The sequence below is a fragment of the Mameliella sp. LZ-28 genome, assembly GCF_012274245.1.
In the GTDB taxonomy this organism is placed as follows: domain Bacteria; phylum Pseudomonadota; class Alphaproteobacteria; order Rhodobacterales; family Rhodobacteraceae; genus Antarctobacter; species Antarctobacter albus.
The window spans coordinates 1-46,601 of sequence record NZ_JAANYX010000015.1; the positions used below are offsets into that span (position 1 = coordinate 1).

47 protein-coding genes, 1 tRNA gene and 1 pseudogene are annotated in these 46,601 nt (G+C 64.4%); 26 read left to right on the forward strand and 23 right to left on the reverse strand.

Annotated elements, in window-relative coordinates; all coding sequences use genetic code 11:
• Nucleotides 1-49: 49 nt before the first annotated feature.
• Nucleotides 50-126 (forward strand) — tRNA-Met (locus tag G9Q80_RS11565).
• Between the two features lie 139 nt (nucleotides 127-265).
• On the opposite strand, the gene G9Q80_RS11570 is transcribed toward G9Q80_RS11565, so the two are convergent.
• The 3 genes from G9Q80_RS11570 to G9Q80_RS11580 all read right to left on the reverse strand — a co-directional run bounded on the left by G9Q80_RS11570 (nucleotide 266) and on the right by G9Q80_RS11580 (nucleotide 5,218).
• On the reverse strand, nucleotides 266-3,613 hold the full coding sequence (locus tag G9Q80_RS11570; RefSeq protein ID WP_168246486.1) for a caspase family protein: 3,348 nt from the start codon (nucleotides 3,611-3,613) through the stop codon (nucleotides 266-268).
• Between the two features lie 30 nt (nucleotides 3,614-3,643).
• Complete coding sequence (locus G9Q80_RS11575) at nucleotides 3,644-4,294, reverse strand: OmpA family protein (RefSeq protein ID WP_088714174.1); 651 nt, start codon at nucleotides 4,292-4,294, stop codon at nucleotides 3,644-3,646.
• 114 nt (nucleotides 4,295-4,408) lie between these two features.
• A complete protein-coding gene (locus tag G9Q80_RS11580) occupies nucleotides 4,409-5,218 on the reverse strand; it encodes an ABC transporter permease (protein WP_088671989.1) in 810 nt (269 codons plus the stop codon).
• Nucleotides 5,219-5,336: 118 nt separating this feature from the next.
• Here G9Q80_RS11580 and G9Q80_RS11585 point away from each other — a divergent pair, with 118 nt between their 5' ends.
• Nucleotides 5,337-5,930, forward strand: a complete 594-nt coding sequence (locus tag G9Q80_RS11585) for a GcrA family cell cycle regulator (protein ID WP_074623596.1) — start codon at nucleotides 5,337-5,339, stop codon at nucleotides 5,928-5,930.
• 29 nt (nucleotides 5,931-5,959) lie between these two features.
• Here G9Q80_RS11585 and G9Q80_RS11590 read toward each other — a convergent pair whose 3' ends face one another.
• Nucleotides 5,960-6,208 (reverse strand): hypothetical protein, encoded by a 249-nt coding sequence (locus G9Q80_RS11590; RefSeq protein WP_088672713.1) that lies wholly within the window; start codon nucleotides 6,206-6,208, stop codon nucleotides 5,960-5,962.
• Between the two features lie 42 nt (nucleotides 6,209-6,250).
• On the opposite strand from G9Q80_RS11590, the gene rimO reads away from it, so the two are divergent.
• Nucleotides 6,251-7,612: a 30S ribosomal protein S12 methylthiotransferase RimO gene (gene rimO / locus G9Q80_RS11595; protein ID WP_088714175.1), complete on the forward strand. Its 1,362-nt coding sequence runs from the start codon at nucleotides 6,251-6,253 to the stop codon at nucleotides 7,610-7,612.
• 57 nt (nucleotides 7,613-7,669) lie between these two features.
• On the opposite strand, the gene G9Q80_RS11600 is transcribed toward rimO, so the two are convergent.
• On the reverse strand, nucleotides 7,670-8,128 hold the full coding sequence (locus tag G9Q80_RS11600) for a hypothetical protein (RefSeq protein WP_043137551.1): 459 nt from the start codon (nucleotides 8,126-8,128) through the stop codon (nucleotides 7,670-7,672).
• Nucleotides 8,129-8,332: 204 nt separating this feature from the next.
• On the opposite strand from G9Q80_RS11600, the gene G9Q80_RS11605 reads away from it, so the two are divergent.
• On the forward strand, nucleotides 8,333-8,920 hold the full coding sequence (locus tag G9Q80_RS11605) for a thymidine kinase (protein WP_088714176.1): 588 nt from the start codon (nucleotides 8,333-8,335) through the stop codon (nucleotides 8,918-8,920).
• 3 nt (nucleotides 8,921-8,923) lie between these two features.
• Here G9Q80_RS11605 and G9Q80_RS11610 read toward each other — a convergent pair whose 3' ends face one another.
• Nucleotides 8,924-9,841 (reverse strand): MBL fold metallo-hydrolase, encoded by a 918-nt coding sequence (locus G9Q80_RS11610; RefSeq protein ID WP_088714177.1) that lies wholly within the window; start codon nucleotides 9,839-9,841, stop codon nucleotides 8,924-8,926.
• Nucleotides 9,842-9,994: 153 nt separating this feature from the next.
• Here G9Q80_RS11610 and G9Q80_RS11615 point away from each other — a divergent pair, with 153 nt between their 5' ends.
• On the forward strand, nucleotides 9,995-11,305 hold the full coding sequence (locus tag G9Q80_RS11615) for an MFS transporter (protein WP_088671994.1): 1,311 nt from the start codon (nucleotides 9,995-9,997) through the stop codon (nucleotides 11,303-11,305).
• Here the strand turns inward: G9Q80_RS11615 and G9Q80_RS11620 are convergent.
• The gene (locus G9Q80_RS11620; RefSeq protein ID WP_088714178.1) at nucleotides 11,269-12,387 is read right to left on the reverse strand and encodes a beta-ketoacyl-ACP synthase III; all 1,119 of its coding nucleotides are present in this window, start codon (nucleotides 12,385-12,387) and stop codon (nucleotides 11,269-11,271) included. The two genes, G9Q80_RS11615 and G9Q80_RS11620, sit on opposite strands and share 37 nt — an antisense overlap.
• Before the next feature lie 100 nt (nucleotides 12,388-12,487).
• Between G9Q80_RS11620 and G9Q80_RS11625 the strand changes: the two genes are divergently transcribed.
• Complete coding sequence (locus G9Q80_RS11625; protein ID WP_043137542.1) at nucleotides 12,488-12,733, forward strand: hypothetical protein; 246 nt, start codon at nucleotides 12,488-12,490, stop codon at nucleotides 12,731-12,733.
• Here the strand turns inward: G9Q80_RS11625 and G9Q80_RS11630 are convergent.
• The 5 genes and pseudogenes from G9Q80_RS11630 to pcaQ all read right to left on the reverse strand — a co-directional run bounded on the left by G9Q80_RS11630 (nucleotide 12,730) and on the right by pcaQ (nucleotide 17,091).
• On the reverse strand, nucleotides 12,730-13,071 hold the full coding sequence (locus G9Q80_RS11630; RefSeq protein ID WP_043137540.1) for a tRNA-binding protein: 342 nt from the start codon (nucleotides 13,069-13,071) through the stop codon (nucleotides 12,730-12,732). The genes G9Q80_RS11625 and G9Q80_RS11630 overlap by 4 nt on opposite strands.
• On the reverse strand, nucleotides 13,064-13,876 hold the full coding sequence (proC, locus tag G9Q80_RS11635) for a pyrroline-5-carboxylate reductase (RefSeq protein ID WP_088714179.1): 813 nt from the start codon (nucleotides 13,874-13,876) through the stop codon (nucleotides 13,064-13,066). Before proC ends, G9Q80_RS11630 begins: the two co-directional genes overlap by 8 nt.
• A 59-nt stretch (nucleotides 13,877-13,935) precedes the next feature.
• Nucleotides 13,936-15,333: pseudogene (locus G9Q80_RS11640) on the reverse strand (tannase/feruloyl esterase family alpha/beta hydrolase).
• 152 nt (nucleotides 15,334-15,485) lie between these two features.
• Nucleotides 15,486-15,986, reverse strand: a complete 501-nt coding sequence (locus G9Q80_RS11645) for a type III secretion system chaperone family protein (RefSeq protein ID WP_043137527.1) — start codon at nucleotides 15,984-15,986, stop codon at nucleotides 15,486-15,488.
• A 181-nt stretch (nucleotides 15,987-16,167) separates the two neighbouring features.
• Nucleotides 16,168-17,091: a pca operon transcription factor PcaQ gene (pcaQ, locus tag G9Q80_RS11650; protein WP_043137525.1), complete on the reverse strand. Its 924-nt coding sequence runs from the start codon at nucleotides 17,089-17,091 to the stop codon at nucleotides 16,168-16,170.
• Between the two features lie 93 nt (nucleotides 17,092-17,184).
• Here pcaQ and pobA point away from each other — a divergent pair, with 93 nt between their 5' ends.
• The 5 genes from pobA to G9Q80_RS11675 all read left to right on the forward strand — a co-directional run bounded on the left by pobA (nucleotide 17,185) and on the right by G9Q80_RS11675 (nucleotide 21,180).
• Entirely contained in the window at nucleotides 17,185-18,354 is a 1,170-nt protein-coding gene (gene pobA, locus G9Q80_RS11655; protein WP_088714180.1) for a 4-hydroxybenzoate 3-monooxygenase, read from the forward strand.
• A 49-nt stretch (nucleotides 18,355-18,403) separates the two neighbouring features.
• Complete coding sequence (gene pcaC, locus G9Q80_RS11660) at nucleotides 18,404-18,817, forward strand: 4-carboxymuconolactone decarboxylase (RefSeq protein ID WP_043137520.1); 414 nt, start codon at nucleotides 18,404-18,406, stop codon at nucleotides 18,815-18,817.
• Between the two features lie 12 nt (nucleotides 18,818-18,829).
• Nucleotides 18,830-19,558: a protocatechuate 3,4-dioxygenase subunit beta gene (pcaH, locus tag G9Q80_RS11665; protein ID WP_043137518.1), complete on the forward strand. Its 729-nt coding sequence runs from the start codon at nucleotides 18,830-18,832 to the stop codon at nucleotides 19,556-19,558.
• A gap of 61 nt (nucleotides 19,559-19,619) precedes the next feature.
• Nucleotides 19,620-20,240 carry a protocatechuate 3,4-dioxygenase subunit alpha gene (pcaG, locus tag G9Q80_RS11670; RefSeq protein ID WP_088714181.1) on the forward strand — a complete coding sequence of 207 codons (621 nt, stop codon included), beginning with the start codon at nucleotides 19,620-19,622 and terminating at the stop codon, nucleotides 20,238-20,240.
• A 109-nt stretch (nucleotides 20,241-20,349) separates the two neighbouring features.
• Nucleotides 20,350-21,180, forward strand: a complete 831-nt coding sequence (locus G9Q80_RS11675) for a 3-oxoadipate:acetyl-CoA acetyltransferase (RefSeq protein ID WP_043137513.1) — start codon at nucleotides 20,350-20,352, stop codon at nucleotides 21,178-21,180.
• A 51-nt stretch (nucleotides 21,181-21,231) separates the two neighbouring features.
• On the opposite strand, the gene G9Q80_RS11680 is transcribed toward G9Q80_RS11675, so the two are convergent.
• Nucleotides 21,232-21,777, reverse strand: coding sequence for a DUF3859 domain-containing protein (locus G9Q80_RS11680; protein WP_043137511.1), 546 nt, complete (start codon nucleotides 21,775-21,777; stop codon nucleotides 21,232-21,234).
• 462 nt (nucleotides 21,778-22,239) lie between these two features.
• On the opposite strand from G9Q80_RS11680, the gene G9Q80_RS11685 reads away from it, so the two are divergent.
• Complete coding sequence (locus tag G9Q80_RS11685; RefSeq protein WP_069210309.1) at nucleotides 22,240-22,557, forward strand: hypothetical protein; 318 nt, start codon at nucleotides 22,240-22,242, stop codon at nucleotides 22,555-22,557.
• Between the two features lie 104 nt (nucleotides 22,558-22,661).
• Here the strand turns inward: G9Q80_RS11685 and G9Q80_RS11690 are convergent, their stop codons facing one another.
• Nucleotides 22,662-24,260: a phosphoenolpyruvate carboxykinase gene (locus G9Q80_RS11690; RefSeq protein WP_043137507.1), complete on the reverse strand. Its 1,599-nt coding sequence runs from the start codon at nucleotides 24,258-24,260 to the stop codon at nucleotides 22,662-22,664.
• A gap of 341 nt (nucleotides 24,261-24,601) precedes the next feature.
• Here G9Q80_RS11690 and G9Q80_RS11695 point away from each other — a divergent pair, with 341 nt between their 5' ends.
• The 7 genes from G9Q80_RS11695 to G9Q80_RS11725 are packed head-to-tail and all read left to right on the forward strand — an operon-like array spanning nucleotide 24,602 to nucleotide 30,016.
• Nucleotides 24,602-25,303, forward strand: a complete 702-nt coding sequence (locus tag G9Q80_RS11695) for a response regulator transcription factor (RefSeq protein WP_043137506.1) — start codon at nucleotides 24,602-24,604, stop codon at nucleotides 25,301-25,303.
• Nucleotides 25,304-25,306: 3 nt separating this feature from the next.
• On the forward strand, nucleotides 25,307-27,025 hold the full coding sequence (locus tag G9Q80_RS11700; protein WP_088702309.1) for a sensor histidine kinase: 1,719 nt from the start codon (nucleotides 25,307-25,309) through the stop codon (nucleotides 27,023-27,025).
• A 9-nt stretch (nucleotides 27,026-27,034) separates the two neighbouring features.
• Nucleotides 27,035-27,451: an HPr kinase/phosphorylase gene (locus G9Q80_RS11705; RefSeq protein WP_088714183.1), complete on the forward strand. Its 417-nt coding sequence runs from the start codon at nucleotides 27,035-27,037 to the stop codon at nucleotides 27,449-27,451.
• Nucleotides 27,452-27,453: 2 nt separating this feature from the next.
• On the forward strand, nucleotides 27,454-28,383 hold the full coding sequence (rapZ, locus tag G9Q80_RS11710; protein WP_043137502.1) for an RNase adapter RapZ: 930 nt from the start codon (nucleotides 27,454-27,456) through the stop codon (nucleotides 28,381-28,383).
• Complete coding sequence (locus G9Q80_RS11715; protein WP_043137500.1) at nucleotides 28,380-28,778, forward strand: PTS sugar transporter subunit IIA; 399 nt, start codon at nucleotides 28,380-28,382, stop codon at nucleotides 28,776-28,778. Before rapZ ends, G9Q80_RS11715 begins: the two co-directional genes overlap by 4 nt.
• Before the next feature lie 34 nt (nucleotides 28,779-28,812).
• The gene (locus G9Q80_RS11720) at nucleotides 28,813-29,091 is read left to right on the forward strand and encodes an HPr family phosphocarrier protein (RefSeq protein ID WP_043137498.1); all 279 of its coding nucleotides are present in this window, start codon (nucleotides 28,813-28,815) and stop codon (nucleotides 29,089-29,091) included.
• Nucleotides 29,092-29,137: 46 nt separating this feature from the next.
• Nucleotides 29,138-30,016, forward strand: coding sequence for a lysophospholipid acyltransferase family protein (locus G9Q80_RS11725; protein ID WP_043137495.1), 879 nt, complete (start codon nucleotides 29,138-29,140; stop codon nucleotides 30,014-30,016).
• 64 nt (nucleotides 30,017-30,080) lie between these two features.
• Here G9Q80_RS11725 and G9Q80_RS11730 read toward each other — a convergent pair whose 3' ends face one another.
• Complete coding sequence (locus G9Q80_RS11730; RefSeq protein ID WP_069210312.1) at nucleotides 30,081-30,956, reverse strand: 3-hydroxybutyryl-CoA dehydrogenase; 876 nt, start codon at nucleotides 30,954-30,956, stop codon at nucleotides 30,081-30,083.
• A 145-nt stretch (nucleotides 30,957-31,101) separates the two neighbouring features.
• Here G9Q80_RS11730 and G9Q80_RS11735 point away from each other — a divergent pair, with 145 nt between their 5' ends.
• Nucleotides 31,102-31,932, forward strand: coding sequence for a DUF6473 family protein (locus tag G9Q80_RS11735; RefSeq protein WP_088714184.1), 831 nt, complete (start codon nucleotides 31,102-31,104; stop codon nucleotides 31,930-31,932).
• 71 nt (nucleotides 31,933-32,003) lie between these two features.
• Here G9Q80_RS11735 and G9Q80_RS11740 read toward each other — a convergent pair whose 3' ends face one another.
• The 7 genes from G9Q80_RS11740 to G9Q80_RS11770 all read right to left on the reverse strand — a co-directional run bounded on the left by G9Q80_RS11740 (nucleotide 32,004) and on the right by G9Q80_RS11770 (nucleotide 41,512).
• On the reverse strand, nucleotides 32,004-32,930 hold the full coding sequence (locus G9Q80_RS11740; RefSeq protein WP_043137489.1) for an electron transfer flavoprotein subunit alpha/FixB family protein: 927 nt from the start codon (nucleotides 32,928-32,930) through the stop codon (nucleotides 32,004-32,006).
• On the reverse strand, nucleotides 32,930-33,688 hold the full coding sequence (locus G9Q80_RS11745) for an electron transfer flavoprotein subunit beta/FixA family protein (RefSeq protein ID WP_043137487.1): 759 nt from the start codon (nucleotides 33,686-33,688) through the stop codon (nucleotides 32,930-32,932). The genes G9Q80_RS11740 and G9Q80_RS11745 overlap by 1 nt, the downstream gene beginning before the upstream one ends.
• 402 nt (nucleotides 33,689-34,090) lie before the next feature.
• A complete protein-coding gene (locus tag G9Q80_RS11750) occupies nucleotides 34,091-35,206 on the reverse strand; it encodes a M48 family metallopeptidase (RefSeq protein WP_088714185.1) in 1,116 nt (371 codons plus the stop codon).
• Nucleotides 35,206-36,405, reverse strand: a complete 1,200-nt coding sequence (locus tag G9Q80_RS11755) for a YjgN family protein (protein WP_246870519.1) — start codon at nucleotides 36,403-36,405, stop codon at nucleotides 35,206-35,208. The genes G9Q80_RS11750 and G9Q80_RS11755 overlap by 1 nt, the downstream gene beginning before the upstream one ends.
• Nucleotides 36,406-36,554: 149 nt before the next feature.
• Nucleotides 36,555-37,682 carry a M48 family metallopeptidase gene (locus G9Q80_RS11760; RefSeq protein ID WP_088714186.1) on the reverse strand — a complete coding sequence of 376 codons (1,128 nt, stop codon included), beginning with the start codon at nucleotides 37,680-37,682 and terminating at the stop codon, nucleotides 36,555-36,557.
• Complete coding sequence (locus G9Q80_RS11765) at nucleotides 37,679-38,920, reverse strand: DUF898 family protein (protein ID WP_088714187.1); 1,242 nt, start codon at nucleotides 38,918-38,920, stop codon at nucleotides 37,679-37,681. Before G9Q80_RS11765 ends, G9Q80_RS11760 begins: the two co-directional genes overlap by 4 nt.
• A 168-nt stretch (nucleotides 38,921-39,088) precedes the next feature.
• A complete protein-coding gene (locus G9Q80_RS11770; protein ID WP_088714188.1) occupies nucleotides 39,089-41,512 on the reverse strand; it encodes a DNA topoisomerase IV subunit A in 2,424 nt (807 codons plus the stop codon).
• Between the two features lie 153 nt (nucleotides 41,513-41,665).
• Here G9Q80_RS11770 and G9Q80_RS11775 point away from each other — a divergent pair, with 153 nt between their 5' ends.
• From G9Q80_RS11775 to G9Q80_RS11790, 4 genes are all read left to right on the forward strand, one after another.
• The gene (locus G9Q80_RS11775; RefSeq protein WP_088714189.1) at nucleotides 41,666-42,442 is read left to right on the forward strand and encodes an SH3 domain-containing protein; all 777 of its coding nucleotides are present in this window, start codon (nucleotides 41,666-41,668) and stop codon (nucleotides 42,440-42,442) included.
• A 58-nt stretch (nucleotides 42,443-42,500) separates the two neighbouring features.
• Entirely contained in the window at nucleotides 42,501-43,331 is an 831-nt protein-coding gene (locus G9Q80_RS11780; RefSeq protein ID WP_088714190.1) for an SDR family NAD(P)-dependent oxidoreductase, read from the forward strand.
• 63 nt (nucleotides 43,332-43,394) lie between these two features.
• Nucleotides 43,395-43,595 (forward strand): twin transmembrane helix small protein, encoded by a 201-nt coding sequence (locus G9Q80_RS11785; protein ID WP_043137474.1) that lies wholly within the window; start codon nucleotides 43,395-43,397, stop codon nucleotides 43,593-43,595.
• Between the two features lies 1 nt (nucleotide 43,596).
• Complete coding sequence (locus tag G9Q80_RS11790) at nucleotides 43,597-44,172, forward strand: cob(I)yrinic acid a,c-diamide adenosyltransferase (protein WP_088672011.1); 576 nt, start codon at nucleotides 43,597-43,599, stop codon at nucleotides 44,170-44,172.
• A gap of 114 nt (nucleotides 44,173-44,286) precedes the next feature.
• Here the strand turns inward: G9Q80_RS11790 and G9Q80_RS11795 are convergent, their stop codons facing one another.
• Nucleotides 44,287-45,657 carry a cytochrome P450 gene (locus G9Q80_RS11795; RefSeq protein ID WP_088714191.1) on the reverse strand — a complete coding sequence of 457 codons (1,371 nt, stop codon included), beginning with the start codon at nucleotides 45,655-45,657 and terminating at the stop codon, nucleotides 44,287-44,289.
• A 119-nt stretch (nucleotides 45,658-45,776) separates the two neighbouring features.
• On the opposite strand from G9Q80_RS11795, the gene G9Q80_RS11800 reads away from it, so the two are divergent.
• Both G9Q80_RS11800 and G9Q80_RS11805 read left to right on the forward strand, forming a co-directional pair.
• Entirely contained in the window at nucleotides 45,777-46,340 is a 564-nt protein-coding gene (locus G9Q80_RS11800; RefSeq protein ID WP_069210322.1) for a hypothetical protein, read from the forward strand.
• Between the two features lie 134 nt (nucleotides 46,341-46,474).
• A partial coding sequence (locus G9Q80_RS11805) for a GTP-binding protein (RefSeq protein WP_246870521.1) occupies nucleotides 46,475-46,601 on the forward strand: 127 nt, incomplete at its 3' end.

The window sequence follows — 46,601 nt, forward strand, 5'->3', positions numbered from 1 at the left end:
TGCACCAACCAATGTCGCCCAAAATACCGGAAGACAAACCCGGAATTGGCGCGGGGTGGAGCAGCCCGGTAGCTCGTCAGGCTCATAACCTGAAGGTCGTAGGTTCAAATCCTACCCCCGCAACCAAAATACCAAAAAGCCCGCCCATTAGGCGGGCTTTCGCATGTCTAATCGCGACAATTCCACCACCAAGCGCTCACCCATCCAGCATCCAGCGGCTTTACCGTTGCCACGATCTTCGGGAAAAGGCGCACTGTCCCGCACTCTAGAAAAGCACGAAATCTCCGACCATCAAGTTGCGGGCCATCCAGGGGGTTTGGCTAAGACGGTCTATTGGCGGAACGCCCTCTTGCGCGTCGCGGACACGTGAAGACACAAGCCTCTTCGTTCCTTCGAACAGTTCGCTGAGTTCAGTCAAACCGTTTTCATTCCGATCGAAGGCATCGTCCTGGATCACCTCCGCCAGGGCCTGAGCAAAGAATCCTTGTTCCGTTTCCGGATCTTCCAACGAAAATTCACGTCCTTTCGCCGCGGCGAACACCACCAGGCCGGACGGTATCTGGTCCAGCGCTCCGCCAACGACCTGATCGTTGGTCGAAAAGAGGCCCTCACCCGCACGTCCGCTATGACAGGCGTCTATGAACAATGCGATCCGAATGTCCGTCCCCTCCAGAAGCGCGGAAACGGAAGAGAAGGGTAGAGCGGTGCCAGCGATGTCGTCGAGGCTGGTTCCCGATGCGCCGAGGTAATACCCGCCATCCAGGTCCAACCCATGCCCGGCAAAATAGAGAGCCAGAGTGTCGCCGGGCCGCGCCCTCGCGATAATCGCAGACAGTTCGGACAGGATCCGGTCTGGAGTCGCCTCTCCGTCCAACAGGACGGTTTCGGAAGCAATCCCGACTGTTGATCCGGCGCGCCCGGCCAGCGCCGATGCAACCAGACGCGCATCCGGAACCGCTGCCGTTAGATCCAATGCCGGATCCCCATAGTCGTTGACGCCAATTGACAGAATATGCAGTTGCCGCTGAGCCTCGGGCATAGTGATTTCGACGCTGAATGGCACGCTGGCCACATCGTTTTCATCGGTCGCAACCAGAGTGACCCAGCGCGTGCCGGGAAACAGCTCAAAGTCGTCTTGCCAATGGTGGTCTTGACCGTTCCCCTGCAAGACATGTGTCCGAAGGCCGTCTTGAAACAAGCTCAATGTCTTGATCGGCACCGAAGCCTGAGCCTGCGCATCAAGCCGCGCCTTTGTTCCGCTGACAGTGACCGAGGCTTGCAGAACCGGCGGGGGAGTGATCCGGACCGGGTCAGGCGCTGGCAGGCCGGCCAGAACTTGTTGGGCGAGCCCGGGGACCTTTAGAAAGCCTTCGAATTGCTGGGCGGTATACTCACCGAGATGGCCGGGAAAGGTGTAGGCCACGAAGTAAGCACCTTCGGAGGTCGCATCGAAATGGCCGTTTTCTGTCCAGACGACGACCTCGTCATCCGCGTAGAGACCGGACAGAACAGTTTCCGAGTCCGACAGGCGGTTGACGAAAAAGCTGCCATCCTCCTGGACCGTGACCAGGTGCCGCCCGTCTTCGGTGATCATCACGTTGTCAAAGAGATCGCCGCGCGGCAGGTCGAACTGCTTGGCGATCACCTTGCCGGTCCGCAGGTCGACCACTGCATAGCCGAGCGCCTCTTGCGAGTGTAGGATTGCCAGATCTCCAAACACCTTTAGCCGGAACGAACAGGCGTCAATCGCATAAGGACAGATGGTCGCCGTGTTCGTACCGTCGTTGCGCAGGTCTAGTCCGGCCACGATCCCCCAGGGTCGTCCAAATTGGGAAACGCCGCCGCCAATGTTGGACGAAAAGAGGTAGGTTGTCGGACGGGCGAACATTGCCGACCCTTCATGGCATTGGAACGTGGTCAGACGATGTTCGGCGCCTCCGGAGGACCAGCGCCAAAGGGTGTGAAACTCTCCCAACAGAGCGTCCCCGCCAGCACTGCAGGTCGTCAGGCCCATCCGGCGACCGAAACGGCTGGCATCAACGCCCGTTGCCGTGGCGATCTCGGACCAAATTTCACGGTAAGCCTCGGTCACGACCAGGTCGTGCTGGTCCAGGGCTGCAAACCGATCCGCAGAGCTGGGGTATTCTTTCTCGTAATCGAACTTGGGCAGCCGCTCCTCGATGTCGATCCGTTCGACGACGTCACCTGCTATCACAGGCAGGCCAAACTCTCGAAGCCGCTTGAACATACGGTCAGCGGCCCCTGGCGCGTCTGCCCCCAGAGACCGCCACGCCAACGCGCTGCTGGACAGGCCTCGTGGGGCAATACCACCCCCGGCCACCGCTTCAAGCTTTCGCGGCGTGACAAGGTAGGGCGCCAGTGCCTCCGAGATGATCTGGTTTTCTTTCGACTGGTAGGACTGCGAGAAATGCGTCGGAAAGGCCTGCGCAATGGCCACCTCCGTGGAATAGCGCAGACCAATCCCGATAGCCGGTTCCACAACGGCTTGTTGCCGACCGATCTCTTGCAGGGCGGCGTTGCGATGCGACGGTTGAACCCGGGCACCGTCACCAAGTTCGGGCCGGAACCGGTAGGTCTCATCGCCGTCGCTCAGCCGAAAAACGGCCATTTCGTTGTAGCCTTCCGCGACAAAGGCGTTGTTTTCCAGCTCCAGCAGATAGCTGTTCTTGTTCCCGCCGCAGATACGGCAGCCATTGGTCGTGGCCTGAACCGTGCGACCCGCTGCAAAGTTGTGGAATTGCGAAAAGCCATAACCCGATAGAATCTGAAGGGCAAAGCTGTCGTCATGCGACCAGATCAGCGCGCTCCAGTCGGAGTTCACCTGGAAGCCGTCCTGGGCATCGACAACACGTTTGCCATCCACCGCGTCATAGATCCCGGCTTCGTCCCCGCCACGCAGAACGACATAGCGCCCGGCGGGCGAGAAATGCGGCGCGCCGACCTTTTCCATGATCTCGGCGCCCGTGGCGGCATCGGTCAGGCGAAAGCGACCGTCGAACACTTGCAGGTGACGGGTCCCGTCGCGGTTGACCAGCGTGCTGGACGGGGCTGCCCCTGTGACTCTGTCGCGGACAACGATCACGGGCCGGCCCGCGGTTGCGATCGTGACGGTGGCGTTTCCCTGGCCGGGCGTTTCGACATGTTCGTCACAACCGCTGTGACCCAGCACCGCCCAGTCCACCTGAAGCGGCCCGGATTGCAGCGGTTCGACCGCGATGCGACCAGACTTCGCCATACCGCGCCCGTAATAGGGAATGATCGCGCGGGTTCGATCACGGTTCCATGAAATATCGAATGGTGCCTTGGCCCCCGGCAGAAGGGCATACATGCCGTCGCCCGACAGCCGCACCGGACGGTCAAACGAGACCATCAGTAAGATCGGTTCACGTTCCGGAAAGCCGGGGCGCGCCCAGTCGATGGACAGGCGCTCGCCCACGTCCAGGCTGTTGCCCGAAAGGCTGACGCGGGTTTCCCCGGCCAGGCGGTTGGTGACCTCGACACGGGCCTCGCAACTGAGGTCGGAGCGCAGGCCGTAGGCCGCGGCCTGCGCGGAAAGTGCGGGCAGGAACAAGGCCAGCGTGGCGGCCAGCACGGTCAGGGAAAAACGCGACATGGAATGTCCTCAGCTGTCCAGCAGGATGATCTGCACCCGGCGATTCACTTCGCTCTCTGGGCGCGCCGGATCCTTCAGGTCGGTCTCTCCCCGACCGGCAGAGATAAAGCGATCAGCGGAAAGGCCCGAAAGGCTTTGCAGCCGCTGCCGGACACTTTCGGCGCGGCGCTCGGACAGGTCGAGATTGTAGCTGTCAGAGCCGCGCGCATCGGTATGGCCCAAGATGACAAAGCGCTTGGTGGCGAATCGCTCATCGGTGATCGCCGTGGCCAGCGTCTGGATGTCGGGAAGCGACGTCGTCGCCGGGGTCGCGCTGTTGTAGTCAAAGAAGATTTCCACATCGACGCTGACCAGCGGGCCGGGCTTGGCGGCACCGGGCTGATCCTCTGTCCGGTCCTTGATCAACAGGCGGGGCTTCAGCCCGTTGGTTGCGGCGGGCTTGGTACCCGGCACGCTGCCGGGGTCGATGCTGCGCCGGGTCAACTGTACGCGCGGGCCGCATTTTTCCGCGATGCCGGCCAGGCAGTCGCTCATGTCGCGGGCGCGTTCATCGGGTTCCGGGGGCAGGCGAAAGCCCTTGAGTTCGACCGATTGGGCGGCCAGCGGCGCGCCAAGGCCAATCAAAAGGGGCAGGACAAGGTAAAGGGATTTCCGGGTCAATACGTCAGCCTCCTCACGCGCCGGAGGCCGAAACGGCCCCCGGCCCGCGTCACGTGTCAATAATCACCCCGAAAGTGTCTGACGTGACAGGAGAGTTGGCAAGTCCGCAATTCCTCAGGACTTCAGACGCGTCCCCCGGCGGAACAGCACCCATGCGGCCAGACAGGCGACCACAGTCGCGGCCAGGGCGATGACAAAGCCCAGCGCGGGGGCCGTGTCCGACACGCCGATCACGCCCCAACGAGCGCCGTCGATCAGGTAGAAGACCGGGTTCAGATGCGTGACCTGGTACAGTCCCTTGGGCAGCGCCTCGACCGAGTAGAACGTGCCCGAGAGGAAGGCCAGCGGCGTGATGATGAAATTGGTGATCGCCGCCATCTGGTCGAACTTCTGCGAGAAGATCCCGGCAATCAGCCCCAGCGCCGACAGAAAGGCCGCGCCCAGCGTGACAAAGGCCAGCGTCACCAGCGGCGCCTGCGGCACGATGCCCAGCACGGCCCAGAACATCGCCAGCAGGGCCACCGCCACGAACAGCCCCCGCGCCGTGCCGCCGATGACATAGCCCAGCACCACTTCGCCCGCCGAAAGGGGCGGCATCAGCGTGTCGACGATATTGCCCTGCACCTTGGACACCATCAGCGAGCTGGAGGTATTGGCAAAGGCGTTCTGGATCACGGTCATCATCAGGATGCCGGGCGCGATGAAGGTGGTAAAGGCCACGCCCATGACATCACCGCGCTGGGGGCCGATGGCGATGGTGAAGATCATCAGGAACAGCCCCGCCGTGACCAGCGGCGCAAGCAGTGTCTGCGTCCAGACATTGGTGAATCGCAGGATCTCTCGCTTGCACAGGGTCCAGAACCCCAGCCAGTTCACCCGGCCGAAACGGCGGTCGCCGGGGGCGAATGTCTGTGTGTCGCTCATGGTGCCTCCAATTCTGCTCGGCGCCTTGTAACTCGGGCCGTTATGATTAGTATAGGTGCGTCACTCAATCTCTCTGCGGCCCCTTGCGTGTGGCCGCTTTTTTCGCTGGGGGAACCCGATGTCGTGGACCGATGAACGCGTTGAACTGCTCAAGAAGATGTGGTCGGAGGGCCAGTCGGCCAGCCAGATTGCCAAGGAACTGGGCGGGGTGACGCGCAACGCGGTAATCGGCAAGGTTCACCGGCTGGGCCTGTCGAACCGTGCGGGCGCCGCCCCCGCTGCCGCCGCAGAGGCCAAGCCGGAACCCAAGGCGCAGCCCGCAGCCGCCAAGGCAAAGCCACAGCCCAAGCCGGCCCCCGCGAACAAGCCCGAACCGGCTCCCGAGGCCAAGCCGCAGCCCGCCGCCACGACCCCGGCGATCAGCCCGGCGCGCAAGCAGATCATCCCGGCCGGTCAGCCGCTGCCGCCGCAGCCCTCGACCAACGAAATCAGCCCCGAAGCCCTGGCAAAGGTGAGCGAGATCGAAAAGAAGGCCAAGAAACTGACCCTGATGGAACTGACCGAACGGACCTGCAAATGGCCGGTCGGCGACCCGGCGACCGAGGATTTCTGGTTCTGTGGTCTGCCCGTCCAGCAGGGCAAACCCTATTGCGAGGCCCATGTGGGCGTTGCCTTTCAGCCGATGAGCGCCCGCCGCGACCGCCGTCGCTGACCGGCGCGGGGTCTTGTTACCCGCACAACTCAGCTTTTGACGCCGCGCAGCCGCAAGGCCCTCGCGGCGTCGTTGCGACAGGGGGTCTTCCACCCGTAGATCCCCGAGATTTCCTCGACGGTCCAGACCCCGTCACCCAAGGCGCCTTCGTCCTCGGGTGCGGCGTCGATCCAGCCCGAGAGGACATATCGGTAATGTCCGGCTGCATCGGTCTGCATCTCGACCCTTGCCCGCCTGTCGGCGCTTTCCTGCTGTTCAAGCTGTCGCCAATCCATCATCTGCCGCCTTTCCCAGTTGGCCAAGCCACGCTATGACGCGCCATGACCCAGAATCCTCCTGACCTGCGCCCCGACCTTGCCCGGGCGCGCGTGACCGAAACCGCCCGCCCCGGCCAGCCGACCATCGGCATGGTCAGCCTTGGCTGTCCCAAGGCGCTGGTCGACAGTGAACGCATCCTGACGCGGCTGCGGGCCGAGGGCTATGGCATATCCCCCGATTATTCGGGTGCCGATGCGGTGATCGTCAACACCTGTGGGTTCCTCGACAGTGCCAAGGCCGAAAGCCTGGATGCCATTGGCGAGGCGCTGAACGAGAATGGTCGCGTTATCGTCACCGGCTGCCTGGGGGCAGAGCCAGAGTATATCACTGGCGCGCATCCCAAGGTGCTGGCCGTGACCGGCCCGCACCAGTACGAACAGGTTCTGGATGCCGTCCATGCCGCTGTGCCACCCGATCCCAACCCCTTTGTCGATCTGCTGCCCGCTTCCGGCGTCAGCCTGACGCCGCGCCATTTCAGCTATCTCAAGATTTCCGAGGGCTGCAACCACGCCTGCAAGTTCTGCGTGATCCCGGACATGCGCGGCAAGCTGGTCAGCCGCCCGGCCCGCGCGGTGCTGCGCGAGGCGGAAAAGCTGGTCGAGGCAGGGGTTCAGGAGCTGCTGGTCATCAGCCAGGACACATCCGCCTTTGGCACTGACTGGAAAGACCGCGACACAAAGTTCCCGTTGCTGGACCTTGCGCGCGATCTGGGCAGCCTCGGCGCCTGGGTGCGGATGCATTACGTCTACCCGTATCCCTATGTGCGTGAGCTGATCCCGCTCATGGCCGAGGGAAAGGTGCTGCCTTACCTGGATATTCCCTTCCAGCACGCGCATCCGGACACGTTGCGCCGCATGGCGCGGCCCGCCGCCGCCACCCGAACGCTGGACGAAATTGCCGCTTGGCGCGCGATCTGCCCGGACATCACCCTGCGCTCGACATTCATCGTCGGCTATCCCGGCGAAACCGAGGAAGAGTTCCAGACGCTGCTGGACTGGATGGACGAGGCGCAGCTGGATCGCGTGGGGTGTTTCCAGTACGAGAATGTCGCCGGCGCGCGCGCCAATGCGCTGCCCGATCACGTCCCCGAAGAGGTCAAGGCCGAGCGTTGGGCGCGTTTCATGGAAAAGGCTCAGGCGATCTCCGAAGCGAAACTCGCCGCGAAACTGGGGAGCCGGCAAGAAGTGATCGTCGACGAGGTGGACGAGGATGGCATTGCCACCTGCCGGACCAAGGCGGATGCCCCCGAGATCGACGGAAACCTCTTCATCGACGAGGGCGCGGCGCATCTGCAACCGGGCCAGATCGTCACCGTCGAGGTGGATGAGACCGGCGAATACGACCTGTGGGGCCGTTTGGTCTGACTGCACTCCGTAGCCTTGGCCGGTCCGGGCTGTCCCGCACCGGCCAGGACGCAGATCTCAGACGGTTTCGTCTTCGAGGTGCAGTTTCATGTCGATCAGCACCTTCTGCAGCGCCAAGGTCTCCTTGAGCAGGCGCTTGGCCTCGTTGGCCGAGATCACCCCGTCCTCGATCGACTGGTTGTATTCGGCCATCAGCATGGCGAACCGCTGCGACAGGGCGATCACGTCGGAATTGACCCCGCCCGACGACTTGGCATTGCGACGGCTTTCGTCGAATTGCAGCTGGATGCCCTTGAGCTCGGCCAGCGCGGCGGTGACATGGGGGTAAGACGCGGCCTCTTCCAGTGCGGCCACCGCATCCACTGGCATGTACCTGTCGGCATGTTCGGGATAGTCGGAATAATAGCGGCCGAGGGTTGCCTTGGATTTGCCGGTCAGCTCGCAGGCTGCCTCGATCCCGACGTCCTTGACCAGCGCCTCGATGTGTTTTTTCAGATACCGTCCGACTACTGACATTTCTCTCCTTCGCCCCGGCAAATGCTCCGGGGACAATCCAATATCCATTTCCATTATTATCCCCGTTTTGTCATGTCATGCGCAAACGCGTCGGGCGTCAAGGCAACAAGACGGGTTGACCTGACGTAATGACGTTATCCGCAGGGTTGAAACTCCGTCGGGCCGCGCTTGCCATGCCCGCGGGGCTGGGGCATGACGCCCGACATGGCCAAGCTGCACTTTCACTACTCGACGATGAACGCCGGCAAGTCGACATTGCTGTTGCAGGCGGCGCACAATTACAACGAACGCGGGATGGAAACCTATCTGCTGACTGCGGCGGTGGACGATCGTGCCGGCGCGGGCCAGATCGGATCGCGCATCGGCCTGGCGCGCCCGGCGGATACTTTCGGGCAAGGAACGGATCTCTTTGCACGGATTGCGGCCCGTCTGGACAAGGGGCCGGTGGCCTGCGTCTTCATCGACGAGGCCCAATTCTTGACCCGCGAACAGGTCTGGCAACTGGCGCGGGTGGTGGATGACCTGGGCGTGCCGATCATGGCCTATGGCCTGCGGGTGGATTTCCGCGGAGAGCTCTTTCCCGGTTCGGCGGCCCTGCTGGCCCTGGCGGATGTCATGCGCGAGGTGCGCACAATCTGCCATTGCGGGCGCAAGGCGACAATGGTGATCCGGCAGGGGCCGGAGGGTGAGGTTCTGCGCGACGGCGCCCAGGTGCAGATCGGCGGCAACGAGACCTACGTCAGCCTATGCCGCAGGCATTGGCGCGCCGCGATGGGAGATGAGGCGGGGTAGGCGTCACTCCCACTCCATCTGTTCAAAGACGGTCTGTGCATTGCGCCGGGCGAGCGCGTCGAACTGATCGAGATAGGCAAAGTCGGACTGGTCGACATCGACGGCCCCCAGAATGTCACCGCCCGCGTCGATATGATCCCGGATGCCTGCCCGCAGGTTCGCCAGGTAATCCCGGGTGTCGCGCTGCGCGGTTGCCAGATCGGTCGCGGGGCCGTGCCCGGGGATCAGATGAACCGGCTCCAGCGCCTCGATTTCGGAGAAGGCGTCCAGCCAGTGGGCGCTGTCGGAAAAGGACATCACCCCCAGGACCCGCCCGACATAGACAACGTCCCCGGTAAAGACAGTACGCGTTTCGGGCAGCCAGACAAGGCTGTCGCCCGGGGTATGGGCGGGGCCGACATGCCGGATCTCGATCCGGGTGCCGCCAAGGGTCAACTCATGCGAGGCGGCAAAGATCACATCCGGTTGCGACGGTTCCGTCCCGGCCAGGCCATCGCTGCCGATCAGGGCGTCCAGCATGGTCAATTGCAGCGAGGCGCGATCCTTTTGGTCGGCAAAGGCGGCGGCAGAGGTGATGACCTGCGCCCCCTGCGATTGCCAGTAGCCATTGCCGAGCCAGCGGTGGTCCTGTCCGCCGGTGTTGATGACATGTGTCACGGGCTGATCCGTCAAACCGCGCACCACGTCATGCAACGCGCTTGCCCCCTTCCAACTGCCGCCGGGATCGACCAGCACCGCCCCTTCAGAGGTCTCTATCAGACCGAAGGTGGCGTTGTTGCCCAGGTTCTGCGGGTCGCGCTGGGCTGCGGGGCCTTCGATGGCCCAGACACCGGGGGCGACCTGTTGCGGTTCAAGGATCTGGGCCATCAGGCCAAGCGGCCAAAGAGCCAGGGTGGCAGCGGCTAGGGCGAGGCGGCGCATGGGGTATCCTTGGGTCGTGAACGATGGCAAATCCTAGGCGGTGCCGGGCGCGGTTGAAAAGACCACGGGCCGCGGCGCATCGTCCGGGCTGTGAGCGCCCATCTCGCCCGCCTTGGATCTTGAAGCCTGAGCATGATTGACTAACCTGCCGCCATGATCCGCCAACTTCTTCCCGTCAGTGCGCTTTTGCTTGGTTCCGGCCTGTTGCTCTTTGCAGGGGGGATGCATGGTCTGATCCTGCCGGTGCGGGGGGCCGCCGAGGGGTTCGGCGCCACCGAGCTGGGCCTTCTGGGCACCGGTTGGGCCGTGGGCTATGTCGCGGGCTGTTTCTATGTGCCCCGCATCGTCGGCTCCGTGGGCCATATCCGCGCCTTCGGCGTCATGTGTGCCTTTGCGGCCATCGCGATCCTGCTGCAGGCGTTGCTGGTCACGCCCGAGTTCTGGATCCCGGTGCGGGCGGTCTCGGGGTTCTGCTTTGCCGGGGCGGCGATGATCGTGGAAAGCTGGCTGTCCGACCGGGCCTCGCCGCAGTCACGGGGGACGATCTTCGGCGTCTACACGATGGTGAACCTTGGCGCGACAACCGCCGGGCAGCTGGCCATCGCCACGGGGGATGCCAGTGGGTTCCTGTTCTTTGCCGTGGCGGCGATCGTCTACAGCCTTGCGCTGGTGCCGACGGCGCTGTCGACGTCAGAGTCCCCGGCGCCGCTGACCTCGGTGCGGCTGAACCTGCCGCTCTTGTGGCGCAACTCGCCCGTGGCGGTGGTGGCGGTGTTCCTGGTCGGGATTTCCAACGGCTCTTTCGGGACGCTGTCGGCGGTCTATGCCGACCGTGTTGGGCTGACGCTGGGGGCGCTTGCGCTCTTCGCCTCGATCCCGGTGCTGGCGGGGGCACTGTCGCAGGTGCCCATCGGTTTTGCCTCGGACCGGATGGACCGGCGCAAGGTCCTGCTGGTGGTGGCCGTGCTGGCGGTGGCGGCGGACCTGGGGTTCATCCTGCTGGCGCCGCAGGACCAGATGATGAACCTGGTCCTTGTGTCCATTTTCGGCGCGGCGATCTTTGCCATGTACCCGATCATCGTGGCCCACGCGAATGACCATGCGCCCGAGGGCACCTCGATCCAGGTCTCGGGCGGGCTGTTGATGGTCTACGGGCTGGGCAATATCGCCGGGCCGCTGATCGCCGGTGTCGCCATGTCGGCGGCGGGTGCCTCGGGGTTGTTCCTGACCACGATCGTGGCACATGTGCTGATGATCCTCTACACCGCGCTGCGCATCGTCCAGCGGGCGGCCGTGGCGGAAGAGGACAAGGGCGCGTTCCAGATGTCGGCGCCGGCCCGCGGCCTGACCCCCGAAACGGCGGCCTTGGCCGGCGGCGAGCAGGAGGCGGAAACGCTGGAAGAGGCGATGGAAGCGGAAGAAGCCGATCAGGCCCGTTCGACCAGCACCGATCCGACGGAATAGCCCGCGCCAAAGGAGCAGATCACGCCCCGGTCGCCTTTAGCCATGTCCTCGGAGTGCTTGGAAAAGGCGATGATCGACCCGGCGGAAGAGGTATTGGCGTAATCCTGCAGGATATTGGGTTGCTCACCCGCCTCCGGCACGCGACCCAGCACCTTTTTTCCGATGAAGTCATTCATGGTCTTGTTGGCCTGGTGCAGCCAGAGCCGCCGCAGGTCATCGGCCTGCCAGCCGTGATCGGACAGGTGGCCGAGGATGTGCGAGGACACCAGCGGTAGCACCTCCTTGAAGACCTTGCGCCCGTTCTGCATGAACTGCATGTCGCGCCGGTCCTCCATCTGGTCATGGGCGCGGCGCAGGAACCCGGCGTTGTTGCGGATGTTGTTGGAAAACTGCGTGGCGCAGCGTGTGGAATGGATCAGCCAGTGATCGCCCTGCGCCTCCTCCGCCGGTTCGATCACCACCGCGGTGCAGACATCGCCAAAGATGAAATGGCAGTCGCGGTCGCGCCATTCGAGGTGGCCCGAGCAGATTTCCGGGTTCACGACCAGCGCGCGGCGCGCACTGCCCGCGCGGATCATGTCGGCAGCGGCCTGGATGCCGAAGGTGGCCGAGGAACAAGCCACGTTCATGTCAAAAGCGAACCCGCCGCAATCCAGTAGCCGCTGGATCTCGATCGCAATTGCCGGGTAGGCGCGTTCGTGGTTCGAGGCGGCGCAGATCACCAGGTCGATCTCTGCCCCCTCGCGGCCCGCCATTTCCAACGCCTTGGTGCAGGCGTCCACCGCCATTTCAGCCATGATTCCGGGGGACTCGTCCGGCCGGGCGGGCAGGCGCGGGCACATGCGGTCCGGGTCCAGCACGCCTTCCTTGTCCAGCACATAGCGGCTTTCGATGCCCGAGGCCGAAAAGATGAAATCGGAACTGGAATGGGTCAGCGGCTCGACCTCGCCGGCGGCGATACGGCCCGCGTGATCGGCGTTCCATCGGTCGGCATAGGCGTTGAAGGCGGCGACAAGCTCGTCGTTGGAAATGCTCTGATCCGGGGTGAATACCCCGTGGCCGGTGATCGCTGGCTGTGTCATGGGCGCGTCCTCCTGCCTTCGACAGGACCGCAAGCGTGGGGCGAGGTCAAGGGAACCCGTGGGGGCAGGCGCGCGTTGCCTGAATGAAAGGAGGACCGAAATGGACCGACTTGCGCTTTACCTTACCCTCATGAGCGGCAGCGGCATCGCCGGGACGCTGCTCATCGTCTTCTTCGCCTTCAACTGGTACAGCTGGACAGCGATTGCCGTCGCCGCCGGGATCGGGCTTGTGACCGCATGGCCCAGCGCGCGGATGGTGTCCAAATACATCAAGGACAACGACCCGCTGTTCCATCGGCGAGAGCCCAAGGGCATCCTGCCCGATCCAAGCGGACCCGAGCTTTAGTGCATCCTGGACCCGTTCGGCGCGGCCTGATCCGGAGCGATCAGCACGATGGCGCCGTCCGGGTCCGAGACACCAAGCACCAGCACCTCGGACCGCATCGGGCCGATCTGGCGGGGTGGGAAATTGACCACCGCCATGACCTGTTTGCCGACAAGGCGTTCGGGGTCGTAATGCACGGTGATCTGGGCCGAGCTTTTCTTTTCCCCGATTTCCGGTCCGAAATCGATCCAGAGTTTGATCGCCGGTTTGCGGGCCTCGGGGAACGGTTCGGCACGGATCACGGTGCCGAGGCGAATGTCGACCTTCAGGAAATCGTCGAATGTGATCTCGTCAGCCATTGGCCAATTCCTTCGACCGCCGCGCAGCCGCTGCCACGGTGGCGCGCATGAGCGGCGGCAGGCCATCGTCCTCGTTCATCAGCACCTCCAGCCCCGCCTGCGTGGTGCCGTTGGGCGAGGTCACGTTGCGGCGCAGTTGTGCCGGATCCTCGCCCGTTTCCTGCGCAAGGGCGCCCGCGCCTGCCACGGTGGCCCGCGCCAGGGCCATCGCCAGTTCGGGGGCCAGTCCCTCGGCCTCGCCGGCCTTGGCGAGGCATTCGATCATGTGAAAGACATAGGCCGGGCCGGAGCCGCTGACGCCGGTCACGGCATCCATCTGGCTCTCGTCTTCCAGCCGGACAACCTCACCGACTGCCGACAGGAGGTCTTCGGCGGTTTTAAGGTGGGCGTCCGTGGTCCGCGCGTTGCCGATGATCGCGGTGATGCCCTTGCCCACGGCGGCGGGCGTGTTGGGCATGGCGCGCACGATGGGGACATCGCCCAGGTGCGCCTCGTAGGTGGTGATCGGGGTGCCTGCGGCGACGGAAACGAACAGCGTGTCGCCCTTGGGTAGGTCTTGCAGTGCGAGCAGCGCCTCGCCCATCATCTGCGGCTTGACCGCGATCAGAACGACGGCGGGGCTATTGCCGAAACCCTCGTTGATATGCACGCCCTGCGCCTGCAGCCAGTCCGAGGGGTTCGGATCCTGGACCCGCACGCTGTCCGCCGGCAATCCGCGTGCCAGCCAGCCGGCGAGCATCGCCGATCCCATCTTGCCGCATCCCAAGAGTGCCAGCCCGCGCCGGGCGAGGTCTGTATCCTGCATCACGTCCCCCTGTCTTTTGTCCCGGCGGACCCTAGGCCCGCCGGAAGAGAGGGGCAAGGTTACTCGGCCATGATCGAGGCGGGGGCGGTGCCTTCGTTCAGCCAGGCCTCAAGCGGGCTCATCGGGTCAAGGCTGGCGGCATTGATCCCGTCCGGCCCCGGCAGGATGCCGCAGTGGTCGACGCCCGGCACCATGAAGAGCGCGACGTTTTCCTTCAGAACGTCCTCGCCGCCCGCGGCCTCGGCGGCCTTTTCATACCAGTCGACGGTCTTTTAGGGCGTCACGATGCTGTCCGCCCAGCCATGCTAGACGATCATCTTGCCACCCGCCGCGCGAAAGGCGGACAGGTCCGGGCTGTCGCCGTTGTAGACCTGCGCGATCGTGGCCAGCCGCGCCGGATCAGCCTCCATGTCGAAATCCAGCGGCGACCATTCCGGGCCTGGGTCGGCGGCAAAGGCCATGTAACGCCCGAAGTTGGTGACGAAGGCGGGCACCAGCTTGCCGCCGCCCTTGCCGTTGCCGGTCAGCCAGAGCCACCAGAAAGGCTCCGAGCCTTCGGGGATGCCACCCGGGTAAAGCTGCTCTCCGGCGGCATTGCGCGGCCCTTCGCGCCATTTCATCAGCGTGTCCATCTGCTGGTTGGTCAGGCCAAGCCCGCTGTAATCGACCTCGCAGGCGCGCGGGTCAGCGATGAACCCGTCCTTGGCCCCGTCCACCCCGTCGCACTGTTCATAGACCGCGTCGCCGATCAGCTTGGCGTCGTCGGGGCCAAGGATCTGGCTGCCATCGGGCGCGGTATTGGCCTGCACCAGAAAGGCCATCTTGGTCGCCACCAGCCCGGTATAATCCATCGCCGGCGCGCCCGAGATGATGCCATCGAACATCTCGGGGTAGCGCTGGGCCGCGACATGGGCCATGCGCCCGCCGGTCGAACAGCCCTGAAAAATCGCCTGCTCCGAGGTGCTGCCGTAAAACGTCCCGATCAGTGCCTGCGCCACGCGGTTGGTCTCTCCGATGGACCGCCAACCCCAGTCGCGTTCCGCGTGGGGATTGTTGTGTGCCCAGCCCGCATCGACGACGGACAGCCCGTGGTGCCCGCTGTCCGAGGTGGCGGTGGCATAGCCGCGCTCCAACCCGGGACGCATGGCATTGACCCAGCCGCCGCTGGCGTCGGCACGGCCAAGGATGCCGCAGAACCCGCCGCAGCCGGCCTGGTAGTACTTGCCGTTCCACCCTTCCAGCGGCAGGCGCACCTCGATGTTGATCGCGGGCAGCGCGGTGGCGCGGACCTCGCAGTTGGCGGGCAGGCCCTCGGCCTCGACCACGCGGGCGGTCCGGACATGGGCGGCGCTCAGCACGGTGTCGCGCAAGGCAGCACAGGACGCCGCGTCCTGCTGGGCCAAGGCCGGGCTGGCACCGGCCAAAAGGATAGCCAGCGCCGAAAGGCGGGTTCTCATGGATATTCCTCCCTGGGATATTCTTGCTTCGGCAGAATTGCCGCACCCCTGATTCAACTCACGGTTAATCCCGGGTGAAATGGAAATGGGCGCCGCAATTGCGCCGCCCCTCGTGTGTCATGTCTCTGGAAAAATTCGGGAATACCCCGATGTCAAGCCCGCCCGTAAGCCTCTGCAATGGCGACCTGCATGGATTCTTTTGCGCTCTTGTCGGTCCAGACCATCAACTGGAAGGCTGGGTAATAGCGTTCCGAGCTCATGACGGCGGCGCCGATCATCGTGTCGATCTGCTCGGCGCTGGCGACATTGCCACCGGCCAGCACCAGCCCGTACTTGTAGACCATCAGCTTGTTCTCGGGCCAGTAGCTGAAGGCGCCGGCCCAGCACTGATCGTTGATCAGGTTCAGACCTTCGTACAGTTCCGGCAACCGCGCCTCTGGCGGCTCCATCTCGAAGGTGCAGATCATCCGCAGGGTTTCATCGAAAGCGGACCAGGCCAGGGTGATCGAGTAGGTGCGCCACTGACCTTCGACCGCCATCGCGATCTGGTCGTCCGCGATGCGGTCGAAATCCCAATCGTTGAACTCGGCGATATGCTCGACAAGGTCGATCGGATGCAATTCGTCGTTGAGATACTGCTCGGACAGGGCCATAAGGACACCCCTTTGATTATAGCGCCGTGACTGGTGATTCACCCCCAGCGCTTGCTGCCTGCTCAAGGGTCTGCGGGCTATCCCCGCGCCCTTACCAGATATGGTGCCTGCCCAAATAGGGGTGTGTAAAGCGATATTTTGATGAAGGCCGCATTAAGTTGTGGACGAGTTCGATTCGGCGTCAACTTGTGGGTAAAGACTCTGCTTCGTGTCTGAGTGCGCGTTCGAACAGCTGGCGAGAGCGCGAGGCGGCGCTGTCGGGCCGCGTCATCAGACCTACCGGACCTGCGGTCAATCCCAGGTCCAGGGGCAGCGCGGCCAAGGCGCCATCGTCGATTTCCGGGGCCACGACGCCTTCGGAAATGAACCAGAGCATGTCCGATTGTCGAAGGAACCTCCGCCCGAAGGCACCGGAGACGCAGTCGATCCGATCATGGAAGGGCCCCAACCCCTGTGCCAGGCACCAGCGATCTACCAGCGGGCGGATCGCGGCGCCTTCGGGCGGGTAGAGCACGGGCCAGTCCACCAGGTCCTGGGGCGCCAGAACGGGCCGGGCCAGCAAGGGGTGCTGGCTGCGCACGACACAAACGACGCCCTCTTGGTATAGCTGCGTGAAACTGACCCCGGCCATGCTGTCCGGCGCCCCCATGCGCCCGATCACAAGGTCGAGCGCGCCGGATTGCAGATCGCGCGTCAGCGCCCCGTGTGCCCCGTCGCGCAGCACCAGCCGTGTTGCGGGCGACAGTTCGCGGAACCGGGCCACGACGCGCGGCATCAGGCGCACCGCGACCGAGGGCAGGGCACCCACGCGCAGCACCTCGGCGCCGCCTTCGCGCAGTTCGGCCACCCCGGATACCCCGCGCCTCAGCGCGGCGAGGCTTTGTCCGGCGAACTCCAGGAACACCTCGCCCTCGGGGGTCAGCCGCACGCCACCGCGGTCTCGCGTCATCAGCGCGGCGCCCAGGATCTCTTCGAGTTCCTTCAGCGTCTTCGACAGGGCGGGCTGGGTCAGGTTCAGCTCGGCACAGGCACCCTTGAGACTGCCTTGGCGGGCAATGGCGGTGACAGTCTCGAGGTGGCGCAGTTTGATCCGTCGGTCCAGCAAGTTACTTTCCCTTTTTGACAATTGTAGCGCTGAAAACGTCATTTTACATGGCCTATCGGTTCATTCTAGTCTTGTCGCAAAGGGGAGGACATCATGCGTACCCAAGTCTGCATTATTGGCGGCGGCCCGTCGGGCCTGCTGCTCAGTCAGTTGCTGCACAAGAAGGGCATCGACAGCGTCGTTCTGGAACGCAAGACCAAGGACTATGTCCTGGGCCGCATCCGTGCGGGCATCCTGGAAACCGGGATGGTCGACCTGATGCGCGAGGCCGGTGTGGGCGAACGGATGGACCGTGAGTGCATCGTCCACGACGGCACCGTGATTTCCTACGGCGACGAGGAGTTCCGCATCGATTTCACCGAGCTGACCGGCAGCCATGTGGTTGTCTACGGCCAGACCGAGGTGACGCGCGACCTGTACGAAGCGCGCGAAAAGGCGGAGGGCAAGATCGTCTTCAACGTCGAGAACGTGCAGATCAAGGATGCCGACAGCGACGCACCCTATGTCACCTACGAGGTGGACGGCACGGAGGCCCGCATCGACTGCGATTTCGTAGCCGGTTGTGACGGGTTCCACGGCGTTAGCCGCCAGACCATGCCGCTGAGTGTCCGCAAGGAGTACGAAAAACTGTACCCCTTCGGCTGGCTGGGCATCCTGTCGGAAACGCCGCCGGTGCATGACGAACTGATCTATGCCAGCTCGGAGCGCGGCTTCGCTCTCTGCTCGCAGCGCAACGCCAATCTCAGCCGCTACTACATCCAGTGTTCACTGTCGGACAGTCCGGATGACTGGACCGACGCGGCTTTCTGGGAAGAGCTCAAGCGCCGCATTCCGACAGAGGCGGCAGAGCGCCTTGTCACTGGCCCGTCGATCGAGAAGAGCATCGCGCCGCTGCGGTCCTTCGTGACCGAACCGATGCGCTGGGGGCGGTTGTTCCTCTGTGGCGATGCCGCCCATATCGTGCCGCCGACCGGGGCCAAGGGGCTGAACACCGCGGCCAGCGACATCCATTATCTCTACAACGGGCTGGTGCAATACTATCAGACCGGCGACAGCGAGGGCATCGACACCTACTCGGAAAAGGCGCTGGCCCGGATCTGGAAGGCGGAACGCTTCAGCTGGTGGATGACCACGCTGCTGCACAGGTTCCCCGACCAGAACGAATTCGATCTGAAGATCCAGCTTGCCGACATCGAGTTCCTGCGCTCCAATCGCGACGCGCAATCGGTCTTGGCGCAGAACTACATCGGGCTGCCCTACTGATTGCCCGGGTTTCGTCACGAACCCGGGTCCGGCCCGAAGGGAGGACCGCATGACCAACCGATACGAAACCGGCATGAAGGTGCGCCGCTCTGTGCTTGGCGATGCCCATGTCGACCGCGCCGAGGCGGCCAAGACACCCTTTGACGAGGCGTTCCAGACCCTCATCACCGAAGGCGCCTGGGGCACGGTCTGGGCCTCTGACGGGATCAGTGACCGCGAGCGTTCCATGCTGACGCTGGCGCTGCTGGCGGCGCTGGGCAATTTCGAAGAGATCCCCATGCACATCCGCGCCACCGCGCGGACGGGGGCCAGCAAGGCGGATGTGCTGGAAGCGTTTCAGCACGTCGCAATCTATGCCGGCGTGCCGCGCGCCAACCACGCGCTGAAGCTGGCCAAGCAGACCTATGCCGAGATGGACGGCCCTGAAACAGGGCAGGCAAACGCGCAGTCCGGGGACAAGTGAGGAGAGACCGACATGCCCGATCAAGGCGAATTCTACCAGCGGGACCGGGACTGGCACCCGCCCGCCTACGTCAAGGAATACAAGACGAGCGTCGCGCGGTCGCCGCAATATTCGCTCATCAGTCTGCAGAACTCGGTTGGTGAGATCACCGGTCCGGTCTTCGGTCATAACGACATCGACCCGATGGACCGCGACCTGATCCACAACTACGCCACGGCCGGTGAAAGCGCGATTGGCGAACGGATCATCCTGCATGGGCGGGTGCTGGACGAGAACGCGCGGCCCGTGCCCAACACGCTGGTCGAGATCTGGCAGGCCAACGCGGGCGGGCGCTATCGTCACAAGAAGGACACCTACCTCGCGCCCATCGACCCCAATTTCGGTGGCTGCGGGCGCACGATCACGGACGAGAACGGCTATTACTATTTCCGCACCGTGAAACCCGGCGCCTATCCCTGGCGCAACTACGTCAACAGCTGGCGCCCGGCGCATATCCACGTCTCGGTCTTCGGCTCGGGCTTTGTCCAGCGGCTGATTTCACAGATCTACTTTGAGGGCGACCCGCTGATCCCGCTCTGTCCCATCGTCAAGAGCATCCCCAACCAGGAGGCGATCAACAGCCTGGTGGCGGCGCTGGACATGAATTCGACCATTCCGCTGGACACCATCGCCTACAAGTTCGACATCGTCCTGCGCGGGCGTCGCTCGACGCTGTTCGAAAACCGTCTGGAGGGGAATTGATGCATCTTCGGGAAAACTGGGAACTGGTTTTCCTCCCGGAAGATGCGTAAGGAGAATGACAATGGTACAACCGCTCAACTACCTCAAGGAAACGCCCTCGCAGACCGCCGGTCCCTATGTCCACATCGGGCTGGCGCCGGGCGCCGCAGGCTTCGACATCTACGAACGCGAACTGGGCTGGGACATCGCCGGACCGAATGCCGAGGGCGAACGCATCCGAGTAGAAGGCCTTGTGATCGACGGCACCGGATCGCCGATCAAGGATGTGCTGCTGGAGGCCTGGCAGGCCAATGCCAAGGGCATCTACGCCCATCCCGAAGGCGGCGGCGAGGTCGAGGATGGCTTTCGCGGCTGGGGCCGGGTCATCACCGATTTCGACACCGGCGAATGGGGCTTTGACACCATCAAGCCGGGCAAGACGCCGGGCCGCAATGGCCGCATCCAGGCGCCGCACATCAACCTGTGGGTGGTGGCGCGCGGGATCAACCTGGGCCTCAACACCCGGATCTACTTCGAGGACGAGGCAGAGGCCAACGCCGAGGACCCGGTGATGAACATCATCGAATTGGAACGCCGCCGGGCCACGCTGCTGGCGAAACGGAGCGAAAAGGACGGCAAGGTCGTCTACCGCTTCGACATCCAGCTGCAAGGCCAGGACGAAACCGTCTTCTTCGACGTATGACATGATACCCGGGCCGGGGCGGGTTTGTGCCCGGCCCGGCTTTTTCCTGTCCGAAACACTGACTATCCTGCCGTCACCACGAAAGACGCCAGCGAGGGGAGCGCCCGACATGACCAAACCCTGTATCATCTGCGTGGCCATCACCGGCTCTGTCCCGCGAAAGAAGGACAATCCGGCGGTGCCGATCTCGATCGAGGAGCAGGTCGAAAGCACGCAAGAAGCCTTCGAGGCCGGGGCCAGCATCTGCCACGCCCATGTGCGGATGGAGGACGAGACGCCGACTTCGGACCCCGAACGCTTTGGGCGGCTGGTCGAGGGGCTGAAGAAACACTGCCCCGGCATGATCATCCAGCTGTCGACCGGAGGACGCTCCGGTGCGGGGCAGGCGCGGGGCGGGATGCTTTCGCTGGCCCCCGACATGGCCTCGCTCTCGGTGGGGTCGAACAATTTTCCGACCCGCGTCTACGAAAACCCGCCGGACCTGGTGGATTGGCTGGCCAGTGAGATGCGCACCTACGAGATCAAGCCCGAGATCGAGGCTTTCGACCTCAGCCATATCTTCAAGGCCGCAGAGATGAACCGCGACGGGCGCATCCCGGGCAAGCTGTACGTGCAATTCGTCATGGGCGTGAAGAACGCGATGCCCTGTGACCGCAATGTGTTCGATTACTACATCGAGACGGTCAAGCGGCTGGCACCCGACGCGGAATGGTGCGCGGCTGGCATTGGGCGGCACCAGGTCGAGGTCAACGAATGGTCCATCGCGGCGGGTGGTCACACGCGCACGGGACTGGAGGACAACGTGCGCTGGGACAAGGAAACGCTTGCGCCGTCGAACGCGGCGCTGGTCACGCGGGCCGCGGACCTTTGTGAGAAATACGAGCGCCCGGTGGCCAGCTGGCAGCAAGCGCGCGAAATCCTTGGCTTGAGGGCTGCCTGAGGGGCAAAGGGCGCGGCGGGGTAAACCCCGCCCTACGCCTGTAGGCAGGGGTCAGGAGACGACCTCGGCGGCGAAACAGGCCTGTTGAACCGCAGGAATCGTGCCCGGGGCCGTGACCTCGAAGGGCTGTTGCAGCAGTACCTTGCCGTCCCGTTCTACCTGGAACATCCACGGCCCTTCGACCAGTTCATAGTCCCGTTCGAAGGTGAAGAGATTCAGCGAGACATCGCCGAAATTCATCGGCGTTACCCAGCGTTCGACGGTGCGCCCCTCCGGGCCCATCGGCGGATGTGTGACCACAATCGTCACCTCGGGGACGGAAGACCCGGCGGTCAGGCTGGCGCGGATGCCAAAGCTGAGACCCATTTCCGCTGGCACCTGCACCGTCTCGACGTCGATGGGGCGGTCCTGGTCGACAAGGTTCAGAAGGCCCGACAGCGTGTCCGGCGCGGGCCGCGTGCCCTGAAGCTCGACCTCGCAGATGACGCCGAAGGCCTCCAGCGTCAGGGGCGGTTCGACAAAGGCCCCGACATCGGCAAGGGCAGGCGCCCCGACCAGCGTGGCGGCAATCAGGGGGGCAAGCGGTTTGGCGTGCATGTCGTCTTCTCCCGGGAACTGAAACCACAGTCTAACATGGGCCGAGGTTAGGCGCAGGGGCAGGATTTGCCTACCCGCACCGCCACTTGATACCGGAAAACCGCCGACGGGTGCCGGTCACGGCCGTGTGCCACGCCATTTGGCCCCGCGCCGGGTTGTCCCCCGGGACATCTTCGGCGCGGCTAGGGCCCGCCGTCCGGCAGTCGCCTGTTCCGCCGCGTGGCGGAACCGTGGCGGCTTTCGGACCCGTGATGAGCCGAACCGTTTTCTTGCCGGACCGGCGCGGTTTCCGTCCGCAACGGGAATGTATTACGTTATCCGGGCTACTGGTAAGTTCGTGGACGTGATCGCCTGTGCGCGGACGCCGAGCGATGCCCCCGCTCTCAGGCGGAAGGAAGGGGGTCACCGCGGCAGCGCACAGCCGCATGACGGGCAGGGCAACTTGACGGGACACGAAAGCGCATGACCTTCGACTACAGTATCGCCTGCGGTGTCATCGCGACGGGCGGGCTGCTTTCGGCGGCGTTGTGCCTGCCGGCGCCCTTGCCGGGGCTGACCACGGCGCGGCCCGTTCTGATCGCGCTTGGCGAGATCTTGTTCGCGCTTTTGACGCTGGTGCTCGCGACCGTGTTGAGCGCGGCCTGCGTCCGGCTGTCCGGGGACCGGGATGCCGCCATGTGGATCGCCGCGATCCCCCTGATTCTCTGGCCGGTCTACCTGCCTCTTGCGTTGGGCTGGGCCTGGTTGCGCTATCGCCTTGCGCGGCGTTTCCGTGGGTGAGGGTGGCGACCGGATCGCGGCGTTTCCCGCGCCTGCCGGGGCCGCGCGGACATGAAAAAGGCCCTCCCTAACAGGGAGGGCCGGCTTCCGTCGGTCCGGCGGTGTCAGCCGATTGCGACAGCTTTCACATCGTCGTCGATGTAGGGGACGTACTGTTCAAAGTTGTCGGCGAACATCTGCACCAGCTTTTCCGCCTGCGCATCATAGGCCGCCTTGTCGTCCCAGGTCTTGCGCGGATCCAGCAGCAGTTCCGGCACACCCTCGACCGAGACCGGCACCTCGAAGCCGAAGTTCGGGTCCTTGCGGAATTCGGCCTGCGCCAGCTTGCCCTCCAGCGCGGCGTGCAGCAGCCCGCGGGTCGCCTTGATCGGCATGCGCGAGCCGGTGCCATAGGCGCCGCCGGTCCAGCCGGTGTTGACCAGCCAGCAGGTTGCACCGTGCTTGGCGATCTTGTCACGCAGCAGGTTGCCATAGGCCTCGGGGCGGCGCGGCATGAAGGGGGCGCCGAAGCAGGTCGAGAAGGTGGGTTCCGGCTCGGTCACGCCGCGTTCGGTCCCGGCCACCTTCGAGGTGAAACCGGACAGGAAGTGGTACATGGCCTGCGCCGGGGTCAGCCGCGCGATCGGGGGCAGAACACCAAAGGCATCGCAGGTCAGCATGATGATGTTCTTGGGGTGACCGCCCAGGGCGGTTTTCGACGCGTTCGAGATATAGTGCAGCGGGTAGGCGCAGCGCATGTTTGCCGTCAGGCTGTCATCCTCGAAATCCAGGTCGAAGGTTTCCGGGTCGAAGACCATGTTCTCGATCACCGTGCCGAATTTCTCGGTTGTGGCGTAGATCTCGGGCTCTGCCTCGGCGCTCAGATTGATGGTCTTGGCATAGCAGCCGCCTTCGAAGTTGAAGGTGCCGCGATCCGACCAGCCGTGCTCATCGTCGCCGATCAGCACGCGCGACGGATCGGCCGACAGCGTGGTCTTGCCGGTGCCCGACAGGCCGAAGAAGACAGCGGTATCGACCGGGTTGCCCGGCGCATGGTTGGCCGAGCAATGCATTGCCATGATGCCCTTTCCGGGCAGGATGTAGTTCAGCAGCGTGAAGACCGACTTCTTGTTTTCACCGGCATATTCGGTGTTGCCGATCAGGATGAGCTTCTTTTCGAAGTTGAGCGCGATCACCGTTTCCGTGCGGCAGCCGTGCTTTTCCGGGTCGGCCTTGAAGGTCGGGCAGTTGATGATCGTGAAATCCGCGGTGAAGCTGTCCAGGTCCTCGCGGTCGGGACGGCGCAGCATGTGGCGGATGAAGAGGTTGTGCCATGCCAGTTCCGAGATCACCCGGACGTCGATGGCATTGGCCGGATCGGCGCCACCGACCAGGTCCTGCACATAGTAGTCGCCGCCTTTCATATGCTCCAGCATGTCGGCGTGCAGCCGGTCAAAGGCCGCGGCCTCCATCGGCTGGTTGTTTTCCCACCAGATGCTGTCCTCGACCGAAGGGGTGCGGACGACGAACTTGTCCTTGGGCGAACGGCCCGTGTATTTGCCGGTGGTCACAAGGAAGGACCCGCCCTTGCCCAACGTACCTTCGCCTCGTTTCAGCGCCGCTTCGATCAGCGCTGGCTCCATGAGGTTGTAATAGACATTTCCGAGCCCTTCGATGCCCTGGTCTTCAAGCCGGAACTGAGGGTTCACCCGTCCAAATGTCATCTGCCTTGCTCCTGTGGATCGCGCTGATCAAGAATAGTTGTATGCGGCGACATACTGCGCCGATGCCGGACCTCTTAACATGCCGCTTTTCGACATGAACAGGACGCAAAGGCGCAGTTTGCGCTACCAAGCGCGGGTTTAGCGATACCACGGCGGGCAGCTGCCGAACTGCGATCAATGCAACGCAAACCGGTGAGGCATTTTAGCCATTCCTTTGCCAAATTCGCGTCTGTTGGAGCCAGGCGGCGTGGCCGATTCGCAGTTAATGATTGCTGTAAAGCGGAAAATCGCCGATAGTGCAGAAAAAAATAAGGCAACCAGAGCAGTATAAGGACAGCAAAATGTCTAAGATCGCCCTTGTGGACGACGACAGGAATATCCTGACGTCCGTTTCGATGACGCTTGAGGCAGAAGGGTTCGAGGTCGAGACCTACAACGATGGCCAGGCGGCGCTTGACGCGTTCAACAAGAAGATGCCGGACATGGCCGTGTTCGACATCAAGATGCCGCGCATGGATGGTATGGACCTGCTACAGCGCGTGCGCCAGAAATCCAGGATGCCCGTGATCTTCCTGACCTCCAAGGACGACGAGATCGACGAGGTGCTGGGCTTGCGCATGGGTGCCGACGACTACGTCAAAAAACCTTTCAGCCAGCGCCTGCTGGTCGAACGCATTCGCGCCCTGCTGCGCCGTCAGGAAGCCGTGGCCGGTGATGTCGTGGGTGACACCGAAGAGACCAAGCTGATGACCCGCGGCAGCCTGACGATGGACCCGCTGCGCCATGCCGTCAGCTGGAAAGGCCAGGACGTGTCGCTGACCGTGACGGAATTCCTGCTGCTGCAGGCCCTGGCGCAGCGCCCCGGTTTCGTGAAGTCTCGGGATCAGCTGATGGACGTGGCCTATGACGATCAGGTCTATGTCGACGACCGCACCATCGACAGCCACATCAAGCGTCTGCGCAAGAAGATGCGCACGGTCGACACCGATTTCTCGGCCATCGAAACGCTTTACGGTATCGGATACCGCTACAACGAAGAGTAAGGGATGGCCCTGGCCGAACAGCTCCCGATGCAGGACGATCGTCAAGGCGGACGGCGTGATGCGGACGTCGTGCTGGGCGACGACTGGGTCGCGCCCGACAGCACGGTTGAAAAGGAACTGCGCGACAGCCGCGCGCGGCGCGGGCTGTTCACGCTCAACCGTTCGCCGCTGACGCGCAAGATCATCACCTTCAACTTGATCGCGCTCAACGTGCTGGTCGCGGGGATTCTCTGGCTGAACTCATCGCGCGACACGATGGCGGTGCAGCGCGTCAATGCGCTGCAGGCCGAGGTCGAACTCGTAGCCGACGTGTTCGAGGCACAGTTGCCGCGCGGTGCGCCGGTCAGCCTGGGCACCGGCGACGGTATCGACGTCGCCCGCACGGTCGAGGGCATCGACCTGCGCGATGGCGTGCGCCTGATGGTCTTTGACAGCGCCAGTTTCCTGGTCGGTGAGACGCGCGGCCGCGTGCCGCCGATCATCCCCCCGGTCGAAGAGGACAAGCCGACGCTGATCTCGGACTTCCTGAACACGATCTGGGACGGCGTCGCGGGCCTGTTCAGCTATTTCGAGACCGAACCCGATCTCGACCTAGAAGATCGCCTGCGGCGTGCCATCGAATCCGGCGATCCGGCCCTGACCCGTGTCGAATCCGGCGGTGGCGACGGGGCCACCGTCTTCTTTGCACTGACCCCGATCCGGCAGGGCGACGCGCTGGTCGGGACGATTGCGCTGGTCTCCCCGGCGACAGAGATCGACGCCGCCGTCAGCGCCGAACGTGAGCGCGTGCTGCAGATGTTCGTGATCGCCACGCTGGTTTCCATCGGTCTCAGCCTCGTGCTGGCCTCGACCATTTCCAACCCGATTTCGGACCTCGCCGACGCGGCAGAGATCGGGCGCGACCGCAACCGCAAGGCGCGCACGCCGGGCCGTATCCGCATTCCCGACCTGACCGCCCGTCCCGACGAGATCGGGCGCCTGTCAGGCGCGCTGCGCGGCATGGTCGGTGCGCTCTACGATCGGATCGACCAGAACGAACAATTCGCCGCCGACGTGGCACATGAGATCAAGAACCCGCTGGCCTCGTTGCGCTCGGCCGTGGGCAGCCTGCGCATGGTCAAGAAGGAGGACCATCGGGCCAAGCTCCTGGACGTGATTGAACATGACGTGCGCCGGCTGGACCGACTGGTCAGCGACATCTCCAACGCTTCGCGACTGGACAGCGAGCTGGTCAAGGAAGAGGAGCAGGAGTTCAACCTGCTGGAAATGCTTGGCAACCTGACCGAGTTCCTGGGTGAGGATGCGCGCAAAAAGGGCATCGAATTCATCACCGACCTGCCGAAAAAGCCGGTCACGATCACCGGGTTGGAACCACGCCTGGCGCAGGTCTTCGTCAACCTCATCACCAATGCGATTTCCTTTTGCGAGGATGGCGATGCGATCCGTGTCTGGGCGCGACGCCGCGACAACCGCGTGCTGGTCGTGGTCGAGGATACCGGCCCGGGCATCCCAGAGGAATCGCTGCAGAAGATCTTCAAGCGCTTCTACACCTCGCGCCCGCAACAGGATTTCGGCAACAACTCGGGCCTTGGCCTTGCCATCTCCAAGCAGATCATCGAGGCGCATGGCGGCGTCATCTGGGCCGAGAACATCCGCCCGACCGAGGCCGATGTGACCTCGGAGCCGCTGGGCGCACGCTTCGTCGTCGGCCTGCCGGTCTGATCCCGCCCCATGCGGGAGGTTCTGCATGCCACCTCGGTTGCCGTGGCGGGCCGGGGCCTGATGATCCGAGGTGCCTCCGGCAGCGGCAAATCGGGCCTTGCGCTGGAACTGATGGCGCGGGGCGCGCAGCTGATTGCCGATGATCGCACGATCGTCACACGGGAGGGCGCACTGCTGAGGCTGAGCGTGCCTGCCGCGATAGAGGGCATGATCGAGGCGCGCGCCATCGGTCTTTTGCACGCACCACATGTGACCGGCATCCCGCTGGTCGCCGTGTTGGACATGGATGTGGCCGAAAGGCATCGCTTGCCGCCTAACCGGTCCACCCGGCTGCTGGGGGTGGATGTGCCATTGCTTCACAATTCCGCGTCTGAATATTTCCCCGCAGGACTCGTTCACTATCTCCAGTCGGGACGGCGAGAGTAGAAATGGACCAAAAGGAAACAGGCAGCGCGCGCATCGTCTTTGTCACCGGCCCTTCGGGCGCCGGGCGGTCAAGCGCGATCAATGTGCTCGAGGATCTGGGCTTTGAGAGCATCGACAACATCCCGCTGAGCCTGGTGCCGCGCCTCGTCGACCGCGACACGCCCCCGGCCCGGCCCCTTGCGCTGGGCATCGACGTGCGCAACCGTGATTTCAGCGCCGAGGGACTGTTGCAGCTCTACGAGATCCTGACGGACCAGATGCCGGCGCCTGTCGACCTGCTTTATGTCGATTGCACCGACGAGGTGCTGGTGCGGCGTTACTCGGAAACCCGCCGCCGCCACCCGATGGCCCCGGACGAGATGCCGGTGGACGGGGTGGTGCGCGAAAAGGCCCTGCTGACCGACGTGCGGTCGCGGGCGGATATCCTGATCGACACATCGGAACTGTCGGTGCACGATCTGCGGGCCGAACTGGAAGGCTGGTTCGGCGAGGTGACGGGGCAGGGCACCGCCGTCTCCGTCCAGAGCTTTTCCTACAAGCGCGGGCTGCCCCAGGGGCTGGATGTCGTGTTCGACTGCCGCTTTCTGCGCAATCCCCATTGGGAACCGGATTTGCGCGCTTTTACCGGGCTGGACCCCGAGGTAGCGGCCTTTGTTGCCGATGATCCCCGCTACGAGGATTTCCTGGATCGGCTGACCGGCCTGATCCTGTTGATGTTGCCGGCGGTGGTGGCCGAGGGCAAGGCGCATTTCGCGATCGGCTTCGGCTGTACCGGCGGGCAGCACCGGTCGGTTGCCGTCACGGAAAACGTTGCGGCCGCTCTTGCGCAGGAAGGCTGGCGGGTGTCAATTAGGCACCGCGAACTGGAACGGCGCGGCGGAACGCCCGTTTCCGAACGCGTCGTCGGCATGGTTGGAAAGGTGTCCGGGTGATCGGTATCGTGATCGTCGCGCATGGCGGACTGGCCCGCGAGTATCTCGCGGCGGTCGAGCATGTGGTCGGGCCGCAGCCCGGGATGCAGGCGATTTCCATCGAGGCAGATGCCAACCGCGCCGACAAGCAGGCCGAGATCTGTGCCGCGGCCGATGCCGTCGACAGCGGCGGCGGTGTCGTCATCGTCACCGACATGTTCGGCGGCTCTCCTTCGAATCTGTCGCTGAATGCCTGCCGTCCCGACAATCGCCGCATTCTGTACGGCGCGAATCTGCCGATGCTGATCAAGCTGACCAAAAGCCGTCACCTGACCGTGCCAGAAGCGGTACGCCAGGCCCTGGAGGCCGGGCGGAAGTATATTGACAGCCAGAACATTCCGGCCGATCCAACTTGAACGTCTTGATCTGCCACGAGAAAGCCGGGTTCCCATGACCAACTCCATTCACCGCGCGCTGAAGATCGTCAACGAGAAGGGGTTGCATGCCCGCGCCTCTGCCAAACTGGTCGAGGTGGTCGAGGGATTCGACGCAATGGCCGAGGTCAGCCGCGACGGGATGTCCGCCAGCGGAGACAGTATCATGGGGCTTTTGATGTTGGCAGCCGCGAAAGGAAGCACTATTGAAGTCCAAACCTCGGGGCCGGACGCCGAGGCGCTGGCCGATGCGGTCGAGGCCTTGGTGGCCGACCGCTTTGGGGAAGACTGTTAGCGCCGGTGCAAGGCGCTGACGTGCAATACGGGACTGTAGCAGGCGCATGGTCGAAAGCACCCAATCGACATCCCTGAGGGGGCGGAGCGTGTCCAGGAATCCTGCACCCTACGACAAGCGACAGGTCAGTTACGCCAACACGTTCAGCAATCCGTGGAAGGCAAACACGATCCGGACGCTGGAATGGCTGACCGGCAAGATCCCCCTGCTGCGCATGGTGCGGCGGTTTGAACGCATGGGCCCGGTCGAAGGTCAGGCATTCTGGAGCCAGGCGCTGGGCATCATGGGCATCGACCTGATGACTCCTGCCGAACAGATCGCGCGCATCCCCAAGGACGGCCCCGTGATCATCGTGGCCAACCATCCTCACGGGCTGGTCGACGGGATGGTTCTGGCGGAACTCATCGGCCGCGTGCGCACCGATTACAAGATCCTGACCCGGTCCCTGCTGACCGGCGTCAAGGAGGTCGAGCCCTTCATGATCCCGGTGCCCTTCCCGCACGAGGAAGACGCGCGCGAGCAGAGCCTGGAAATGCGGGCGCGGGCCATGGATCACCTGAAGTCCGGCGGCGTGATCGTCCTGTTTCCCTCCGGCGTCGTGGCCTCGTCCGAAACCTGGTTCGGGACGGCGCAAGAGGCGGGCTGGAACCCCTTTACCGCCAAGATGGTCCAGCGATCCGGCGCGACCGTGGTTCCGATCTTCTTTCCGGGACAGAACAGCCGCGCCTACCAGATCGCCAACAAGCTGTCCGCCACGATCCGCCAGGGGCTCTTGATCCACGAGGTCGTGCACGCCTGCAAGCGGCCGCAGAAGCCGGTTGTCGGAGAGCCGATCACCCCGGAGCAGGTCAAGGCCTTTTCGGGCGGCCAACGAGAATTCGTGGCCTGGCTGCGCGAACAGACGCTGGGCCTGCGCGAGGGCTGACGCCCCGAACCGGATTGGCCGCGGCCCCGACGGGCCCGCGCCTATGCACAGAGGGCGGTCTGGCTCAGCGCGTCGGGACCGGCTCATCCCCCCGGTAATCGTAGAAACCGCGTCCGGTCTTGCGGCCCAGCCAGCCGGCCTCGACGTATTTGGTCAGCAGCGGGCAGGGGCGATACTTGGTATCCGCCAGGCCGTCGTGCAGCACGTTCATGATCGCAAGGCAGGTGTCCAATCCAATGAAATCGGCCAGTTCCAGCGGCCCCATCGGGTGGTTGGCGCCCAGCTTCATCGCCATGTCGATCGAGCGCACGTTGCCCACGCCCTCGTACAGCGTGTAGCAGGCCTCGTTGATCATCGGGATCAGGATGCGGTTGACGATGAAGGCAGGGAAATCTTCGGCGCTGGCGGCGGTCTTGTCGAGTTTCTCGACCACCGCAAGGCAGCTTTCATAGGTTTCATGGTCGGTGGCGATGCCCCGGATCAGCTCAACCAGCTTCATCACCGGTACCGGGTTCATGAAATGGAACCCCAGGAACTTCTCGGGCCGGTCGGTCCGGCTGGCCAGTCGCGTGATCGAGATCGACGAGGTGTTCGAGGTCAGGATCGTCTCGGGCTTGAGGTGGGGCAGCAGGGCGGCAAAGATCTTGTCCTTGACCTCTTCGCGCTCGGTCGCGGCCTCTATCACCAGGTCGGTCTGGGCGATCTCGGGCAGGTGCAGCGTGGTGCGGATCCGCGCCATCGTCCGGTCGCGTTCCTCGGAGGAGATCTTGTCGCGGGTGACCTGTCGGTCCAGGTTCTTGCCGATGGTGGCGACGGCCTTGTCCAGCGCTTCCTGGCTGATGTCGTTGAGACGCACCTCGTAGCCTGCCAGTGCCATGACATGGGCAATCCCGTTGCCCATCTGCCCCGCGCCAACGACCCCGATAGACTTGATTTCCATGTCCCGATCCCCTTTTGCCGCGGCCACCATGACCCGGCTTTGGCGGGGCTGCAAGAGTGTCGGATTCGTCTCGCATTGTCGCATTAGCAAAATGGCAAGGGCTTTGCCCGATTCTCTCCTGTGGGTGAAAAATGAGGTGGGTAAAATGTCTGCACATGGCGGGGGCCATGCGACCCTGGAATACTATCCGTGCCGGTACGGCACATCACGCGTCCTGTTCCGCGGGCCGCGCCGACAGCTCGACGGTTTGTACTTTGCCTTCCTTGGGGGGACGGAAACCTACGGGCGGTTCATCGAACAGCCCTTTCCGGCGCTGCTGGAACAGCGGGTCAGGCTGGCCTGTGCGAACTTCGGCGTGGTCAATGCCGGGGTGGACCTGTACCTGAACGATCCCGGCGTGCTGGACCTGGCCGCCGGGGCGGCGGTCAAGGTTGTGCAGGTGATGGGGGCACAGAACCTGTCGAACCGATTCTACACCGTGCATCCGCGCCGCAATGATCGGTTCCTGCGTGCCTCGGAAAAGCTGCAGGCGCTCTATCCTGAGATCGATTTTACCGAGTTTCACTTTGTCCGGCACATGCTTGGGCGGTTGTCCGATGTCTCCAGCGACCGGTTCGCGGAGGTTCAGGACGAGCTGCGGATGGCCTGGACCTCGCGCATGAAACAACTGCTTGCGCACCTGCGCGGGGATACAGTGCTGCTGTGGTTCGCGGATCATCCGGTGCCGTCTGAACTGCCCTGGCGGCTGGATGGCGACCCGCTGTTCGTGAACCGTGAAATGATCGAGACGCTGCGCCCCAGGGTCAACGAGGTTGTCGAGGTCGTGGCCTCTGGCGCGGCCCTGACCGAGGGCACGCGTGGTATGGTCTTCGGGGATTTCGAGGCCTGCGCTGCCGCCGAGCTGATGGGTCCGCGTGCCCACCAAGAGGCGGGAGAGGCTCTGGCCCCGGTCTTGGGCGCAATGGTACGGCGCTGACATGAAAAAGGCCCGCCACGGGGCGGGCCTTCAGAAGTGTAGGATGGGTGCTCTGCCCACCCATCGCTCCTTCAGAGCTTCTCGGTCAGGGCCGGGACGGCCTCGAACAGGTCGGCGACAAGGCCGTAGTCCGCGACCTGGAAGATCGGGGCCTCTTCGTCCTTGTTGATCGCGACGATGACCTTCGAGTCCTTCATGCCGGCCAGGTGCTGGATCGCACCCGAGATGCCGACGGCAACATACAGGTCCGGAGCGACGACCTTGCCGGTCTGGCCAACCTGCCAGTCGTTCGGGGCAAAGCCCGAGTCGACGGCGGCACGGGATGCGCCCACGGCGGCCCCAAGCTTGTCGGCCAGCTTTTCGATGATGGCAAAGTCTTCCTGGCTGCCGACGCCACGGCCGCCGGAGACCACGACACCGGCCGAGGTCAGCTCGGGGCGGTCGCTCTCGGCCACCTTGTCCTCGACCCATTCGGACAGGCCGGGGTTGTCACCCGCGGCGATTGCCTCGACAGCCGCCGAACCGCCGGTGGCAGCCGCGTCGAAGGTCGAGGTCCGGAAGGTGATGACCTTGGTCGCGTCCTTGGACTTCACCGTCTGCATCGCGTTGCCCGCGTAGATCGGACGCACAAAAGTGTCCGCATCCACGACCTCGGTCACGTCGGTCAGCACCATGACGTCCAGCAGCGCGGCCACGCGCGGCAGGATGTTCTTGGCATCGGTGGTGGCGGGCGCGACAACGTGGCTGTAGTCGCTGGCCAGCCCGGCGATCAGCGCGGCAACCGGCTCTGCCAGGCGGTGACCATAGAGGGCATCTTCGGCGACCAGCACCTTGGACACGCCCTCGATGGTGGCTGCCTCGTCGGCGGCGGCCTTGGCAGAGGCGCCGGCGGCCAGGACGGTCACGTCACCCAGCGCCTTGGCGGCACTGACGGCCTTCGCGGTGGCGTCCATCGCCAGCGCGCCGTCGTTGATTTCGGCAATCAGCAGAACGGCCATCACACGATCCCCTTTTCTTTCAGCTTGGCGACAAGCGTATCGACATCGGGCACGATCTCGCCGGCCGCGCGGGCCGCCGGTTCGCCGGTCGAGACGATCTCGAGGCGCGGGCTGACGTCGACGCCGTAGTCCTCGGCGGTCTTCTCATCCAGCGGCTTCTTCTTCGCCTTCATGATGTTCGGCAGCGAGGCATAGCGCGGCTCGTTCAGGCGCAGGTCAGTCGAGATGATGGTCGGCATCTTGACCTTGACGGTCTGCAACCCGCCGTCGACCTCGCGGGTGACGACGGCGTTGTCGCCCTCAACGTCAACCTTGTTGGCGTACATCGCCTGGCTCCAGCCCAGCAGGGCCGACAGCATCTGGCCGGTGGCGCCCAGGTCGTTGTCGATGGCCTGCTTGCCGCAGAGCACGAGGCCCGGCTCTTCTTCCTTGACGATGGCGGCCAGGATCTTGGCCACGGCCAGCGGCTCGATGTCGGTGTGGACGTCATCGGCGGCCACGACCAGGATGGCGCGGTCCGCACCCATTGCCAGCGCGGTGCGCAGGGTTTCTTGGCTCTGCTTGACACCGATCGAAACGGCGATGACCTCATCGACCTTGCCGGCTTCCTTCAGCCGGATCGCCTCTTCCACGGCGATCTCGTCGAAGGGGTTCATCGACATTTTCACGTTCGCCAGATCGACACCCGATCCGTCCGCTTTCACGCGGACCTTCACGTTGTAGTCGATCACGCGCTTGACGGGCACAAGGACCTTCATCTGCGTGTCTCTCCTCAGGTCTACCATTGCCGCGGGCGGGCCCGCGAGACTTCCTCGCCGCGTGGTGTAGCCTGCCGGGACACAGGGAAACAGCGAAAAATCGTCGCGTTACCGTCTATACGCGTCGCCATGACGGGACGTTTTCCGGTATACCATCGAATCCATTGACATCCGGGCGCTTTCCGAGGTGCCGTTACGACAACTTTGACCGGATCGGGATCGGGGTGCGGAGCAGATTCGCCCCTTTGGAGGTTGGTTTTTTTGGATTTAAGGTTCCGAAATTTCGAATCAGTGTTTCAATTTTTGGCACTTGGATTGCAAATTCGTTAGCGTGGACCCCGATGGTCCCGAAAATCGGTGCTCGGGTATCGAAGACCGCGTCGTCGCACCCCGTTCCACGCCCTACCGGCAGATGTTTTGCAGCGCGCGCCACTCGGCATCGCTGAGGATCGGGCGGGTGCCGCTCTGTTCCCGTGCGAAATCGCGGGCTTGGTCGGCGCGGTCCGCCGTGATCGGGTGGGTCGACAGGTAGGCGGGGATTTCAATGCCCTGCAGGTCGTCCAGCTCGTCGAAGAAGCGGGCAAAACCGTCGGCGCTCACGTCCGCCTGTTGCAGCATGTCCAGCGCAAAGAGATCGGCGGCGGCCTCGGCCTCGCGGGAATAGGCGGCGGTCATCAGCTTTTCACCGACCAGCGCGATGGCCGCCCCGCCGGAGAAATCGCCGATGATCATGGTCAGCAGGCCGGCGGACCCGGCGGTGCGCAGCGCGTGCCGGGTGGCATCGCGCGATTCGACGTGTCCGATCTCATGCGCCAGCACGCCGGCGACCTCCTCCGGGCTTTCAGCCGCCTCCAGCAGCCCGCGCAGGACGACCACCTGTCCGCCGGGAGCAGCGAAGGCGTTGACCATGCCGTGGTCAAAGACCTGGCTGCTGATCTGGTACTGCATCTCGCGGGTTTCGGTCAGCCGCGTCACCATCTTGTCCAGCGCGGCAATGCCCGCCGGGTCCGTACAGCGCAGCGATCCGCTGCCGCTGCCCAGGACCCGTTCCATCTGGCGGACCACGACCTTGCCAAAGGCGATCTCGCGTTCGATCGGGATGATCTGGGCCAGCGTATTCGCCATCGCGGGCAGGATCACGAAGAGCATCAGCCCGGCGGCGGCCACCGCCCCGCCGGTGTAGATGCCGATCTTGCGCCAGGTGCCCTTGTGCATGTCGGCGCGGAACAGGCCGGGACGGGTGCGGTTCATCCAGGCGATCAGCTCGGGGTCCAGCAGGACCAGCCGGGCGGGATCGCGTGGCGCCTCGTCGTCGGTCTCCGCGTGGCGCGTCAGGGTCAACCGGTCGGTGTGGCCGGTATCGCTGAGCGCGCGCAGGTCCATCAGGGTCCAGCGCAGCGGTTCGGGGAGGGTGTCGCCGGTGATGATCATGGCTTGCCGGTCGTCGGAAAGGGCGACATGAACATCATGCCGCCCTGCCGTGAGGCCATCGAAGAACTGCGCCTCGGTCTTTTGCATCAGATCGCGCCACCCACGTCGAGCGCATCGGCAAAGCCTTCGGCGTCGACACCGGTTTCGGCCTCGCGCTGGGCGATGCGGTTGAGCGCGCCGGCGTTGCGGATCTTGAGCGTTTCGACATAGTGGCCCAGGATCGGCTGGGTGATCAGGATCATGCTGAGCGCCTGCACCACGACCAGCGCCACGATATAGCCGATCGCCATGACCACGCCGAACATGGCGATGGCCACGCCGGAGCCGTCCTGCATCAGCGGGATGAACCCGGTCGCCAGGGCGCCGACGATCCCGAAGGCCACCGAGGCCAGGAGGCTGAGCAGCAGGCCGCCGAGGATGTAGGTCTTGATGACAAATCCTGTGCGCGGCTGGGCGTCAAAGCGGATCTCGTCCCCCAGGACCTTGTTGCGGCTGAGGTAGCCAAAGCTCTGAACGCTGTAGTGGACCGAGCCGAAGAAGAACCAGATGTAACCGACAAAGATGCCGATCCCGCCGAGAACGGCCAGTCCGACGGTCTCGCTGGCAGCGGCGCCGGCCATAGCGATGGCGCTGACGACGACAATGCCGATGGCGATCAGGATATGCGTCATGGCTTTGTAAAGGTCGCTCCACTTGCCTTCCTGGGTAAACCGTGCGCTGCCGTAATAGCTGCGGTCGGCCATGTATTTTTCCAGCTTGAAGGTCTGCAGCGGCAGCAGGATGCCCAGCGTGATCGCGGCCAGGAACCCATAGCCGATGGCGCGCAGCACATAGCCCCAGGCGCCTTTTTCCATGCCGAAACGGATGCCGCGCCAGCGGGTGCGGGCCATCTTGTAGCGGCGTGCGCGGTACATGGCGTACAGGATGAAGGGCAGCACCGCGAAGAAGGTGATGTAGATCGCCGCAACCTGCGCGATGGCCTCTTGCGTCGTGGCGGTTTCCGGGTCGACCATGATGTTCAGCCCGGCATAGAAAAGGACCATCTGGATGATGCCGACGTAGATCGCCAGAAAGACGATGGCGACGAGGAAGCCGAGGAATTTTTCGATGCCGGTGCCGGTGTATTCGAAGGTGTCGCCGCCGGCGTCGACCGAGGACCAGATATACTTGCGGATGCGGGTCTTTTGCCAGAACCGGTAGATGCCAAGCGTCACGATGGTCAGAAGGCCGGTTTTCAGGGCGAGGCCGAACAACGGGCCTTTTTCGCCGGTATAGCGGATGTCCATTAAATCTTGATCGGTATGCATTGTACCTGTCTTTCTTTGGCGGAAACGGGCGCAGGAGCGGGTGCGCGGAACATGGCGCTAGGATGCTGCCACTGCAAAGTCGCGTAAAGTCGGGAATGCCTGCCCTTTGGGGCTGTTGCTGATTGGCGTCAGAACGCGGCGTCGACGTCGCATATCCCCTGCAGTGCCCGCCATTCCACCGGCTCCAGCAAGGGGCGGGGACGGAACCCGTCGGGCACCGCGTCGCGTGCGGCGGCGATGCGGTCGCCCAGCCGGGGGTGCGACAGGAAATGTCCGATAAACCCCTCGGCATCGCCTCCCGCCAGGGTGCGGAAGCGTTCGAACATCACCGCCAGCGCGGCCGGAGACAGATCGGCGCGCAACATCAGGTCATGCGCAAAGGCGTCTGCCTCGGCTTCGGCCCCCTGGCTGTATTGCGCCTCGATCAGCTGTTCGGTGATCAAGAGCACGATGGCCCCGCCCGCGAAATCGCCGAAGATAAGCCCCAGAACCCCGATGGATCCGGCAGACCGCAGCGCGTGCCGCGTGGGATCGCGGCTGATGACGTGACCGATCTCATGCGCCATGACGGCGGCGATCTCGTCGGGAGAGCCGGCCTCGTCGATGAGCCCGCGGAAAAAGACCAGATGCCCGCCGGGCAGGGCAAAGGCGTTGACCATGTCATGATTCAGCACATGCACCGTCAGCTCGGGCGCCGGGTCCATCTGCGCGGTCAGCCGCGTTTCGATCCGGCGCAGGGCCTGTTCTCCCTCGGGGGCGGTGCAAAAGGCGATAGGCTGCAAGCCGCTGTCGTCCAGCGCCTCGCGGATCTGGCGCAACGTGACTTCGCCGAGGGCCTTTTCGCCTTCAGGCGGGAGGTATTCCGCCAGTTGGTCGGCCATCAATGGCACAAGAACGAAGAGGATCAGCGCGACAGAGGCCAGCGCCCCCAGCGCCCAGGCCGCCAGGCGCCCGCGCCGCGCAATTGGGGCAGACCGGTCCTTGTCCGGCAGGCGGGCCAGCAGTGTCTTGTCCGTCAGGATCAACCGGGCGGCGGGATCGTCGCGGTGGCGCAGGATCACAAGGTCCTTGCCCGCCACGTCGTGAACCTGCCGGATCTTGTCCAGTGGCCAGTCCAGGCCCTCGCCCAGCAGGACGCCGCGTTGTTCGTTGATCGACAGGTCGATGGGGCGGGCCTCGGCGTTCTGGCCATCGTAGAACAGGCCCTCGCCGCGAAAGACTGGGGGATGCGCGCCCACCTTGAGAACCGTGCTCATAGCGAGGCCCCCACGTCCAGCGCCTCGGCAAAGCCCTCGGCCTCGATATGTTCGTCGCGCGGGCGCTGGCGGATGGCGGGCAAGGCCTCGGCCCCTTCGACGGTCAGGCCGCGCGCGTAAAGCCGCGTGATCGGCAGCGTCACCCAGGCTTGTGTCAGCGCGGACCACAGCAGGAAGACGGCGAAATAGCTCATCACGGTCAGGCCGACCAGCGCCCAGCGGTCGGCGCCCGCCAGTATTTGCGACATCTCGTCCATGCCGATCTCTGTCAGGGTCTCCGCCGATTGCAGGCGAAAGAAGAGCACCAGCAGAAAGCCGGTTGGGATCGCCGCCACCAGCAGCGACTGCGTATAGCCCGACACCAGTATCCAGAAGACTCGCAGGGGGTTGACCTTCAGGTGCAGGCGGATCGTCCCCAGGCGCTTTTCGCCGGTCAGCCGCTTGCGCGTTTCCACCCGGTAATAGACTGCACCGAAGACCAGCAGCAGACCGGACAGGCAAAAGCCGAAGATGGCCAGTGGCACCAGCCCCGCGCCGAGGATCGGCAGGCAGACAAGGGCCACGCCCAGGGCCACAAGGTGCCACTTGATCGTCCAGAACAGCATGGTCCACGAGCCGCCCTGTTCCATGCGGTGATCGCCGAACCAGGTGCGGTCGGTGCGGTATTTTTCCAGCATGAAGGTCATGCGCGGCCAGAGCAGGCCCAAGGTGATCAGCGTCAGAAACCAGTGCCAGAGCGCGCGCAAGGCATAGCCCCAGGCGCCGGGCGCCAGTCCGAACCGCAAGCCCATCCAGCGCGTGCGCGCCAGCACGTAGCGCCGCGCGCGGTAGCGGGCATAGAACCAGATCGGCACGACGCCGACGAAACTCAGCGCATAGGCCGCGACATTGCCCTGAAACAGCGAGAAGCTTGCGAACATCAACAGCAGGTTCACGACGCCGATGTAGAAGGCCAGGATGACGACGGCGATCAGGAAACCCAGCAGTTTCTCGTAAGGGTCGCCGACGTATTCCAGCGGGTGCCCGCCCGGCCGGATCGCCGACCAGTACCAGCGCCGGACGCGGGTCTTCTGCCAGAAACGATAGAGCCCGAGGGTCAGGACCGTCAGAACCCCGGTGCCCAGCACCAGCTTGAAGATCGGCCAGCGGCGCCCGGTGAACAGGGTCGACAGCCGCGTGCCGCGCTGTTCCTGTGCCGTGATCTCGGCCTGGGCCAGGGCGCCAGGCGATGTGTCCATAGCGTCCAAAGCGGTGCCCGGCCTGTCATCTTTCCCGGGGGAAAGAGTGGCGGTTTCGACGCCGGGGCGCAACTGTGCTGTTCTTGGACCCGGGAGTGTCAAGCCGTCAATAGGCACGTGTTCAGGTTAACCTGTTGTTAACGCGAAATGTTTCGCGCGCGAAACAGGTCAGGTGAACTTGTTGTCCCGCGGGAAGCCGCGCGGTGCCATGCGGCCTGTGCCGGCGCGTTTGCCGGTCCATTCCTCCAGCGCGGTTTCGGTCCGGGTCCGCCCCGCCGGATCTTGCCAGCTCAGCCCCTCGGCCAGGGTAAAGGTCCGCGCGTCCGACAGGCCGCCGTCCTTGTACTTTTGCAGGCGCACACCCTTGCCGCGGCCCATCTCTGGCAATTCGTCCAGCGCAAAGACCAGCACCTTGCGGTTCTCGCCCACCACGGCGACGTGATCGCCGTCGACCGTCTTGCAGACCAGGGCCCGCGACGGCGCGCGCACGTTCAGCACCTGTTTGCCGCTGCGGGTCTGGGCGATCACCTCGTCCTCGGGGACGATGAACCCGTCGCCGGCAGAGGAGGCCACCAGCAGTTTCCGCCCCGGCTTGTGGATGAAGATGTCGATGATCTCGGCCTCGTTGGGCAGGTCGACCATCAGGCGCAGCGGTTCGCCCATGCCGCGCCCGCCGGGCAGGCTGGCCGCCGACACGGTGTAGAACCGCCCCGTCGAGGCAAAGACCAGCAGGCGATCGGTGGTTTCCGCGTGGAAGATGAAGCGTGGGCCGTCGCCGTCCTTGAACTTCAACTCGCGGTCCAGCGCGATATGGCCCGTCATGGCGCGAATCCAGCCCATCTGCGAACAGACAACGGTTATCGGCTCGCGCTCGATCATCGCCTCCAGCGGGACCTCCTCGGCCTCGGCCGCCTCGGCCAGAGAGGTCAGGCGCGCACCGCGATCCAGCCCCTTGCCGAATTTCTTCTTCACCTCTTTCAGCTCGTCGCCGATGCGGGACCACTGCAGATCCTCGCTGTCCAGCAGGTCCTCCAGCCCCGCGCGCTCTTCCATCAGGGCGTCGCGTTCCTTGACCAGCTCCAGCTCTTCGAGGCGGCGCAAGCTGCGCAGGCGCATGTTGAGGATCGCCTCGGCCTGCACGTCCGACAGCCCCTCGGACCGGCCCAGGAACCGCGCGGGCACCTTGGCGTCGGTGCCGTCATCGGCCAGCACGCCACGCGCGATGGCTTCGGGGTCTTCGCGCAGTTCCAGCGATTTGACGTCGATGCCCGCCAGCGGCGAAACATAGTCGCGCTCGTCCGTGGCACGCACGACCGTGTCCTGATGCGGCTTCGACCAGTCCTCGTACATCAGGGCGGCCTTGGGGTCATCGTCGTAGCGGATGATGTCGATCACCCGGTCGAGGTTCAGGAAGGCGACGATCAGCCCCTCCAGCACCTCCAGCCGGTTGTCGATCTTGGCCATCCGGTGTTTCGCGCGGCGGATCAGAACCTCGCGCCGGAAGTCGAGGAAGGCGCGCAGCACCTCCTTGAGCGAGCAGACCTTGGGTGTCACCCCGTCGATCAGCACGTTCATGTTCAGCGAAAAGCGGATTTCCAGGTCCGAGTTTCGGAACAGCATGTTCATCAGGACATCCGGGTCCACGTTCTTGGACTTCGGTTCCAGGATCATGCGGATGTCCTCGGCGGACTCATCCCGTACGTCGGCGAGGATCGGCACCTTCTTGGTCTGGATCAGTTCCGCGATGCGTTCGACCAGTTTGGACTTTTGCACCTGGTAGGGGATTTCCGTCACCACGACCTGCCATGTGCCGCGGCCCAGGTCCTCGGTGTGCCACCGGGCGCGCAGCCGGATGCTGCCGCGGCCGGTGCGATAGGCGGTGGCGATGTTTTCCGGCGGTTCCACGATGACGCCGCCGGTGGGGAAGTCCGGGCCGGGGACGTATTGCAGCAGCGTGTCGTCCACCGCGTTCGGAGACTTGATCAGATGGAGGCAGGCATTGATCAGCTCGACGATGTTGTGCGGCGGAATGTTGGTCGCCATGCCGACGGCGATCCCGGAAGAGCCATTGGCCAGCAGGTTCGGATAGGAGGCCGGCAGAACCGAGGGTTCCATCAGGCGGCCATCGTAGTTGGGCCGGAAGTCGACGGAGTTCTCGTCCAGCCCTTCGAGCAGCGCCTCTGACATGATCGTCATGCGCGCCTCGGTGTAGCGAGAGGCGGCGGGGTTGTCGCCGTCGATGTTGCCAAAGTTGCCCTGGCCGTCGACCAGCGGGTAGCGGATCGTGAAGTCCTGCGCGAGGCGGGCCATCGCGTCATAGATCGCCGCGTCGCCGTGCGGGTGGAAATCCCCCATCGTGTCGCCGCTGATCTTGGCGGATTTCAGAAAGCCGCCACTGGAACTCAACCGCAGCCTGCGCATCGCATAGAGAATACGCCGGTGCACCGGCTTCAGCCCGTCACGCGCATCGGGCAGGGCCCTGTGCATGATCGTGCTGAGCGCATAGGTCAGGTAACGGTCGCCGATGGCGCGCCGCAATGGCTCTGCTTGATCGCGTTCGGGCATGTTGGGGATATCGGCGTCCTCGTCCATAGATGTGGTGATACCTGCGCCACATCGCAGCGGCAAGCCGCCGGATGGGAAAAAACAGCGCCCAAGACCCTACGAGAGGCCTGCGAAATCGGCTATCAACGGGCGACGCCGCCCCAGGGTGGTGGGGGCGGTGACTGAACGGAGACCTGGGGAATGATTGTCCGCGGCACGATGCTGATGACCTTTCTGCTGTTGGGCGTGGCCTGGTGGCAGCTTTCGGGGGGCAGCGATTTCGAACCCGGAGAGCACGGCGTGACCATCCTGGCGGAGGTGAAGCCGAGCGCGCCGCAGGTCCGTCTGCCGGGCAGTACCCTGACCGTGCGCCGCCCCGATCTCGCGCCGGAACCCGCTGCCGAACCGCGGGTCAGCTCGCTTGCGCCGCGTGACCCGTTGCCGTCGAAGACCGTGCGCGTGCCCGATCCTGCACCCGAACCGGAGGTGGTGGCCCCTGCGCCAGAGCCTTCGGTCCCCGATCCCGAGGATGAGATCGCCGCGGCATTGGCCGATGCGATCGTCCAGGACAACACGCCGCCCCCGGCGCCCGATGCGGCGGAACCGGCGGATGAGATCGCGCGCTCGCTGGCGGATGCGCTGGGCCCGGGGGTGATCCCCGAATCCGTGGGGCCGGACGACCCGATCCCGCAGATCGCAGGCCTGGGCGACGGCGCGCCGCTGGGCTCGCGGGTGGGCGAGGGCGCGGCGCCGGTGGTGGCGCCCGACGCGCGGGACCTGCGCGTCGTGACCGGAACGCGGGTGAACCTGCGCGGAGGACCCGCGACCAGCTATGATGTCATCACCCAGCTGTTCGAGGGGGATGAGGTCGAGGTGCTGGACGACACCGGCGACGGCTGGGTCAGGCTGCGGGTGCTGACCGGGCTGGACGAGGCGATCGGCTGGATGTCCGACGATTTCCTGCAGGCGGCAGACTAGGGCGCGGTTGCGACTGGACGCGCTTTCAATTGCCCTCTGCCTGTCCTAAATCGCGGCCATGACGACACGCAGCATTCTCATCACTGGCTGTTCCTCGGGTATCGGACACGACGCGGCGCATGGATTGAAGGCGCGCGGCTGGCGCGTATTTGCCGCCTGCCGGCAAGAATCGGATTGCGAAAGACTGCGCGCCGAAGGGTTCGACAGCCCGCGGCTGGACTATAGCGATCCCGCCAGCATCGAGTCCGCGCTGGACGAGGTGCTGACCGCGACGGGGGGCACGCTGGATGCGCTGTTCAACAACGGCGCCTATGCCATGCCGGGCGCCTCCGAGGACCTGCCGGTGCAGGCGCTGCGCGAGATCTTCGAGGCGAACGTCTTTGGCTGGCATGACCTGACGCGGCGGGTGATCCCCGTGATGCGGGCGCAGGGACATGGGCGGATCATCAACCACGGGTCGGTTCTGGGGCTTGTCGTGGCGCCCTGGCGATCGGCCTACAATGCCACCAAGCACGCCACCGAAGCGCTGACCGACACCCTGCGGATTGAGATGCGCGACACGCCGATCCATGTCGTGACGCTGAACACCGGGCCGGTGACCTCCAGGATCCGGGTCAACGCGATCCCGCATTTCGAACGCTGGATCGACTGGAAGGCCAGTCCGCGCAAGGCCCAGTACGAGGCGAAGCTGCTGAAACGGCTCTACGAGGATCGCGGGCCGGATACCTTCGAGCTGCCGCCCTCTGCCGTGACCGCGAAACTGGTTCATGCGCTGGAAAGCCCGCGCCCGCGCCCACGCTACTACATCACCACGGCGACCTGGCTGATGGGGGGCTTGCGGCGCCTGCTGCCGACCCGGGCGATGGACTGGCTGGTGGCCAAGGGGTGACTCTACGCCCCGTCGCCTTTTCGAACATGTCCGCTATGTGAGGGACAAAGCCCGGGAGTTATCATGGCCAAGGATCCATTGTTCATCGTTGTCGGTGTCGCCGTTCTGGTGGTGCTCGGCATTCTGCTTTTCGGCATCGGGACCTTTGCCAAGGGTGGAGAATTCAACAGGAAACACGCAAACAAGGTGATGCGCTGGCGGATCGCGGCGCAGTTCATCGCGGTGATTCTGATCCTGGCGTTCGTCTGGATCCGGGGGAAATGACATGGTTGTTCTGAGCAAGATCTACACAAAGACCGGCGATGCCGGCGAAACCGCGCTGGGCAATGGCGCGCGCGTGGCCAAGTTTTCCACGCGGGTGACGGCCTATGGCACCGTGGATGAGCTGAACTCGGTCGTCGGGCTGGCACGTCTGCAGGCCGAAGGTGACCTGGAGGGGCAGCTGAGCCGCATCCAGAACGACCTGTTCGACCTGGGCGCCGACCTGTGCACGCCGGACATGGAAAAGGACGCCGAGCGGGAATACCCGCCGCTGCGCATGGATGCCAGCCAGGTGACACGGCTGGAGTCCGAGATCGACGTGATGAACGGACGGCTCGAGCCGCTGCGCAGTTTCATCCTGCCCGGAGGAACGGCCTTGGCGGCACATCTCCATCATTGCCGGACGGTGGCGCGCCGGGCCGAGCGTTTCGTGGTGGAACTGGCAACGATGGAGACGGTGAACCCGGAAGCGGTGAAATACCTCAACCGCCTGTCCGACTGGTTCTTTGTCGCAGCACGGATCGCCAATGACGACGGTCGCGCGGATGTCTTGTGGGTTCCGGGCGCGAACCGGTCGTAAGACCGGCGAGCCTTCCAGTGGAAGGCTCGGTGCCCGGAAAGGCGGAGCCCCGGCCCGAAGGGTGCGCGGACCGGTCGTGAGACCCTTGTCCTTGGTGGTCTTGGTGGAGCGCGTCTAGCGAACCCGCTCCGCCTCCAGCCAGACACCGCCTTCGGGCCGCAGGGTCAGGATCATCACGGGTTTCGGATCGCGCCCCTTCACGGGCGTGAACCGGAAATTGGCCAGCAGCGTCGACAGGATGATCACGGCCTCCTGCAGGGCGAAACTTGCCCCGATGCAGATGCGCGGGCCGTCTCCGAAGGGCAGATAGGCGTAGCGGTCCGGCCTCTCCCCGGCCCAGCGGTCGGGACGAAAGGCCTGCGGGTCCTCCCACAGCGCTTCGTGCCGATGTAGCGCGTAGATTGGCAGCATCACCGTGTCGCCCGGCAGGATGCCTGTGCCGCAGAGCCTGTCCCCTGCCAGTGCCGTGCGCGAGACCAGTCCGCCGGGCGGGTACAGCCGCAGCGCCTCGTCCACCACTTGTCGGGTAAAGACCAGCTGCGGGACATCTTCGCCCCGTGCCAGGCCATCCGGGAGCACGGATTGCGCCTCGGCCCGGGCGCGGTCCTGAGCCTTTTGGTCGAAGGCCATGAGGTAAAGCGCCCAGGACAGGGCAAGCGCCGTCGTCTCGTGCCCGGCCACGATGAAGGTCAGAAGGTTGTCGCGCAGTTCCGGCAGGCTCATCCTGCGCCCGCTCTCCGGGTCCTCGCCGGCCAGCAGCAGGTCCAGCAGGTCGGGCACATCGTCGGGGCCTTCGTCTATGCGGCGCTGGATGGCGCGATCGGCGACCTGGCGCATCTCGGGGACACCACCGGCGCGCAGGCGACCCGGGCGCGGCACCCAGTCGGGAAAGCCCAGAACGTCGAAGAGCGAGACCTTGCCAGCTTCCGAGATATAGGCGTCGATGGCCCGGTGGACGGTATCGCGCTGGAACCCCTCTCCTGACGAAAACGTGACATCCGAGATCACGTCGAAAGTGGTTGTGACCATCTCCTGCATCATCTCGACGGCGCGGGGCCCGGCCCCGGCGATCCGCGCGACGGAGCGTTCCGCCGCCCGGGTCATCACCGGGGCAAGGTTGAGCACGTTGCGATGCGAAAAGGCGGGTGCCGCCGTGCGCCGCTGCCAGCGCCAGTGCGCGCCCTCGGCGATGAACAGCGATTCGCCGACGGCCGGGCGCAGAAGGTTCTTTGTCACCAGGGACTTGGGGTAGTTGTCGAGGTTCTCCAGAAGTACACGCCGGATCGCCTCGGGGTCCATCACCATGTGCCAGCGCCGGCCCGTCCTGCCGGAGACGATGGGGCGGCGCAGCGCCACTTCGGGGATGATCGACAGCACGTTGTCGCGCGTGGCCTGCAGGCTGTCCCACAGGCCCAGGGGGCGGGTGACAAGCGGCACACGGACAGGCAGGCGGGCCGAATCCGGTGTGGGGGACGTTCGGGTCATCTGTGGCTCCACGGTCGCTGTTGCAAAGATAGGGGCCGCACGGGGGTCGACAAAACCCCCGCCCGATTGCACGCAGACGGGTGGCGCGTTATCGCAGGCGCCGACAAGGAGGGATGTCTATGATCCGGATCGCTGCCGTATTGCTGCTGGCCCTTGGGCTGGCCGCTTGCACGGATGCCACGCAGGACCTCGCCGGCCCGACAGAGCCTTTGGGGGATTTCTCGCTGGGGTATGTCGCCGTCGTGACCGAAAAGCCGGAGCCGGCCAAGCTTTTGGTGTCGCGCGACGCGACCGCCGAGGAATGGATCGAAACCGTGGATGGCGCGATGCAACAGCGCTTCACCCGGTTCGAGGGCGAGCGGCTCTATCACCTTGGTATCAAGGTGATCGCCTATTCGCTGCCGCCGCCGGTGGTGCCGGGCAAATCGGCCCTGCATGTTGCCGTGACGGTCTTCGACGACGGCAACTGCATCAAGATGAACAACAAGGCGCATGACATCATGGTCATCCAGGTTTTCGAATCGCGCCTGCAGCTGACCCGCGAAGAGCAGATGCAGAAGCTGGCCGAAGCTGCCGCGCTGGACATGGAGAAATGGCTGCGCGAGATGCAGGAAAGCGACGACTGGTTCACCGAGGACTATACGCCGCCCTCCAATGCAAAGCGCGTGCAGGGCGCCTGCTGAGACAGGTTCCGGCCCAGGCCCGACACGGGCCGGGGCCGACTAGGTGCTTGATTTTCGCTGCCCGACTCAATAAACGGCGCGCGATGAAACTCGGGGCGCGTCGGCGGCCCCCTCTAACGTGAGGCGTCTGAGAGATGGCAAAGGAAAAGTTTGAACGCGGCAAGCCGCACTGCAACATCGGCACGATCGGGCACGTTGACCACGGCAAGACGACGCTGACTGCGGCGATCACGAAGTACTTCGGCGACTTCAAGGCGTATG

Excerpts from the sequence above, each read along its gene's own strand:
- G9Q80_RS11720 (WP_043137498.1), top strand. The coding sequence starts at position 28,813 with ATGACCAACTCCATTCACCGCGCGCTGAAGATCGTCAACGAGAAGGGG.
- G9Q80_RS11705 (WP_088714183.1), top strand. The coding sequence starts at position 27,035 with ATGCGGGAGGTTCTGCATGCCACCTCGGTTGCCGTGGCGGGCCGGGGC.
- G9Q80_RS11605 (WP_088714176.1), top strand. The coding sequence starts at position 8,333 with ATGGCCAAGCTGCACTTTCACTACTCGACGATGAACGCCGGCAAGTCG.
- G9Q80_RS11725 (WP_043137495.1), top strand. The coding sequence starts at position 29,138 with ATGGTCGAAAGCACCCAATCGACATCCCTGAGGGGGCGGAGCGTGTCC.
- G9Q80_RS11685 (WP_069210309.1), top strand. The coding sequence starts at position 22,240 with ATGACCTTCGACTACAGTATCGCCTGCGGTGTCATCGCGACGGGCGGG.
- G9Q80_RS11645 (WP_043137527.1), bottom strand. The coding sequence starts at position 15,986 with ATGGCCCTGTCCGAGCAGTATCTCAACGACGAATTGCATCCGATCGAC.
- G9Q80_RS11690 (WP_043137507.1), bottom strand. The coding sequence starts at position 24,260 with ATGACATTTGGACGGGTGAACCCTCAGTTCCGGCTTGAAGACCAGGGC.
- G9Q80_RS11630 (WP_043137540.1), bottom strand. The coding sequence starts at position 13,071 with ATGGCTGACGAGATCACATTCGACGATTTCCTGAAGGTCGACATTCGC.
- G9Q80_RS11750 (WP_088714185.1), bottom strand. The coding sequence starts at position 35,206 with ATGCAAAAGACCGAGGCGCAGTTCTTCGATGGCCTCACGGCAGGGCGG.
- G9Q80_RS11675 (WP_043137513.1), top strand. The coding sequence starts at position 20,350 with ATGACCAAACCCTGTATCATCTGCGTGGCCATCACCGGCTCTGTCCCG.
- G9Q80_RS11755 (WP_246870519.1), bottom strand. The coding sequence starts at position 36,405 with ATGGACATCCGCTATACCGGCGAAAAAGGCCCGTTGTTCGGCCTCGCC.
- G9Q80_RS11800 (WP_069210322.1), top strand. The coding sequence starts at position 45,777 with ATGATCCGGATCGCTGCCGTATTGCTGCTGGCCCTTGGGCTGGCCGCT.
- G9Q80_RS11765 (WP_088714187.1), bottom strand. The coding sequence starts at position 38,920 with ATGGACACATCGCCTGGCGCCCTGGCCCAGGCCGAGATCACGGCACAG.
- G9Q80_RS11695 (WP_043137506.1), top strand. The coding sequence starts at position 24,602 with ATGTCTAAGATCGCCCTTGTGGACGACGACAGGAATATCCTGACGTCC.
- G9Q80_RS11585 (WP_074623596.1), top strand. The coding sequence starts at position 5,337 with ATGTCGTGGACCGATGAACGCGTTGAACTGCTCAAGAAGATGTGGTCG.
- G9Q80_RS11625 (WP_043137542.1), top strand. The coding sequence starts at position 12,488 with ATGGACCGACTTGCGCTTTACCTTACCCTCATGAGCGGCAGCGGCATC.
- G9Q80_RS11730 (WP_069210312.1), bottom strand. The coding sequence starts at position 30,956 with ATGGAAATCAAGTCTATCGGGGTCGTTGGCGCGGGGCAGATGGGCAAC.
- G9Q80_RS11610 (WP_088714177.1), bottom strand. The coding sequence starts at position 9,841 with ATGCGCCGCCTCGCCCTAGCCGCTGCCACCCTGGCTCTTTGGCCGCTT.
- G9Q80_RS11760 (WP_088714186.1), bottom strand. The coding sequence starts at position 37,682 with ATGAGCACGGTTCTCAAGGTGGGCGCGCATCCCCCAGTCTTTCGCGGC.
- G9Q80_RS11600 (WP_043137551.1), bottom strand. The coding sequence starts at position 8,128 with ATGTCAGTAGTCGGACGGTATCTGAAAAAACACATCGAGGCGCTGGTC.
- G9Q80_RS11620 (WP_088714178.1), bottom strand. The coding sequence starts at position 12,387 with ATGACACAGCCAGCGATCACCGGCCACGGGGTATTCACCCCGGATCAG.
- pcaG (WP_088714181.1), top strand. The coding sequence starts at position 19,620 with ATGGTACAACCGCTCAACTACCTCAAGGAAACGCCCTCGCAGACCGCC.
- proC (WP_088714179.1), bottom strand. The coding sequence starts at position 13,876 with ATGCAGGATACAGACCTCGCCCGGCGCGGGCTGGCACTCTTGGGATGC.
- G9Q80_RS11745 (WP_043137487.1), bottom strand. The coding sequence starts at position 33,688 with ATGAAGGTCCTTGTGCCCGTCAAGCGCGTGATCGACTACAACGTGAAG.
- G9Q80_RS11735 (WP_088714184.1), top strand. The coding sequence starts at position 31,102 with ATGTCTGCACATGGCGGGGGCCATGCGACCCTGGAATACTATCCGTGC.
- G9Q80_RS11780 (WP_088714190.1), top strand. The coding sequence starts at position 42,501 with ATGACGACACGCAGCATTCTCATCACTGGCTGTTCCTCGGGTATCGGA.
- G9Q80_RS11775 (WP_088714189.1), top strand. The coding sequence starts at position 41,666 with ATGATTGTCCGCGGCACGATGCTGATGACCTTTCTGCTGTTGGGCGTG.
- G9Q80_RS11580 (WP_088671989.1), bottom strand. The coding sequence starts at position 5,218 with ATGAGCGACACACAGACATTCGCCCCCGGCGACCGCCGTTTCGGCCGG.
- G9Q80_RS11740 (WP_043137489.1), bottom strand. The coding sequence starts at position 32,930 with ATGGCCGTTCTGCTGATTGCCGAAATCAACGACGGCGCGCTGGCGATG.
- rapZ (WP_043137502.1), top strand. The coding sequence starts at position 27,454 with ATGGACCAAAAGGAAACAGGCAGCGCGCGCATCGTCTTTGTCACCGGC.
- pcaC (WP_043137520.1), top strand. The coding sequence starts at position 18,404 with ATGACCAACCGATACGAAACCGGCATGAAGGTGCGCCGCTCTGTGCTT.
- G9Q80_RS11680 (WP_043137511.1), bottom strand. The coding sequence starts at position 21,777 with ATGCACGCCAAACCGCTTGCCCCCCTGATTGCCGCCACGCTGGTCGGG.
- pcaH (WP_043137518.1), top strand. The coding sequence starts at position 18,830 with ATGCCCGATCAAGGCGAATTCTACCAGCGGGACCGGGACTGGCACCCG.
- G9Q80_RS11770 (WP_088714188.1), bottom strand. The coding sequence starts at position 41,512 with ATGGACGAGGACGCCGATATCCCCAACATGCCCGAACGCGATCAAGCA.
- G9Q80_RS11590 (WP_088672713.1), bottom strand. The coding sequence starts at position 6,208 with ATGATGGATTGGCGACAGCTTGAACAGCAGGAAAGCGCCGACAGGCGG.
- pobA (WP_088714180.1), top strand. The coding sequence starts at position 17,185 with ATGCGTACCCAAGTCTGCATTATTGGCGGCGGCCCGTCGGGCCTGCTG.
- rimO (WP_088714175.1), top strand. The coding sequence starts at position 6,251 with ATGACCCAGAATCCTCCTGACCTGCGCCCCGACCTTGCCCGGGCGCGC.
- G9Q80_RS11785 (WP_043137474.1), top strand. The coding sequence starts at position 43,395 with ATGGCCAAGGATCCATTGTTCATCGTTGTCGGTGTCGCCGTTCTGGTG.
- G9Q80_RS11700 (WP_088702309.1), top strand. The coding sequence starts at position 25,307 with ATGGCCCTGGCCGAACAGCTCCCGATGCAGGACGATCGTCAAGGCGGA.
- G9Q80_RS11615 (WP_088671994.1), top strand. The coding sequence starts at position 9,995 with ATGATCCGCCAACTTCTTCCCGTCAGTGCGCTTTTGCTTGGTTCCGGC.
- G9Q80_RS11790 (WP_088672011.1), top strand. The coding sequence starts at position 43,597 with ATGGTTGTTCTGAGCAAGATCTACACAAAGACCGGCGATGCCGGCGAA.
- G9Q80_RS11795 (WP_088714191.1), bottom strand. The coding sequence starts at position 45,657 with ATGACCCGAACGTCCCCCACACCGGATTCGGCCCGCCTGCCTGTCCGT.